The 56772-nt window shown below is 59.7% G+C and carries 49 protein-coding genes and 1 tRNA gene (1 of these 50 only partly in view); 18 read left to right on the top strand and 32 right to left on the bottom strand.

Annotation, left to right across the window (positions count from 1 at the left end; genetic code table 11):
- The 9 genes from pqqF to rpsU all read right to left on the bottom strand — a co-directional run.
- On the bottom strand, positions 1-2356 hold the 5' portion of the coding sequence (gene pqqF / locus BUE92_RS19710) for a pyrroloquinoline quinone biosynthesis protein PqqF (RefSeq protein WP_073525827.1). Its footprint begins 20 nt before the window's first position; 2356 of the gene's 2376 nt are visible here — the first part of the coding sequence; it begins with the start codon at positions 2354-2356; its stop codon lies off the left edge, out of view.
- A gap of 48 nt (positions 2357-2404) precedes the next feature.
- Positions 2405-3199, bottom strand: coding sequence for a carbon-nitrogen hydrolase family protein (locus BUE92_RS19705; RefSeq protein ID WP_073525826.1), 795 nt, complete (start codon positions 3197-3199; stop codon positions 2405-2407).
- A 10-nt stretch (positions 3200-3209) separates the two neighbouring features.
- Positions 3210-4913 (bottom strand): flavin monoamine oxidase family protein, encoded by a 1704-nt coding sequence (locus tag BUE92_RS19700; RefSeq protein ID WP_073525825.1) that lies wholly within the window; start codon positions 4911-4913, stop codon positions 3210-3212.
- 147 nt (positions 4914-5060) lie between these two features.
- Positions 5061-5507, bottom strand: coding sequence for an Lrp/AsnC family transcriptional regulator (locus BUE92_RS19695; RefSeq protein ID WP_073525824.1), 447 nt, complete (start codon positions 5505-5507; stop codon positions 5061-5063).
- Between the two features lie 108 nt (positions 5508-5615).
- Positions 5616-5692: transfer RNA gene (locus BUE92_RS19690), tRNA-Ile, on the bottom strand.
- Positions 5693-5707: 15 nt separating this feature from the next.
- The gene (locus tag BUE92_RS19685; protein WP_073525823.1) at positions 5708-9451 is read right to left on the bottom strand and encodes a bifunctional diguanylate cyclase/phosphodiesterase; all 3744 of its coding nucleotides are present in this window, start codon (positions 9449-9451) and stop codon (positions 5708-5710) included.
- A gap of 134 nt (positions 9452-9585) precedes the next feature.
- Positions 9586-11433, bottom strand: a complete 1848-nt coding sequence (rpoD, locus tag BUE92_RS19680; RefSeq protein WP_073525822.1) for an RNA polymerase sigma factor RpoD — start codon at positions 11431-11433, stop codon at positions 9586-9588.
- A 67-nt stretch (positions 11434-11500) separates the two neighbouring features.
- Positions 11501-13471 (bottom strand): DNA primase, encoded by a 1971-nt coding sequence (dnaG, locus tag BUE92_RS19675; RefSeq protein ID WP_032895025.1) that lies wholly within the window; start codon positions 13469-13471, stop codon positions 11501-11503.
- A gap of 442 nt (positions 13472-13913) precedes the next feature.
- On the bottom strand, positions 13914-14129 hold the full coding sequence (rpsU, locus tag BUE92_RS19670; protein WP_002551877.1) for a 30S ribosomal protein S21: 216 nt from the start codon (positions 14127-14129) through the stop codon (positions 13914-13916).
- A 203-nt stretch (positions 14130-14332) separates the two neighbouring features.
- On the opposite strand from rpsU, the gene tsaD reads away from it, so the two are divergent.
- Positions 14333-15358, top strand: coding sequence for a tRNA (adenosine(37)-N6)-threonylcarbamoyltransferase complex transferase subunit TsaD (gene tsaD, locus BUE92_RS19665; RefSeq protein WP_003194748.1), 1026 nt, complete (start codon positions 14333-14335; stop codon positions 15356-15358).
- A 31-nt stretch (positions 15359-15389) separates the two neighbouring features.
- Here tsaD and plsY read toward each other — a convergent pair whose 3' ends face one another.
- Positions 15390-15959 carry a glycerol-3-phosphate 1-O-acyltransferase PlsY gene (plsY, locus tag BUE92_RS19660; RefSeq protein ID WP_073525820.1) on the bottom strand — a complete coding sequence of 190 codons (570 nt, stop codon included), beginning with the start codon at positions 15957-15959 and terminating at the stop codon, positions 15390-15392.
- Positions 15960-16033: 74 nt separating this feature from the next.
- Between plsY and folB the strand changes: the two genes are divergently transcribed.
- Together folB and folK are read left to right on the top strand one after the other, a co-directional pair.
- On the top strand, positions 16034-16387 hold the full coding sequence (folB, locus tag BUE92_RS19655) for a dihydroneopterin aldolase (protein ID WP_032895029.1): 354 nt from the start codon (positions 16034-16036) through the stop codon (positions 16385-16387).
- Complete coding sequence (gene folK, locus BUE92_RS19650; RefSeq protein WP_073525819.1) at positions 16378-16896, top strand: 2-amino-4-hydroxy-6-hydroxymethyldihydropteridine diphosphokinase; 519 nt, start codon at positions 16378-16380, stop codon at positions 16894-16896. The genes folB and folK overlap by 10 nt, the downstream gene beginning before the upstream one ends.
- A 73-nt stretch (positions 16897-16969) precedes the next feature.
- On the opposite strand, the gene BUE92_RS19645 is transcribed toward folK, so the two are convergent.
- The 11 genes from BUE92_RS19645 to BUE92_RS19595 all read right to left on the bottom strand — a co-directional run bounded on the left by BUE92_RS19645 (position 16970) and on the right by BUE92_RS19595 (position 31154).
- Complete coding sequence (locus BUE92_RS19645; protein WP_073525818.1) at positions 16970-18202, bottom strand: multifunctional CCA addition/repair protein; 1233 nt, start codon at positions 18200-18202, stop codon at positions 16970-16972.
- A 63-nt stretch (positions 18203-18265) separates the two neighbouring features.
- The gene (locus BUE92_RS19640) at positions 18266-19831 is read right to left on the bottom strand and encodes a SpoVR family protein (protein WP_003194736.1); all 1566 of its coding nucleotides are present in this window, start codon (positions 19829-19831) and stop codon (positions 18266-18268) included.
- The gene (locus tag BUE92_RS19635; protein ID WP_003194735.1) at positions 19828-21099 is read right to left on the bottom strand and encodes a YeaH/YhbH family protein; all 1272 of its coding nucleotides are present in this window, start codon (positions 21097-21099) and stop codon (positions 19828-19830) included. Before BUE92_RS19635 ends, BUE92_RS19640 begins: the two co-directional genes overlap by 4 nt.
- A 113-nt stretch (positions 21100-21212) precedes the next feature.
- Positions 21213-23135 (bottom strand): PrkA family serine protein kinase, encoded by a 1923-nt coding sequence (locus tag BUE92_RS19630; protein ID WP_003194732.1) that lies wholly within the window; start codon positions 23133-23135, stop codon positions 21213-21215.
- A gap of 285 nt (positions 23136-23420) precedes the next feature.
- Positions 23421-23750: a thiosulfate sulfurtransferase GlpE gene (gene glpE / locus BUE92_RS19625; protein ID WP_073525817.1), complete on the bottom strand. Its 330-nt coding sequence runs from the start codon at positions 23748-23750 to the stop codon at positions 23421-23423.
- Positions 23751-23759: 9 nt separating this feature from the next.
- Positions 23760-24611 carry a symmetrical bis(5'-nucleosyl)-tetraphosphatase gene (locus tag BUE92_RS19620; protein ID WP_073525816.1) on the bottom strand — a complete coding sequence of 284 codons (852 nt, stop codon included), beginning with the start codon at positions 24609-24611 and terminating at the stop codon, positions 23760-23762.
- Entirely contained in the window at positions 24611-24991 is a 381-nt protein-coding gene (apaG, locus tag BUE92_RS19615) for a Co2+/Mg2+ efflux protein ApaG (protein WP_003194726.1), read from the bottom strand. Before apaG ends, BUE92_RS19620 begins: the two co-directional genes overlap by 1 nt.
- 212 nt (positions 24992-25203) lie before the next feature.
- Positions 25204-26016, bottom strand: a complete 813-nt coding sequence (rsmA, locus tag BUE92_RS19610) for a 16S rRNA (adenine(1518)-N(6)/adenine(1519)-N(6))-dimethyltransferase RsmA (RefSeq protein WP_073525815.1) — start codon at positions 26014-26016, stop codon at positions 25204-25206.
- Complete coding sequence (gene pdxA, locus BUE92_RS19605) at positions 26013-27002, bottom strand: 4-hydroxythreonine-4-phosphate dehydrogenase PdxA (protein ID WP_054920698.1); 990 nt, start codon at positions 27000-27002, stop codon at positions 26013-26015. The genes rsmA and pdxA overlap by 4 nt, the downstream gene beginning before the upstream one ends.
- Positions 26999-28333: a peptidylprolyl isomerase gene (locus BUE92_RS19600; RefSeq protein WP_143170020.1), complete on the bottom strand. Its 1335-nt coding sequence runs from the start codon at positions 28331-28333 to the stop codon at positions 26999-27001. Before BUE92_RS19600 ends, pdxA begins: the two co-directional genes overlap by 4 nt.
- Positions 28314-31154, bottom strand: coding sequence for an LPS-assembly protein LptD (locus BUE92_RS19595; protein ID WP_073525813.1), 2841 nt, complete (start codon positions 31152-31154; stop codon positions 28314-28316). Before BUE92_RS19595 ends, BUE92_RS19600 begins: the two co-directional genes overlap by 20 nt.
- Before the next feature lie 130 nt (positions 31155-31284).
- Here BUE92_RS19595 and BUE92_RS19590 point away from each other — a divergent pair, with 130 nt between their 5' ends.
- Genes BUE92_RS19590 through BUE92_RS19580 form a run of 3 tightly spaced genes read left to right on the top strand, consistent with a single transcriptional unit; the run spans position 31285 to position 33750 of the window.
- Positions 31285-32310, top strand: a complete 1026-nt coding sequence (locus BUE92_RS19590; protein ID WP_073525812.1) for an aminoglycoside phosphotransferase family protein — start codon at positions 31285-31287, stop codon at positions 32308-32310.
- Complete coding sequence (gene murU, locus BUE92_RS19585) at positions 32307-32981, top strand: N-acetylmuramate alpha-1-phosphate uridylyltransferase MurU (protein WP_073525811.1); 675 nt, start codon at positions 32307-32309, stop codon at positions 32979-32981. The genes BUE92_RS19590 and murU overlap by 4 nt, the downstream gene beginning before the upstream one ends.
- A gap of 1 nt (position 32982) precedes the next feature.
- On the top strand, positions 32983-33750 hold the full coding sequence (locus BUE92_RS19580) for a TerB family tellurite resistance protein (protein WP_073525810.1): 768 nt from the start codon (positions 32983-32985) through the stop codon (positions 33748-33750).
- Positions 33751-33927: 177 nt separating this feature from the next.
- Here the strand turns inward: BUE92_RS19580 and BUE92_RS19575 are convergent, their stop codons facing one another.
- Positions 33928-34902, bottom strand: coding sequence for an alpha/beta hydrolase family protein (locus tag BUE92_RS19575; protein ID WP_073525809.1), 975 nt, complete (start codon positions 34900-34902; stop codon positions 33928-33930).
- 213 nt (positions 34903-35115) lie between these two features.
- Between BUE92_RS19575 and BUE92_RS19570 the strand changes: the two genes are divergently transcribed.
- The 4 genes from BUE92_RS19570 (at position 35116) to trpE (ending at position 39389) form a co-directional block, all read left to right on the top strand.
- Positions 35116-36264, top strand: a complete 1149-nt coding sequence (locus BUE92_RS19570) for an iron-containing alcohol dehydrogenase (protein ID WP_003194705.1) — start codon at positions 35116-35118, stop codon at positions 36262-36264.
- Positions 36265-36348: 84 nt separating this feature from the next.
- A complete protein-coding gene (gene rpe, locus BUE92_RS19565) occupies positions 36349-37023 on the top strand; it encodes a ribulose-phosphate 3-epimerase (RefSeq protein WP_073525808.1) in 675 nt (224 codons plus the stop codon).
- A complete protein-coding gene (locus BUE92_RS19560; RefSeq protein WP_073525807.1) occupies positions 37020-37838 on the top strand; it encodes a phosphoglycolate phosphatase in 819 nt (272 codons plus the stop codon). The genes rpe and BUE92_RS19560 overlap by 4 nt, the downstream gene beginning before the upstream one ends.
- Positions 37839-37907: 69 nt before the next feature.
- A complete protein-coding gene (trpE, locus tag BUE92_RS19555) occupies positions 37908-39389 on the top strand; it encodes an anthranilate synthase component I (RefSeq protein WP_073525806.1) in 1482 nt (493 codons plus the stop codon).
- A 121-nt stretch (positions 39390-39510) separates the two neighbouring features.
- Here trpE and estP read toward each other — a convergent pair whose 3' ends face one another.
- Entirely contained in the window at positions 39511-41433 is a 1923-nt protein-coding gene (gene estP / locus BUE92_RS19550) for an esterase EstP (protein WP_073525805.1), read from the bottom strand.
- Positions 41434-41844: 411 nt separating this feature from the next.
- Here estP and BUE92_RS19545 point away from each other — a divergent pair, with 411 nt between their 5' ends.
- From BUE92_RS19545 to BUE92_RS19530, 4 genes are all read left to right on the top strand, one after another.
- Positions 41845-42438, top strand: a complete 594-nt coding sequence (locus BUE92_RS19545) for an aminodeoxychorismate/anthranilate synthase component II (protein ID WP_032895052.1) — start codon at positions 41845-41847, stop codon at positions 42436-42438.
- A 9-nt stretch (positions 42439-42447) separates the two neighbouring features.
- Positions 42448-43497 (top strand): anthranilate phosphoribosyltransferase, encoded by a 1050-nt coding sequence (gene trpD / locus BUE92_RS19540; protein WP_003194694.1) that lies wholly within the window; start codon positions 42448-42450, stop codon positions 43495-43497.
- Positions 43494-44330 carry an indole-3-glycerol phosphate synthase TrpC gene (gene trpC, locus BUE92_RS19535; protein WP_073525804.1) on the top strand — a complete coding sequence of 279 codons (837 nt, stop codon included), beginning with the start codon at positions 43494-43496 and terminating at the stop codon, positions 44328-44330. The genes trpD and trpC overlap by 4 nt, the downstream gene beginning before the upstream one ends.
- A 144-nt stretch (positions 44331-44474) precedes the next feature.
- The gene (locus BUE92_RS19530) at positions 44475-45170 is read left to right on the top strand and encodes a lipoyl protein ligase domain-containing protein (RefSeq protein WP_073525803.1); all 696 of its coding nucleotides are present in this window, start codon (positions 44475-44477) and stop codon (positions 45168-45170) included.
- On the opposite strand, the gene crp is transcribed toward BUE92_RS19530, so the two are convergent.
- Positions 45167-45811 (bottom strand): cAMP-activated global transcriptional regulator CRP, encoded by a 645-nt coding sequence (gene crp / locus BUE92_RS19525; RefSeq protein ID WP_073525802.1) that lies wholly within the window; start codon positions 45809-45811, stop codon positions 45167-45169. The two genes, BUE92_RS19530 and crp, sit on opposite strands and share 4 nt — an antisense overlap.
- Before the next feature lie 247 nt (positions 45812-46058).
- Between crp and BUE92_RS19520 the strand changes: the two genes are divergently transcribed.
- Positions 46059-46481, top strand: a complete 423-nt coding sequence (locus BUE92_RS19520) for an OsmC family protein (protein ID WP_003194686.1) — start codon at positions 46059-46061, stop codon at positions 46479-46481.
- A 54-nt stretch (positions 46482-46535) separates the two neighbouring features.
- On the opposite strand, the gene coq7 is transcribed toward BUE92_RS19520, so the two are convergent.
- The 6 genes from coq7 to hemJ form a co-directional block, all read right to left on the bottom strand.
- Positions 46536-47183 carry a 2-polyprenyl-3-methyl-6-methoxy-1,4-benzoquinone monooxygenase gene (gene coq7, locus BUE92_RS19515; protein WP_003194684.1) on the bottom strand — a complete coding sequence of 216 codons (648 nt, stop codon included), beginning with the start codon at positions 47181-47183 and terminating at the stop codon, positions 46536-46538.
- An 85-nt stretch (positions 47184-47268) separates the two neighbouring features.
- Positions 47269-47607: a histidine triad nucleotide-binding protein gene (locus BUE92_RS19510; protein ID WP_003194682.1), complete on the bottom strand. Its 339-nt coding sequence runs from the start codon at positions 47605-47607 to the stop codon at positions 47269-47271.
- A 45-nt stretch (positions 47608-47652) separates the two neighbouring features.
- Positions 47653-48441: an SDR family NAD(P)-dependent oxidoreductase gene (locus tag BUE92_RS19505; protein WP_073525801.1), complete on the bottom strand. Its 789-nt coding sequence runs from the start codon at positions 48439-48441 to the stop codon at positions 47653-47655.
- A 61-nt stretch (positions 48442-48502) separates the two neighbouring features.
- Positions 48503-49459 (bottom strand): DUF805 domain-containing protein, encoded by a 957-nt coding sequence (locus tag BUE92_RS19500; RefSeq protein ID WP_073525800.1) that lies wholly within the window; start codon positions 49457-49459, stop codon positions 48503-48505.
- Between the two features lie 68 nt (positions 49460-49527).
- On the bottom strand, positions 49528-50490 hold the full coding sequence (locus BUE92_RS19495; protein WP_073525799.1) for an NAD(P)H-dependent flavin oxidoreductase: 963 nt from the start codon (positions 50488-50490) through the stop codon (positions 49528-49530).
- A 24-nt stretch (positions 50491-50514) separates the two neighbouring features.
- Complete coding sequence (hemJ, locus tag BUE92_RS19490; RefSeq protein WP_003194674.1) at positions 50515-50943, bottom strand: protoporphyrinogen oxidase HemJ; 429 nt, start codon at positions 50941-50943, stop codon at positions 50515-50517.
- A 134-nt stretch (positions 50944-51077) separates the two neighbouring features.
- Between hemJ and argC the strand changes: the two genes are divergently transcribed.
- Both argC and erpA read left to right on the top strand, forming a co-directional pair.
- Positions 51078-52112, top strand: coding sequence for an N-acetyl-gamma-glutamyl-phosphate reductase (argC, locus tag BUE92_RS19485; RefSeq protein ID WP_073525798.1), 1035 nt, complete (start codon positions 51078-51080; stop codon positions 52110-52112).
- A gap of 164 nt (positions 52113-52276) precedes the next feature.
- On the top strand, positions 52277-52627 hold the full coding sequence (gene erpA / locus BUE92_RS19480; protein WP_003176443.1) for an iron-sulfur cluster insertion protein ErpA: 351 nt from the start codon (positions 52277-52279) through the stop codon (positions 52625-52627).
- A 65-nt stretch (positions 52628-52692) separates the two neighbouring features.
- Here erpA and BUE92_RS19475 read toward each other — a convergent pair whose 3' ends face one another.
- Positions 52693-53784, bottom strand: a complete 1092-nt coding sequence (locus BUE92_RS19475; RefSeq protein ID WP_073525797.1) for an anhydro-N-acetylmuramic acid kinase — start codon at positions 53782-53784, stop codon at positions 52693-52695.
- A gap of 3 nt (positions 53785-53787) precedes the next feature.
- A complete protein-coding gene (locus BUE92_RS19470) occupies positions 53788-55200 on the bottom strand; it encodes a peptidoglycan DD-metalloendopeptidase family protein (RefSeq protein ID WP_073525796.1) in 1413 nt (470 codons plus the stop codon).
- A gap of 209 nt (positions 55201-55409) precedes the next feature.
- On the opposite strand from BUE92_RS19470, the gene tyrS reads away from it, so the two are divergent.
- Positions 55410-56609 carry a tyrosine--tRNA ligase gene (gene tyrS, locus BUE92_RS19465; protein ID WP_073525795.1) on the top strand — a complete coding sequence of 400 codons (1200 nt, stop codon included), beginning with the start codon at positions 55410-55412 and terminating at the stop codon, positions 56607-56609.
- Positions 56610-56772 lie beyond the last annotated feature (163 nt).

The following is a 56772-nucleotide window of genomic DNA, read 5'->3' as shown; positions in this document are numbered from 1 at the left end:
CGTCGTTGATACGCGGCCCGTTGGCCACGCATTGCCAGCCGCCTGCGGCGTCATTGAGTTGTTGCGCGGCGCGCTGCACATCCTCGCGTGTGCACGCTTGGATCAACTGTTGAAGCTGATCCAGATAACCCGACGAATGACCTGCCAGGTGCGCATGCCAGAGCAAGTCGGCAGCTTCTTTGATGGGCAGCGTCTGGGCCGAGAACTGCTGCGCGAGGGCTTGGTTACCGACATCCGGGCTGCGCTCGATCAACGACGGCAGTTGCCCCAGGAAAGCCTGCAGCTGTTGAACGATGCCGTCCAGTGAGGTGCTGGGCGATTGCACTCCAAACAGCAGGCCGGTTTGGCCGTTGATTTGTCGGATGCCGCTGAACACGGCGTAGCCGATTTGCAATTCGACTCTCAAACGCTGGTAGAACGGCCCCTGTAGCACGTGCCCGAGCAACCGCCAGTTGGCTTCATCGGCGAGGGATTGAGTCGGTGTTGGGCAAAATAACAGTAGCGCTGCTTCGCTGGGTTCGGTGCTGACTTCTTGCCAGCGCTTTTGTCCGTCAAGGGCCTGAGGAGTGAAAGGCATAGTTGCCGGTTGCCCAGGCAGCCGGGCCGCTGCGGCTTTGACCGCGGCTTCACAGGCGGGGGGCAGGCCTGCGCCCAGCCCCTGCCAGCGCGCGGCAGCCCATGATGCTGTCGTCTCTTGAGGCTGGGGCTGAACACCCGCACAGCAAGCGGGCAACGCCTTGAGCAGTTCCCGGATGGCGATCATCGGCACGGGAGCGGTAGGTGGCAAAGGTTCATCCGAGTCGCTCAGACACCGCGCCAATGCTTCGAGCACCGCCGGCATGGGCTCGTGGAGGCCGTGCATCTTCACTTGCCAGTCAGTGGCGATCGTTTCGCAAGACAATTCGACGCCCGCCTGCCGTGCCTGTTCGCGCAACGGCCGCAACATGCTTTCCAGCCCGGTGGGTACCGCCGAGCCAAACCGCCAGTGCAGGTACAGCGCGCCTTCGCCAGTGTCATCCGCCAACGCCTGGCTGAAGGTCAACGCCGACCGCTCCCGTCGGCCCCGTGTGCGATCCTGGGCAAAGGTACGCAAGCCACGATGGGCGCTGGTTTGGCCGCGAATCAGGCCAGCGCGTTCTTCCTTGGCGGGCGCACGAAGCAAGGGGTTATTGGGCGGCAGTTGCCAAGGGTGCCGGGAGGCGGGCAGGTGCAGTGAATCGAGCATGGCCTTGAGGGCTGCGGTGCCTTGTTCCGACAGGTCTCGGGCATCGTTGCGCGCCAACGCCAGCGCGCCTTGGACCTGTTGCTGGCGAGCATTGAGCAAGGCGAACTCTTCGCGCAACGCTGTCCAGTCGCTGTGTGCGAAGAAACTCAGCCAGTCGTGCAGCAACTCTTCGATCGGCGTGGCCGATTCGCGCTCGCTGGCGAGGGTGAAGTCGATATCCAGCACGGCTTGATCCGCGAATTGGTACAGCACGGACGCCTGCAGCGCGGTGGCCAGTCGTTGTGCTTGCAGTTCAGCGAGCAACCCGCCGGGGGCCGAGGCGTTGAGCCAGGAGCAGAGAAACGCCAGCGCTTCGCGTGGGGCGTTACAGGTAATGACCTGATGCAAGTGTTGGCCGGCGACGTGTTGATAGCGGCGTGCCGGGCCATGCATCAAGGCCGGTGGAGCGGCCTGCGGGTGCAATGGCCCGGGCGTCAGTTGGTCACTGAACTGCTGGGCCAAGGCCTGCAGGTCTGCCAGCGATTGTGGGCCGGCAAGGCTCAAGGTCATCTGCCCGCTTTGATAAAAGTGCGTGTGGAACGCTCGCAAGGCTTGCTGAAAGGCATCACTTTCCACTGGCAGGCTGCCGCGGTTGCCAGCATGAAAGCCTCGCAGTGGATGATCCGCCGCCAAGCCTTGCAGCACTGCCACTTGTTGTTGGGCCTTGGCATCCTGGGACCAGGCGACGAACTCCGCGTCGAGCACTTCGCGCTCACGCTGTTGATCGTCGAGGCTCAGGCGTGGGTGAGTCAGCATATCCGCCAACCGCACCAGTCCGCCTGCAAAAACCGGCACCGGCAGTTCAAAAAAGAATTCGGTGATGCGCTCACAGGTGCTGGCGTTGACCTGCCCACCGTGGCGCTGCACGTAGGCCATCAGCCCTTCTTCGGCTGGAAAACGCTCGGTACCGAGAAACAACAAGTGCTCCAGAAAATGCGCCAGCCCAGGCCAAGCCAATGGCACGTCATGGCTGCCGGCAGCCACCTGTAAAACGGCGGCGCAACGCTTCAAGCGCGGCGCATGGCGCAGGCAAACCCGCAGGCCATTGGCGAGGGTCAGGTGAACGGGATGAGGGTGAACCGGCGCAGGCATGGGCACTTCCGAGGCGTAGGAAGTGCCTATGCTAGCAAACCCATTGAGTCAGGGCTTGTGCAGTGCGCCGTAGAGTTCGGCACGACGGTCTTGCAGGTAGTGGTTGGCGGCGCGGGCGTCGACAATAGATTGGCGATCCAGGGTGCCGACGATCAAGGCTTCATCCAGGCCGGCCTGGGCAATTCGCTGGCCGTCCGGCGCGGCAATGCTGCTTTGCCCGCAGTAGTGAATCTCGCCTTCGTGCCCGCAGTAGTTGGCATAGGCCACGAAACATTGGTTTTCAAAGGCTCGCGCACGCACGGTGACGTCGGCAACAAAGTCGAACGGCACCATATTGGCGGTGGGCACCAGAATCAGTTCGGCACCGGCGAGGGCCAGGCGCCGGGTGTTTTCCGGAAACTCCAGGTCGTAGCAAATCAGCATGCCCACCTTCCAACCGTTCAATTCCACCACCGGGAAATCATCGGGGCCGGCGCTGAACATTGAGCGGTCAAGATCGCCAAACAAGTGGGTCTTGCGGTAGTTGCATAGGCGCTTGCCCTGGGCGTCGATCAACTGCACGGCGTTGTAGACCTGGCCGTCTTCGGCCCGTTCCGGGTAGCCATACAGGATCGCCAGCCCGGCACTTTGCGCCAGTTCGGCAATCGCCTGCGCCGATGGCCCATCCTGTGCCTCGGCCAGTGCGCCAACGGCTTCGGCGCCAATGTTATAGCCGCTGAGGAACATCTCTGGCAGCACCAGCACATCGGCGCCGTGTGCCTCATGGGCCAGTTGGTGCAGGCGCTGCAGGTTAGCGGCCACATCCAGCGGCAGCGGCGGGCATTGGTACAGGGCGACACGCATGCTCAACTCCTTATTCTGCCAGGGCGATTGGCCCTATTTCATCGAACACGTCGCCTGGGCCTGGGTTCTCCGGGTGGGTGCTGCCACCGAAGTGGTTCATGATGCCCCAGACCGCGTTGAGCGAGGTTTGTACCGCGCCTTCGACCCAGGCGGGCGTCCACGATACATCATCACCCGCGATGAAGATCCCGCGTTGTTCGGCAGGCATATCCTTCTGCATGAAGTGCGCATACATCCGCTGGTTATAGCGATAGTGACCGGGCAAGGCGCCTTTGAAGGCCCCGAGGAAATGCGGATCGGCCTCCCAGGACACAGTGATCGGGTCGCCGATGATGCGCGCCTTGATGTCGACCTTGGGGTAGATCTTCTTCAGTGCATCGAGGGCCAGTTTCACCCGCTTGTCGATAGGCTGGGGCAGCATCTTCAGTGCGTCGCTCATCCACGAGTATGACAGGCAGATCACCCCCGGCTTGTCGTCACCGTTATCGAACAGGTAGGTGCCACGGGTCAGGCGGTCGGTGAGGGTCATGCTCATCAGGTCGCGCCCGGTTTGCGGGTCTTTGTCTTTCCAGAATGGGCGATCAACCATCACGAAGGTTTTCGATGACTGCATGTAGCGCGTGCGGTCCAGGGCCATCCACATTTTTTGTGAGAACAGGGTTTCGTCGCATTCGATCTGTGTGGTCAGCAGCCAACTTTGGCAGGTGGTTAGCACCGCCGCGTATTCGCGGGTGTCGCCATAGTTGTCGGTAACGGCAAAGCGGCCACCGGCTGCGTGGGCAATGCGCTTCACGCCGGCCCGCGGTGCGCCTCTATGCAGCGAGCTCAGACTGGTGCCGGCCGGCCAGTGGGCGCAGCGTTCCGGCACATGGCGCCAGATGCCCATGGGCACTTGTGCCACGCCACCGACGATCAGGTGTTGATGATCATCACAGTTAGTCATCACCACACGGAAGATTTCCAGCATGGAGTTGGGGAAGTCAGAGTCCCAGCCGCCGGTGCCGAAACCGACCTGGCCAAACACCTCGCGGTGGTGGAACGACAGCTTGGCGAAGGCCTTGGAGGTGGCGACGAAGTCGTAGAAGGTACGGTCATCCCACAGCGGCACGAGCTTGTTCCACAGTTCCTTGAGCCGCGGCACGTCGCGGTCGCGGATTGCCTGTTGGATATCGCCGAACTGCGAACCGGCCTCCAAGGCGTCGGCCCAGGCATCGGCGACTTCCTGGAACAGTGCAGGTAAATCGGAGAGTTTTTGCGCGTAGTGAGTCTGGCCTTCCAGATCGATCACGGTGCTGCCGGACGCCGGAGTCAGCGGGTTGGGAAAGGGCTTGGTCTCCAGTCCCAGTTTGTCCACGTAATGGTAGAACGCCGTGGACGACACCGGGAACCGCATACCGCCCAGCTCGGCGATGATGCCTTCGGCGCCTTCAAAGGCCTGCGAGCGCAAGCGGCCACCCATCTTCGAGGCTTCATACACCACGGGCTTGAGCCCGAGCTTCATCAGCTCGTAGGCCGCAACCAGGCCCGCGATCCCGGCGCCGACGATCGCCACTTCGGCGCCGTGATTAGCCGCAGGAATACTGCCCAGCCCGGCGGGGTGTTCGATCCAGTCATCAAAGGCAAACGGGAAATCCGGGCCGAAGATGGTGATCGGTTTCTTGCCGTCGACCGGGTGGCGATTGGGCTTGCTGAGGGTACTGGACGGAATGCTCATGGCTGACCTTACTGACGGCTCGGCGGGAGGAGGGCCCGTTGAGTATAGGAAAAGATGGCAGCCAGTTTAGGGAGCGTTGCGCTCGTTAATAAGACGCAATGTGTCGTCGGATTGCACTAGTTTTAGTCAATATGACGAATGGGTTGGTCAGACTGGTTGCCCGCGATCCAGTTTATTACTGAGGATGATCGAGGTGGTGGTTTTCTCGACGCCGTCGACACTGCCGATCTGGTCCAGCAATTGGTCCAGTTGCTCCGGCGAATCGGTGCGCAGCCAAGCCACGTAATCGAACTCCCCACTCACCGCGCACAACTGCTGCACTTGCGCCATGGCGCTCAGCCTGCGCAACACCTCTTTGCCCGAGCGTGGTTGCACGGTAATACCCACATAAGCCTGCAAGCCCCCATCTGCAACGCGTTGGCCCAGGCGCACGCCGTAACCCGTGATGACCTGGGTTTTCTCCAGGCGGGCCAGACGCGACGTGACGGTGGTGCGCGCGATGCCCAACTGCCTGGCGAGCATGGCCACGCTTTCTCGGGCGTTGAGTTGCAGGGCGGCGATCAGTTGGCGGTCGATTTCGTCTAGGGTGGGCAAGGATGGCTCCAGTGCAGGGGCAGTGAGCAGGCATGTTACAGGCTTGGCCCTGCGGACAAAATGATTCAGCCAGATACGCAAAAGCCGCGCAATGCGCGGCTTTGAGTATGGTGGGCCCAGTAGGACTCGAACCTACGACCAAGGGATTATGAGTCCCCTGCTCTAACCAACTGAGCTATAGGCCCTCAGTAGGTCGCGGATTATAACGATGGTTTCTTCACTGTGCCATCCGAAAAATCCTTGTGCCGTGTACGAAGGAAGCTGGCGGCAAAAAGTCCAGGCGGCAGGGGCAGGCTGACGATGTAGCCTTGCATCTGTTCACACCCCTCGCTTGCGAGAAATGCTTGTTGCGCCGAGGTTTCCACGCCTTCGGCGATGATGGTGAATTGCATGCTGTGGCCAAGGGCGATGATGGCGCGCACGATGGCGGCGTCGTGGGGGTCGTCGGGCAAGCCGCGGACGAAAGATTGATCGATCTTGAGAAAATCCAGGGGCAGGCGCTTGAGGTAGCTGAGGGACGAGTAGCCGGTGCCGAAATCATCGATCGCCAGCTGGACGCCCAGGCGCTTGAGTTGGTGCAACACGGCCAGTGCTTCTTCGGCTTGGCTCATGATGAAGTTTTCGGTGATCTCCAGCTGCAGGCAGCCGGGTTCGAGGCGGTAATCGCGCAGCAGTTGTTCGATGCGTGACAGCAGGTTGGGGTGACGCAGTTGCGCGCCTGCGAGGTTGACCGACAGGGGGCCGAAATCCTCGAAAGCCGCTTGCCAGGCGTGCAGCTGCCGGCAGGCCTGTTCCAGTACCCAGTCGCCGATTTGCAGGATCATGCCGTTCTCTTCGGCCAGGGCGATGAAGTGCTCGGGCGGGACCTCGCCCAAGGTCGGGTGGTGCCAGCGGATCAAGGCTTCGGCGCCGATCAGTTGTTGGGTGACCAGGCTGCGTTTGGGTTGGTAATACAGGCTCAATTCTTCACGTTCAATGGCGCGGCGCAGTTCGTGCTCCAGCGCTACGCGTTCATTGGCCTGGGCGGTCAGGTCGCGGGTATAGCGCTCGACTCGGTTACGCCCCTTGGCTTTGGAGCGATACATCGCGGCGTCGGCATTTTTGACCAGGGTGGCGACGTCGGTACCGTCTTGCGGATACAGGCTGGTGCCGATACTGGCGCTGATAAAGAACTCATGCTCGCCGGCCTGGAATGGCGGGGTAAAACAGTCGAGCAGTTTGTTCGCCAAGTGCTGGGCGTCGCTGGCCTGTTGCAAGCCGGGCAGCAGGATGATGAATTCGTCGCCGCCCAAGCGAGCAACGGTGTCCACGTCCCGCAATTGTTCCTTGAGGCGCACGGCGATGTCTTTGAGCAGCAGGTCGCCGACCGGGTGGCCGAGGCTGTCATTGATGTGTTTGAAGCGATCGAGGTCGAGAAACAGCACCGCGCCCTGTTTGCCACTTTCCTGCTGGCCGTTGAGGGCGGCCTGCAATCGGTTTTCAAACAGGGTGCGGTTGGGCAGGCCGGTCAGTGGGTCGTGGTGGGCCTGATAATCCAGGCGTGCCTGGGCCAGCTTGAGGCTGGAGATGTCGGCGAACACGGCAACGAAGTGCGTGACCAATTGCTCGCCGTTACGCACAGCGCTGATGGTCAACCAACTCGGATACACCTCGCCGTTCTTGCGGCGGTTGGAGATCTCTCCTTGCCAGTGGCCGTGGCTCGTCAACTGGTGCCACATGGCCGCATAGAACGCGCTGTCATGCAGGCCGGAGGCAAGCAGGCGCGGGGTATGGCCAAGGGCTTCAACCTCGCTGTAGCCGGTTATCTCAGTGAAGGCGCGATTGACGGCGCTGATGTTCTGCCGTGTGTCGGTGATCAAGACGCCTTCAGCGGTACTTTCGAACACCGTAGCGGCCTGCTGCAGTTTTTCCTGCATCAACTGGCGTTCGGTGATGTCCCGGGCGATGGTCAGCATGCAGTCTTCGTCGCCAATCGGCAGTGGGCGGCTGGACACTTCGCACAGGCGAATCTGGCCGTCGGCACGACGGATATGGCAAATGAAATCCCGGACAAAACCGTCGCGCTGCATCAATTCCAGCATGTGCTTGCGTTCGTTGAGATCGACCCAGATGCCCAGGTCCAGGGCTGATTGGTCGAGTGAAGAGGCGCTGGTGAAACCGGTAAGGTGGCTGAAACCCTCGTTCACTTCAATCAACAGGCCATCACTCTGACGGCTCAGCAGCAAACCATCGGGGGAGGCATGAAAGGCTTTGGCAAACTTTTCTTCGGAGGTTTGCAGCTGCTGTTGGGTTTCCTTGAGCTGGGTGATATCTCGTACCACCACCACCAGGGCTTCGGTGGTGTCGAGTAGGAACGGTTCGGCCGAGATCAGCCCGGTAAAGGCCTGGCCATTGCTGCGCAGAAAAGGCATTTCCAGGTTGCGGATGCTGGTGGTCTGTACCCGTTGCAGCAAATCCGGGCCGCCCCCTTGAATGCCCCATATATTCAGGTCGGTGGCGGTTTTGCCCACCACCTCGTCGGCGCGCAGCCCAATCTGGTCCTCGAATGCCTTGTTGACCTCCAGCAGGCAGCCATCAGACAACCGGGCAATCACCAGGATGTCCGGGCACTGCTGAAACACCGAGGCAAATTTCTGCTCGGACAGTTGCAGGGCTTCTTCGGTGCGCTTGGCTTCGCTGATGTCGATCATCAGGCCGCGCAGCACTGGCTCGTGGCCGTGTTCGATCAGGCTGACAATGTCACGTACCCACAGGCAGCGGCCATCAGCGGTGATGACCCGGTAATCAATACTGTGATCACGGTTGGCACGGGTTTCCCGATAGCAATAGGCCTCGGCGCGGGTCAGGTCGGCGGGGTGGATGATGTTGCGCCAGAAGCCTGGAATCAGCCAATGGGCGCGGGGATAGCCGAGCAGGTCTTCGGCATGGGGCGACACATAGCTGTAGGTGAAATCGCTGATGCTTGCTTCCCAGGCGATGGCGGACAAGCTCTCCACCAAGCCGCGATAGTGGTACTCGCTGCTACGCAGTTCTTGCTCAAGGGCGACCCGGCGGGAAATTTCCGAGCTGAGCCGGCGATTGATCCGAATGACGATCGCCAGCACCGTACTCAGCAGCAGCACCGCTGGCAGGCCGTACGTGAGCAGGTCAGCCCAGAAGGTGCGGTGATCGGTGAAGGTGCCGACCCAGTGTTGCTGGATCGCATCAGTTTCGGCTGAACTGAGATCGGCGAGGACTTTGTCCAGGATGCCCACCAGGATTTTCTCCTCCCGCGGTACGCCCATCGCCAGTTGGTAGCGGTAGGGTGTCTCGCCGCTGACGTATAGGCCGTCGAGCTTGAGTTGGCGCAGGCTCCAGACGCTGGAGGCAAGGTCGCCGACTACGGCATCCACTTCGTCGGTGGCCAGGGCTTGCAGCGTCGAACTGACGTTGGGCATCGCCACGAGATTCAGGTCCGGATGGTGGGTGCGCAGCAATTCATGGGGGGCGTAGTTTTCCACTACGGCAATTTTCAGCCCGTACAAATCCTTGAGGTTGCGTGGTTTCGCGCCGCCTTCATGGGCCAGGATGACGATGGGGAAGTCGAGATAGGGGCGTGTGAAGGCCAGGAAGTTTTGGCGTTCGGGGGTGGACATGATGCCAGGCAGCAGGTCGAGCTGATTATTGCGGGCTTGTTCAAGCACCGCGGTCCAGTTAACCGGTTCGATCAGTTTGATTCGCACACCCAGGCGGTCCTGGAGCAGGCGTACGTAATCGGCTGCCAAGCCCTGATATCGGCCATTTTCATCGCGATATTCAAAAGGTGGCCAAGACGCATCCACGCCTAGGCGCAGCTCCTGATGGTCCGCCAACCAGCTACGCTCATCATCCGTAAGAGTCAACGCGCCAGCCGTTGCGGTCCAGGTCAGCAGCGACAGCAGTATCACGGTCGGCAATCTGGGCATAACGGTCTCGTTATGGCACGGGGAATGTCTCGAGTGTAGACGGGCATTGCGAGGGCGGGTGGTGCGGGGCAGTTAATCTGTGCAAAGCAATCGGTAGGAAGCAAAACCCCCGGCCTGGGCCGGGGGTTCTGGTATCACTCGTCGAGGAAGGAGCGCAGATGCTCGCTTCGCGTCGGGTGGCGCAACTTGCGCAGCGCCTTGGCTTCGATCTGACGGATCCGCTCACGGGTCACGTCAAACTGCTTACCGACTTCCTCAAGGGTGTGGTCGGTATTCATGTCGATGCCGAAACGCATGCGCAGTACCTTGGCTTCACGGGCAGTGAGGCCGGACAGTACGTCGCGAGTCGCTTCTTTCAAGCTCTCAACAGTGGCGACATCGATTGGCGACTGCATGGTCGAGTCTTCGATGAAGTCACCCAGGTGGGAGTCTTCGTCATCACCAATCGGCGTTTCCATGGAGATCGGCTCTTTAGCGATCTTCAATACCTTGCGGATTTTATCCTCAGGCATTTCCATGCGTTCGCCCAGCTCTTCCGGGGTCGGTTCGCGACCCATTTCCTGCAACATCTGCCGGGAAATGCGGTTGAGCTTGTTGATGGTCTCGATCATGTGCACCGGAATACGGATGGTGCGGGCCTGGTCGGCGATCGAGCGAGTGATCGCCTGACGGATCCACCAGGTGGCATAAGTCGAGAACTTGTAGCCGCGACGGTATTCGAACTTGTCCACCGCCTTCATCAAGCCGATGTTGCCTTCCTGGATCAGATCAAGGAATTGCAGGCCACGGTTGGTGTACTTCTTGGCGATGGAGATCACCAGACGCAAGTTCGCTTCAACCATCTCTTTCTTCGCGCGGCGGGCCTTGGCCTCACCGATCGACATGCGACGGTTGATGTCTTTGATTTCTGCAATCGTCAGGCCGGTTTCGGTCTCAAGCGCGGTCAGCTTCTGCTGGCAACGGATGATATCGGGCTGCAGGCGACCGATGGCTTCGGCGTATTTCGCCTTGCCCTTGGCCAGTGCGTCGCTCCAGCTTTCGTCAACTTCGTTGCCCGGGAACTGGCGCAGGAAATCGGTACGCGGCATGCGCGCATCACGCACACAGAGCTGCATGATCGCACGCTCTTGGGCACGCAGACGCTCAAGGGCACTGCGAACACGCTCAACCAGGCCTTCGAATTGCTTGGGCACCAGCTTGATCGGCATGAACAGCTCAGCCAGGGCCACCAGCTCGGCAATCGCCTGCTTGTTGCCACGACCGTGCTTCTTCAGGGCCTTGCGGGTGATTTCCATTTGATCGGAAACCGCACCGAAGCGCTGGGCAGCGATGACCGGGTCTGGACCGCTTTCGGCTTCTTCTTCTTCGTCACTGCTTTCAGCATCGTCGTCGTCGGTGTCGTCGTCCGCTTTCGCGGCCTTGGCATCGACAGGCGGCGGTACTTCGGCGGCAGGCGGCGCAATGCCGTCGTCCGGGTCGATATAACCGCTCAGGACGTCGGACAGGCGGCCACCTTCGGTGGTGACGCGGGTGTACTCGGAGAGAATGTGGTCAACCGTGCCAGGGAAGTGCGCAATAGCGCCCATCACTTCGCGGATACCCTCTTCGATACGCTTGGCGATTTCGATCTCGCCTTCGCGTGTCAGCAGCTCGACGGTACCCATTTCGCGCATATACATGCGCACAGGGTCTGTCGTGCGGCCGATATCGGTCTCTACTGCAGCCAGCGCGGCAGCAGCTTCCTCAGCGGCGGCCTCGTCGGTATCAGCGTCGGCCAGCATAAGGGAATCCTTATCTGGTGCGACTTCGAATACGTTGATCCCCATGTCGTTAATCATGCGGATGATGTCTTCCACCTGCTCAGGATCTGAAATATCCTCAGGCAGGTGGTCGTTGACCTCCGCGTAAGTCAGGTAACCCTGCTCACGACCAAGAAGTATCAACTCTTTGATACGAGACTGCTGTTGCGCTTTTCCGGACATAACACCCTATCCACTGAAGGTCTTGGCGGGCAAAAAACAAGCCGAGGATTATACCCGAGCTATGACCTCACACGCCAGCTGAGGTCGGGTTTGATGCGTAAACATTCTGTTTTAAGAGGTCGCGCATCTGTTTTGCTATCTGAATTTGCTCTTCAGCCGATAATCCCGGCTGCCTTGCTCTCTTGATAAGTTCATCGAGGGTCTGAGTGTGTTGACCCGCGGATAACCTATTAATGGTGTCTAAAAACTGTTGTTCAAGGTTGTCGCCGTCAATTAGCCACTCCTTTTCCGCCAGTGCCCGCAATAAACGACCCTGTTCCGTACCATGCCAGCGAGCCATCAGCTGGATTGAGTTTAGCTTAGGGTTTTTCTGCACGGCTTCGATCAGTGCAATAAGCACCTGAGCATAGGTATTGCTCTCGTTGGCAAAGTGGTCGGCACTTTCAACCTTGCCGGCCAATTGCGGGTGGTGAATCAGTGTGCGCAGTGCAATCAATGTGGGGGCTTCCACCGCTACGGGCGTGCGTGGCGCGTAGGCTTCATCTCTATCACCGCGTTTGCCGTTTTTGCTCCAGGGTTTTTTGTCCCACTTCTTGCCGCCGGCGCCGGGTTTCTTCGGCGTCCATTCCTGCTGGGGTGCGAAGGCCTCCTGGGGTTGGTGGAAATCGGCATAGTCCGGCATGGCGTCGTAATCCATGCCGGGGTCGTAGGCTGGCGGTGCATCTTGCGGGGCGCTGTGCACCAGCTGGCTTACGGCTTCACCGCTCAAACCGGTGATCTCCAGCAGGCGCTGGCGCATCAGTGTGCGCAAATTGGCGCCCGGGACCTTGTCGATCAGCGGCGCCGCGAGGGTGGCCATATGGGCCTTGCCCTCCAGGGAGCGCGGGTCGGCTTCTTCGGTCAGTTGCTGGAAAAAATAATCCGCCAGCGGCTGCGCATGTTGATTGATACGTGCACGGAACGCGTCGGTACCTTCCGAACGCACCAGGGTGTCCGGGTCTTCGCCTTCGGGCAGGAACAGGAAGCGTGCGCGGCGCCCATCCTGCAAGCTCGACAGCGTGGCTTCGAGCGCGCGCCAGGCGGCGTTGCGGCCCGCCTGGTCGCCGTCAAAGCAAAACAGCACGCTGGGCACGACGCGGAACAGGCGCTTCAAATGTTCTTCGCTGGTGGCGGTGCCGAGGGTCGCGACCGCGTTGCGCAGGCCTTGTTGGGCCAGGGCGATCACGTCCATATAACCTTCAACCACGATGATCTCGTCGAGGTTGCGGTTGTTCTTGCGCGCCTCGAACAGGCCGTAGAGTTCCTGGCCCTTGTGGAACACCGGGGTCTCCGGAGAGTTCAGGTACTTGGGCTTGTCGTCCCCGAGTACACGGCCGCCGAAGGCGATAATGCGGCCACGGCTGTCGCGGATCGGGAACATCACCCGGTCGCGGAAGCGGTCATAGCGCTTGCCGGTCTCGGCGTTTTCCACCAGCAGGCCGGCATCGATCATGGCCTTTTGCTGGAGGGTGTCGCTGCTCAGGTGTTTATACAGATTGTCCCAGCCCGGCGGAGCGAAGCCGAGGCCGAAGTCCCGAGCGATTTCGCCGGTGAGGCCGCGCCCTTTAAGGTAATCGACAGCGGCCTTGCGCTGCGGATGGCTCTTGAGTGCCTGGCGGTAAAAATCGGCAGCAGCGGTGAGCAACGGATACAGCGGCGAATCGGTGGGTTGCCGGGGTTTGTGCGGCCGGCCACTTTCTTCGCGGGGCACTTCCATGCCGGCGGCTTTCGCCAGGTCCTCGACAGCCTGGGGGAAGTCCAGGTTGTCGTGGTCCATCAGGAAGCCCAGGGCATTCCCGCCCGCCCCGCAACCGAAGCAGTAATAGAACTGCTTGTCGGGGCTGACGCTGAAGGATGGGGTTTTTTCTTTATGAAAAGGGCAGCAGGCGGTGTAGTTTTTGCCGGCTTTTTTCAGCTGTACGCGTGAGCTGACAACATCGACGATGTCGGTGCGGTTCAGAAGGTCGTCAATAAAGCTCTGGGGAATCAGCCCGGCCATGGCGTTCTCGTCATCACTGCGTGTAAATGAGGGCCCGTGACGTGTTCAAGCGCACGTAAGGAGTGCTCGATCATCATCGTCTGCATGGGTCATCAGGGAGTGTATCTGCCGAATATTTACTGAGGATAGTTTCTGATCAGTCTTCGGCATGGAAATGTTGCCCGGGCGTCCGGTCTAGGCCAATGGCGACCTCGGAAACGCATCGTTGGGCACAGCCGATACAGTTGATCGTCTGTTTGAAGAATAGGTGTGCTCGTCAGTAGCCTTGTTAGGCTCGTCAGAAGAGACGTGCACCGCTGGCAAAAGAGCCAGCCCTGACGTGTGAAGCAGTGTCTCGGTCGCATGTGCGGCGTCGACGGTGAAGCATCAAGCGATATCCGCAAATGCCAACAGCCCGGCTGAGGGCCGGGCTTGGCAGAAGCTTGCTACGAACGTCTGTGTATTAGTACAGACGAACGGCGCGGCGCTGTTCGCGCTGAACTTTCTTAGCGTGACGCTTAACAGCGGCTGCTGCTTTGCGCTTACGCTCAGAAGTTGGCTTCTCATAAAATTCGCGGCTACGAACTTCAGCCAGAACACCGGCTTTTTCGCAGGAGCGCTTGAAACGACGCAGAGCTACGTCGAAGGGTTCGTTCTCTTTTACTTTGACGGCTGGCATCCAGAGCTACCTTCTTTCATTACCGGGAATCAACGTTCTCGTCGCAAAAAATTCGCGGCTGAGGTCGTCGGTTTTTAAGGGTTGCGGATGTTAACCCCTCATTGCCCGGAATGCAAAGCCTCTGATCGAAAACCGCTAGTCGGGAGAGGGAGTGGCGACTATTATGCGCGCCTTCGAATTCAGCCTCTACAAGGCGCAAACCCATGCTAGTACTGGGACTTGAAACCTCCTGCGACGAAACCGGAGTCGCACTATACGACAGTGAACGCGGGCTTTTGGCCGATGCACTGTTCAGTCAGATCGACCTGCATCGCGCCTATGGTGGCGTGGTGCCGGAGCTTGCCAGCCGCGATCACGTCAAGCGCATGCTGCCGCTGATCCGTCAGGTGCTGGATGAGGCCGGCTGTGTGGCAACCGAGATCGATGCCATCGCTTATACCGCCGGCCCCGGATTGGTCGGGGCCCTGCTGGTTGGGGCCTCTTGCGCCCAGGCGCTGGCGTTTGCCTGGGGCATTCCTGCCCTTGGTGTGCACCATATGGAAGGCCATTTATTGGCGCCCATGCTGGAAAAAACACCGCCAGAGTTCCCGTTCGTCGCTTTGTTGGTTTCGGGCGGGCATACGCAGCTGGTTCAGGTGGACGGGATCGGCCAGTACACACTGTTGGGCGAGTCGCTGGACGATGCCGCCGGTGAAGCGTTCGACAAAACCGCGAAGATGATGGGGCTTAATTATCCGGGTGGTCCGGAAATCGCCCGCCTTGCCGAGAACGGCGTTGCCGGTCGCTACACCTTCCCGCGGCCGATGTGTGATCGTCCTGGCTTGATGTTCAGTTTCAGCGGCTTGAAAACCTCTGCCTTGAACACCTGGCAGCAGAGCGTCAGCGCCGGGGACGACGGCCAGCAAGCCCGTTGCGACATCGCGCTGGCGTTCCAGCAGGCTGTGGTGGAGACTTTGACCATCAAGTGCAAGCGCGCCCTGAAACAGGCGGGCATGAAGCGGTTGGTGATCGCAGGCGGCGTCAGCGCCAACAAGGCGTTGCGCAGTTCCCTGGAAAAAATGCTCGGCGATATGAATGGCAATGTGTTCTACGCACGTCCTGAGTTCTGCACTGACAACGGCGCAATGATCGCCTACGCCGGTTGCCAGCGCTTGCAGGCCGGGCAGCACGAAAGCCTGGCGATCAGCGTGCAGGCGCGCTGGCCGATGGAACAATTGCCGCCGTTGTAAGGTTTAAGGGCGCAGGCTTCAGGCGCAGTATTTAGAAATGCCGTTCGCGCCCGGCAAACAGGTCGCGTAGATTGCCGCGGTGGCGCCAGACGATCAGCAGTGTCAGCACGCTCATCGGCAACAGCGCTTGCGGTTCCTGCCAGGCCAACAGCGGTAGGGTCAGCGGCGTGGCAATCAGCGCGGCCAGCGAGCTGGTGCGGGTCAGGTAGAACGTCATCAGCCAGGCGAGCATGGCCAGTAACGCCGCAGGGGGGTAAATGCCCAGCAGCATGCCGGCCGCCGTGGCGACGCCCTTGCCGCCGCGAAAACGGAAGTACAACGGGAACAGGTGGCCCAGGACGGCACATAGGCCCACCCAGGCTTGCTGTTGCAAGCTAAGGCCGACGAGGCTGGCGATCAGCACGGGCAGCAGGCCCTTGCACACGTCGCCCAGCAAGGTCAGGACGGCGAGTTTCTTGCCGGCCAGGCGCAACATATTGGTGGCGCCGGCATTGCCTGAGCCACTCATTCGCGGATCGGGATTTCCCGTCAAGCGGCTGAGCAAAATGGCGAAGGACAGCGAGCCGAGCAGGTAGGCGAAAATCGCCAGTGACCAAAACATGCTAACTATTCCGGGCGAGGACGCCCTGATTCTAACGGGGCATCGCGCCCTTGTCGTGCTGCGGAGAAAAGTGCTTGGACAGAGTGTTTATCGAAGGCCTGGAAGTCGACACCGTGATCGGGGCTTACGACTGGGAGCGCGGAATCCGGCAATGCCTGCGCCTGGACCTGAGCTTCGCCTGGGATAATCGCCCGGCCGCGGCCGGTGATGACCTGACCCTGGCACTGGATTACGCCAGGGTGTCTGCGCGTATCCAGGCCTTTGCCGAGCAGTCCCAGTACCAACTGGTGGAAACCTTTGCCGAGCGTCTGGCCGAAGTGCTGATGAGTGAATTCCAGATTCCCTGGCTGCACCTCAAGTTGACCAAGCCCGGCGCGGTACCGGCTGCCAAGGGCGTGGGCGTGGAGATCGAGCGCGGATGTCGTTGACTCAGGTTTACCTCGGGCTGGGCAGCAATATCGACCGCGAGGCTCGTCTATGCGCCGGCTTGGATGCGTTGGCGGGCTTCTTGACAGATATGCGCTGTTCGGCGGTATTCGAAAGCCAGCCGGTGGGGATCAAAAGTGGGCCGTTTTTCAATCTGGTGGTGTCGGCTTATACCGACCTGCCGTTGGTGGAGTTGGATCGTCGCTTGAAATCCATCGAGGCTGACAATGGCCGCTATGCGCCCGACCGCAAAGGCCTGCCGCTGGATATCGATGTGTTGTTGTATGGCGATCTGGTGGGCAATTTCGATGGATTGATCTTGCCGCGAGCCGAAATTCTGAAAAACGCCTTTGTGTTGTGGCCGCTGTCGATGATGGCGCCGGAGCGTGTTCATCCTCAAGCGGGTAAGGCCATGTCCGAGCTGTGGCGCGATGCGCAGATCGACCAGGCGCTGGCGCCTGTCGGTTTCGAGTGGCAAGGCCGACAACTGACACCGCAAGCTCTCTTGTAGGAGCCGAGCTTGCTCGCGAAAAGCCTGAGGGCGCTGCGTTATCGTTGACGTTTTTTCGCGAGCAAGCTCGCTCCTACAAAGGCTTTTGCTGTTCCTTGTAGGCTTTAAGCGCCTTGAGCCGTTCGCGCTTGAGCGCCTCGCCCAGTTCGGGGCCTTTGAAACCCTTTTCTAGCAGCGGCGCGACCGGCACTTCGCGTGCAGCCTTTGCCGCTCCGCGCAGATAATCGGCCTGTGGATAACTGCGTTGCTCAAAACCCGCGCGGCCACGAGCGTCCATTTCGCAAGCCGCCACGAACTCTTCAAAGCGTTGCGGCCGACGGTACACGTCGAAGCTTTGCAGCAACTCCAGCAATGTCGAGGCCTTGAGCTCCAGCGCTCGATGCCCGTGAGTATGATATTGCCCCACCAGCAAGGCCAACTCCTGGCAATCCCTCGGCACCTTGAAACGCTCGTTCACCGCTTTGATCAGCTTCAGGCCGCGTTGCTCGTGGGCAATATGCTGCGGCAACTTATCCACAGGCGTCAGGCCTTTGCCCAGGTCGTGCAGCAGGCAGGCCCAGCGCACGCTCAGCGGTTGCTTGTGCTGGGCGGCTTGCTCCAGCACGCTCAAGGTGTGTACGCCGGTGTCTATTTCCGGATGGTGAGCAGCGGGCTGCGGCACGCCGAACAGCGCATCCACCTCCGGCATCAAGGTTTTCAGCGCGTTGCAGTCACGCAGTATTTGGATAAATACCTGGGGTTGATCTTCCATCAGCGCCCGTGAGATTTCCTTCCAGCTGCGCTCGGGGGTAAGCGCCTCCAACTCGCCGGACTCACTGAGTTGGCGCATTAACTCGAGGGTCTCAGGGGCGACTGTGAAACCAAGGGGCGCATAGCGCGCGGCGAAACGCGCAACGCGCAATACACGGAGTGGATCTTCGGCGAACGCGGGGGAAACATGCCGTAAAATACGCGCTTCAAGGTCGCGTTGGCCCTGATAAGGATCGGTCAGGTTTCCCCCGTCGTCCTCTGCCATGGCATTGATGGTCAGGTCACGGCGAATCAGGTCTTCTTCCAGCGTGACGTCGGGGCTCGCATGGAATATAAAGCCGCCGTAACCTCGGCCATTCTTGCGTTCGGTGCGAGCGAGGGCGTATTCGTCACCGTTTTTCGGGTCGAGAAATACCGGGAAATCGGCGCCCACCGGTTTATAGCCCTTGGCGAGCATCTCTTCGGCCGTCGCGCCAACGACGACGCGGTCTATATCGGTGACCTCGATGCCCAGAAGGCGATCACGCACGGCGCCGCCGACTTTGTAGATTTTCATGAAATAGCCTCCATTAGCGGCACAGGATAACGCCTGAGCCTGGTCAATGGAGGCTTTGCTGTTTCAGAGATGAACGACGGCCATGTCCAGGCGGCCGTAGTCGTTGTCGTTATGATCGCTGCGCGGTGGCACATGATGGGTTTTCATCACTTGGTCGCCCTGCAGGGTTTCCAGATGAATATCAAAGCCCCAGAGCCGATGCAGATGCTTGAGCACTTCCTCAGTGGATTCGCCCAACGGTTTGCGGTCATGCTGCTGGTGACGCAAGGTCAGGGAACGGTCGCCACGCACATCGATGCTGTAGATCTGCACATTAGGCTCGCGGTTGCCGAGGTTGTATTGCGCGGCCAGAGTTTCGCGAATAATGCGGTAGCCGGGTTCGTCGTGGATGGCAGGTACTACCAGGTCGTCCTTGAGGTCGTCGTCCAGGATGCTGAACAGCTTGAGGTCGCGGATCACCTGGGGCGACAGGTACTGCAGGATAAAACTCTCATCCTTGAAGCTGCTCATGGCGAACTTGATGGTCGATAGCCAGTCGCTGCCGGCGATTTCCGGGAACCAGCGGCGGTCTTCCTCCGTGGGGTGCTCGCACATGCGGCGGATATCGCGGTACATGGCAAAACCCAATGCATAAGGGTTGATGCCGTTGTAGTACGGGCTATCGAAGCCTGGCTGGAAGACCACGCTGGTATGGGACGTGAGGAACTCCATCATGAAGCCGTCAGTGACCAGGCCTTCGTCATACAGGTCGTTCATCAGGGTGTAATGCCAGAAGGTTGCCCAGCCTTCGTTCATCACTTGGGTTTGGCGTTGTGGATAAAAATATTGCGCGATCTTGCGTACGATGCGCACGATTTCACGCTGCCAGGGCTCCAGCAGCGGTGCGTGCTTTTCCAGGAAGTACAGGATGTTTTCCTGAGGTTCGGCGGGGAAACGTGCATTGTCCTTGTCGCTGTTCTTGTCGGCGCGCTTGGGGATGGTGCGCCACAGGTCGTTGATCTGTTTCTGCAGGTGCTCCTCGCGTTCCTTCTGGCGCAGGCGTTCCTCTTCGGCGGAAATAGGATAGGGACGCTTATAGCGATCGACCCCGTAATTCATCAGCGCGTGGCAGGAGTCCAACAGGTCTTCCACCGCATCGATACCGTGGCGCTCCTCGCACTGCATGATGTATTGCTTGGCGAACACCAGGTAATCAATGATCGAACTGGCATCGGTCCAGGTGCGAAACAGGTAGTTGCCCTTGAAGAAACTGTTATGCCCATAGCAGGCATGGGCCACTACCAGCGCCTGCATGCAGATGGTGTTTTCTTCCATCAGGTACGCGATGCACGGGTCGGAGTTGATCACGATCTCGTAGGCCAGGCCCATCTGGCCGCGTGTGTAGGACTTCTCGGTACTGAGGAAGTGTTTCCCGTAGGACCAATGGTGATAGCCCAGGGGCATGCCCACCGAGGCGTAGGCATCCATCATCTGTTCAGCGGTGATGACCTCTATCTGGTTGGGATAGGTGTCCAGGGCATAACCCGCCGCGATACGGCTGATTTCCCGGTCATAGGCCTGGATCAGTTCGAAGGTCCACTCGGAGCCAGTGGAAATGGGTTGGCGCTTGTTCTCTTTTTTGGCGGTCATGTCACTAACCTGCGCTGGAAGAGTTCACGGAAGACCGGGTAGATATCGCCGGCCGAGACCAGTTGCTGCTGGGCGAACGTGTCGGCAAAGGCTTCGCCGATGCGCTCGTATTCGAACCACAGGGCCTGGTGCTCACGGGGGGTGATTTCGACGTAAGTGTAGTACTGCACGAACGGCATGATCTGGTTGATCAAAATGTCCCGGCAGATCGGCGAGTCGTCGTTCCAGTTGTCGCCGTCGGAAGCTTGGGCGGCGTAGATGTTCCACTCGTTGGCGGGGTAGCGCTCGGCCATGATCTCCTGCATCAGCTTCAGTGCGCTGGAAACGATGGTGCCGCCGGTTTCCCGCGAGTAGAAAAACTCTTCTTCGTCCACTTCCCGCGCGCTGGTGTGATGGCGGATGAACACTACGTCAATCTTGTCGTAGTTCCGTTTCAGAAACAGGTACAGCAGGATAAAGAAGCGCTTGGCGATGTCCTTGGTGGCCTGGGTCATGGAGCCGGAAACGTCCATCAGGCAGAACATCACAGCCTTGGAGCTGGGGTTGGGTTGCTTGACCAGCAGGTTGTATTTCAAGTCAAAGGTATCGAGGAACGGCACCCGGTGGATGCGCGCGCTGAGTTTTTCGATTTCCGCCTCGATTTCCTGGATATCGCCGAAGTTGTCCGGTTCTTCGCGCTTCAAGCGTGCCAGCTCTTCCTTGGCCTGCTTGAGTTTGGCGCGGCTGCTCCCGGACAGGGCGATACGCCGTGCATGGGCTGAGCGCAGGGTGCGAATGATGTTGATGCGTGAAGGGTTGCCCTCGTTGCTGATCCCTGCGCGCACGGTCTTGAAGGTGTCGGTGCCGGTCAGGTTGCGCTTGACCAGGTTGGGCAGTTCCAGGTCTTCGAACATGAATTCGAGGAATTCTTCCTGAGTGATCTGGAATACGAATTCATCCATGCCTTCGCCAGAGTTGCCGGCTTTGCCCGGGCCTTTGCCGCCGCCACCGCCTTGTGGGCGCTGGATATGTTCGCCGGTGGTGAATTCCTTGTTGCCGGGGTGCACCACGGTCTGTTTGCCGCCGCGGCCATGGTGAAGCACCGGTTCGTCGATGTCCCGTCCGGGAATGCTGATTTGTTCGCCATGCTCCATATCGGTGATGGAGCGGCGGCTGACGGCCTCTTCTACCGCCTTTTTGATGTGGTCACGGTAACGCCGCAGGAAACGCTGACGGTTTACCGTGCTCTTGTTCTTGCCATTGAGGCGTCGGTCGATCACATAGCTCATGGGGAGCCCTCCGGGCAGCTTCACGTTACAAGCTTCAAGCCGCGGGCTGGAAGCTTAGAGACAAGCGGTCAACTGCCAGGCCGGATGCCTGGCAGTGCGCGCTTGCCGCTGCCTTACTGCGATTTGCGAACCCGCAGGTACCACTCGGAGAGCAGTCGTACCTGTTTGTCGGTGTAGCCTCGCTCGACCATGCGTGTGACGAAGTCGTTGTGTTTTTGCTGATCCTCCTTGCTGGCCTTGGCGTTGAAGCTGATGACGGGCAGCAGGTCCTCGGTGTTGGAGAACATTTTCTTCTCGATGACCACCCGCAGCTTCTCGTAGCTGAGCCAAGTGGGGTTCTTGCCGTTGTTGTTGGCACGGGCGCGCAGTACGAAGTTGACGATTTCGTTGCGGAAATCCTTCGGATTGCTGATGCCGGCGGGTTTCTCGATTTTTTCCAGTTCTTCGTTGAGGGCTACGCGATTGAGGATTTCGCCGGTTTCCGGGTCGCGGTATTCCTGGTCCTGGATCCAGAAATCAGCGTACAGGACGTAGCGGTCGAAGATGTTCTGGCCGTATTCGCTGTAGGACTCCAGGTAGGCGGTCTGGATTTCCTTGCCGATGAACTCGATGTAGCGCGGGGCCAGGTATTCCTTGAGGAAGCGCAGGTAGCGCTCACGGGTTTCGGCCTGGAACTGCTCCTGTTCAATCTGCTGCTCCAGCACATAGAGCAAGTGCACCGGGTTGGCGGCAATCTCGTGGGGGTCGAAGTTGAAGACCTTGGACAGGATCTTGAACGCAAAGCGCGTTGACAGGCCGTTCATGCCTTCGTCTACACCTGCTGTGTCGCGGTATTCCTGGATCGACTTGGCCTTGGGATCGGTGTCCTTGAGATTCTCGCCGTCGTAGACGCGCATCTTCGAATAGATATTCGAGTTCTCCGGCTCCTTGAGGCGCGACAGTACGGTGAACTGGGCAAGCATCTTCAGGGTGTCAGGCGCGCAATGGGCCTTGGCCAGGGAGCTGTTGAACAGCAGTTTGTCGTAGATCTTGATTTCGTCGCTGACCCGCAGGCAGTACGGCACCTTGACGATATAGATCCGGTCGATGAAGGCTTCGTTGTTCTTGTTGTTGCGGAAGGTATGCCATTCCGATTCGTTGGAGTGAGCCAGCAGGATCCCGGTAAACGGAATCGCCCCCAGGCCTTCGGTACTGTTGTAGTTGCCTTCCTGGGTGGCGGTGAGCAGTGGGTGCAGCACCTTGATCGGTGCCTTGAACATCTCCACGAATTCCATCAGGCCCTGGTTGGCCCGGCACAATGCGCCCGAATAGCTGTAGGCATCGGCGTCGTTCTGCGGGAATTCTTCCAGTTTGCGGATATCGACCTTGCCCACCAGCGCCGAAATGTCCTGGTTGTTTTCATCGCCCGGTTCGGTCTTGGCCACGCCGATCTGGTTGAGGATCGACGGGTAGAGTTTCACCACGCGGAACTGGCTGATATCACCGCCGAACTCGGCCAGTCGCTTGGTGGCCCACGGCGACATGATGGTGTTGAGGTAGCGCCGTGGGATACCGAAGTCTTCCTCCAGGATCGCGCCATCTTCCGTGGCGTTGAACAGGCCCAGAGGCGACTCGAAGACGGGCGAGCCCTTGATCGCATAGAAGGGCACCTTTTCGATCAATTGCTTGAGCTTTTCCGCCAGGGACGACTTGCCGCCGCCGACCGGGCCGAGCAGATAGAGGATCTGCTTCTTCTCTTCCAGGCCTTGGGCGGCATGGCGGAAGTAGGAAACGATCTGGTCGATGCATTCTTCCATCCCATGGAAGTCCTCAAAGGCCGGATAGCGGCGGATCACCTTGTTGGAAAATATCCGCGACAGGCGCGAATTATTCGCGGTTTCCACCAGTTCTGGCTCGCCAATCGCCAGTAGCAGGCGTTCGGCGGCAGAGGCGTAAGTGCTGCGGTCCTGCTTGCACAGCTCGAGATACTCCTGAAGCGTGAGCTCTTCCTGCTGTGTGGACGCGAAGCGTTGTTGGAAGTGGCTAAAGATACTCATGACGTCGTCACCTCGCTCGATACGTGGAGCCGACGCCGGATCAATCAGTCGATGCTGGCAGTCATTGGCACACGCCAATGGCTGTTTTCCCCCCAGAACACCCTGAAACGCTACCGATGACCCGTACGCCGGTGTACCGGCTCTCCCCTGATTCGGATGGCCTGCGCTTAAGGATAGTTCGGAATCCGGGAGGTCAAGGCGCGATGCGCAATTAGTTTGGCTGCGCCGTTCGTCAGAAACGGCGCAAGCCCAAGCGTCACGCGGGGTAGCGGGGTGTGAAAAAAATTATTGCGAATTGTCCGAAGAAATTTCCTCGGGATAGGTCGCACGCCACAGCTCAAACCCGCCGTCCAGGCTATAGACGTCAGAGAAACCCTGGCTGATCAGATACGCGGCTGCGCTCTGGCTGGAATTGCCGTGATAGCAGGCGACGATCAGCGGCGCATCGAGGTCGGCGGCGCGTATGAAGTCGGCGATGTTGACGTTGTCCAGATGCTGTGCGCCGCTGATGTGGGCGGCGGCGTAAGTGGCCTGGTCGCGGATGTCGACGACTACAGCACCTTGCTCGCGCAGGGCCTGGGCTTGTTCGGGGGGGATACGTTTGAATTCGGTCATGGCGGGCTCCTATGGCTTGGTGGCGGCCGGCTGGGTAATGGAAGGGGGGGATTGGCACTGGCAGTCGAGGCGCTCGCCCGTGTCGATGTTCATCAGGGTCATCGCGCCGCCCCACACGCAGCCGGTATCGAGCGCGAACACGCCGGGCTCATCGCACTTGCCTTCCAGCGCGGCCCAGTGGCCAAAGATGATCTTCGTGTCACGGGTCTTGCGTTCCTTGTAGGCGAACCAGGGCTTGTAGCCGGGGAGGGCGGTGTCAGCGCCTTCCTTGCTCTTGAGGTCCAGTTTGCCTTCGGCCGTGCAGAAGCGCATCCGCGTGAAGTAGTTGGTGATGACTCGCAGGCGGGCCACGCCGGTGAGGCCGTTGTCCCACTTCACAGGATCGTTGCCGTACATGCCGTCGAGGTAAGCGGTGTACAGGTTGTCATCGGCTAACGCACTTTCAACTTCGGCGGCGCATTTGAGGGCTTTTTTCAACGTCCACTGGGGTGGGATGCCGGCATGCACCAAGGCTATGTTGCGGTCCTCGTCGTAGTGCATGAGTTTTTGCCGGCGCAGCCAGTCGAGCAGTTGAGCGCGGTCCGGGGCTTCGAGAATTTCCCGCAGGGTGTCGCCTTTTTTGAGGCGCTCGATGTTGTTGCCGGCCGCAAGCAAGTGCAGGTCATGGTTGCCCAGCACGCATACCAGCGAATCACGCAGGCTATAGAGGTAGCGCAGGGTTTCCAGGGACTGCGGGCCGCGGTTGACCAGGTCGCCCACCAACCACAAGCGATCATTTGTCGGGTCGAAGGCTACGCGCTCCAGCAGGCGCTGGAGAGGGTCCAGGCAGCCTTGCAGGTCGCCGACAGCGTACGTCGCCATCAGTGCAGGGCTCCTGGCACGGCCAGGCGGAAGGGCTTGATGATTGCATCGAACAGTTGGCCGTCAGTGGCCTTCATTTGATACGAGCCTTGCATGGTGCCTACCTTGGAGGTCATCACCGTGCCGCTGCTATAAGTGTGGCTGGCGCCGCTGTCGATCAACGGTTGCTGGCCGACAACGCCTGCCCCGCGCACTTCCTCGACCTGGCCGTCGCCATCGGTGATGACCCAGTGGCGCGACAGCAGCTTGGCCGGCACCAGCCCGTTGTTCTTCACTGTAATGGTGTAGGCAAAGGCGAAGCGGTTATGTTCGGGTTGCGATTGGTCCGCCAGGAAGCGGGTGACGACGCTGACGTCTATCTGATAGCGAGGGTCGGACATGCAAGAGGCCTTAAAAGCGGATGACAGCAGATGCGGGTCAGTCTAGGCCAAGAGGAGGGCACTAGGCCAGACATGCTGTCTGGGCTCTTGAAGCGCGGTTAAACCTGTGGGAGCGGGCTTGCTCGCGAATGCGGTGTATCAGTTGACGAAAATGTTGACTGACACACCGCATTCGCGAGCAAGCCCGCTCCCACATTGGAGGGTGTTGAACCTTATTCCGCTGTTGGTGCTGGCTGGATGGCAAGCTGGTCAGCCAGGCGCACGAACGCGGCCAGGTCCAGTTGCTCGGGGCGCAGGCTGCCGTCGACGCCAGCGGCTTCGATCTCGGCGTTGCTCAGCAGGGCCTTGAGGGTGTTGCGCAAGGTCTTGCGGCGCTGGTTGAACGCCTCTCGCACGACGCGTTCCAGCAGTTTGTGGTCCTTGGCCGGGTGCGGCAGCACGGCATGCGGCACCAGGCGTACGATGGCCGAATCGACCTTCGGCGGCGGGTTGAACGCGCCCGGACCGACGTTGAACAGGTGCTCCACGCGGCAGTGATACTGGACCATGATCGACAAACGACCCCAATCACCACCGCCAGGGCCTGCGGCCAGGCGCTCCACCACTTCCTTTTGCAGCATGAAGTGCATGTCGCGGATGATCCCGGCGTTGTTCAGCAGGTGGAAAATCAGCGGCGTGGAAATGTTGTACGGCAGGTTACCCACCACCCGCAGGCTGTTGGGGGCAGCGCCAAGGCTGTTGAAGTCGAACTTCAGTGCATCGCCCTGGTGCAGGTTGAAGTTGGCTTTGCCGGCGAACTGCTGGTTGAGGATCGGGATCAGGTCCTTGTCCAGTTCCACGACGTCCAGTTGCCCGCCGCTGGCCAGCAGGCCCTGGGTTAGCGCGCCCTGGCCTGGGCCGATTTCCAGCAGACGGTCTTCTGGCTTGGCGTGGATTGAGCGCAGGATGCGATCGATCACGCCAGCGTCGTGCAGGAAGTTCTGCCCGAAACGCTTGCGCGCCCGGTGTTGGTAATGCTCAGTCATATACGGGTCTCGGCCATCTGATAGGCGGTTTCCAGGGCCACGTGCAGGCTGCCGGTATCGATCTTGCCGCTGCCTGCGAGGTCCAGGGCGGTGCCATGGTCGACGGAGGTGCGGATGATCGGCAGGCCCAGTGTCACGTTGACTGCGGCGCCGAAGCCTTTGTATTTCAGCACGGGCAGCCCCTGGTCGTGGTACATCGCCAGCACTGCATCGCAGTGCTCCAGATATTTGGGGGTGAACAGAGTGTCTGCAGGCAATGGGCCGCGTAGGTCCATGCCTTCTTGGCGCAGGCGCTCTAGTGTTGGTTCAATGATGTCGATTTCTTCATGGCCCAAGTGGCCGCCTTCACCGGCGTGGGGGTTGAGCCCGCAGACCAGGATGCGCGGTTGGGCAATGCCGAATTTGTGTTGCAGGTCGCTGTGCAGGATGCGCGTGACACGCTCCACACGCTCGGCAGTGATGGCATCGGCGATTTCACGCAGCGGCAAGTGGGTGGTCACCAGCGCCACACGCAGGCCACGGGTGGCGAGCATCATCACCACTTGAGCGGTATGGGTCAGTTCCGCGAGAAATTCGGTATGGCCGGAAAAGGCGATGCCGGATTCGTTGATCACGCCTTTGTGCACCGGTGCGGTGATCATGCCGGCAAAGTCGCCGTCGATGCAGCCTTGGCCCGCACGGGTCAACGTCTCCAGCACAAATGCCGCGTTGGCCGTATTCAACTGCCCGGCAACCACTTTGGCTTGCAGCGGGGTGTCCCACACATACAGGCTGCCGGCGGGGGCCGGCAGGTCGGGCCAGTTGCCTGGCCCCACGTCCAGCAGGTTGACGGCCACACCCAGCTGCGCGGCCCGCTCGAGGAGCAGGTCGCGGCTGGTAATGGCAATCAGGGGGTGTGGCTGGGGTTGCGAGGCGAGCAGCAGGCACAGGTCTGGACCAATGCCGGCCGGCTCGCCGGGTGTCACCGCGAAACACTGGGGTTTCACTGGGTTGCCTGGTCGGTGCCTGTTTGCTCGGCGCCTGGCAGCTTGTTCTCTACATAAGCTTCGTCACGTATCTGACGCAGCCAGGTTTGCAGCTCTTCGTCGTATTTGCGGTTACGCAGCACGGTAAGGGCTTGCTGCTCGCGAGCCTGGGTGGTGTTGTCAGTGGCGCGACGGCCAAGGACTTCCAGGACATGCCAACCGTATTGGGTCTTGAACGGCTTGGACAATACGCCTTGTGGCGTGTCGGCCATGACCTGCTGGAACTCGGGCACCAGTGCCCTCGGGTCGATCCAGTTCAGGTCGCCGCCGTTGAGGGCAGAGCCTGGGTCTTCTGAGAAGCTCTTAGCCAGGGTGGCGAAGTCTTCACCGCTTTCGATGCGGTCATAGATCTTCTGGGCCAGTTCCTTGGTTTGTGCTTCGGTGCGGATTTCGCTCGGCTTGACCAAAATGTGACGAACATGAACTTCGTCTTTCAACGAGGTTTCGCCGCCGCGACGTTCCAGCAGCTTCAGGATGATGAAGCCACCCGGGGTGCGGGCTGGCTGGGTAATGCCGCCGACTTCCATGGCGCTCAATTCGCGATCAAACGGAGGTGGCAATTGAGCGGCTTTACGCCAGCCCATGTCACCGCCTTCGAGGGCGTTGTCGCTGCCGGACTGAGCAATGGCCATCTGGGCAAAGTCCGCGCCCGCTTTCAGGCGATCGTAGATCGCCTGGGTTTTAGCGGCGGCGGCATTGAGCTGCTCAGAGTTGGCTCCGTCCGGGGTTGGAATCAGGATATTGGCCAGATGCAACTCTTCGGAGAGCTGCATCTTGCCCAGGTCCGAAGCCAGGAAGTTCTTCACTTCCTGCTCGGACACCTGAACCCGTTCGGCCACACGGCGCTGGCGCACACGGCTGATGATCATTTCGCGCTTGATCTGGTCACGGGCGTCCTCATAGGACAGGCCATCGTGGGCCAGGGCGGCGCGGAACTGATCAATGCTCATGTTGTTGCGCTGAGCGATGGTGCCAACGGCCTGGTTCAGTTCTTCGTCCGAAATACGGATGCCGGAACGGTCGCCAATCTGCAGTTGCAGGTTTTCGACGATCAGGCGTTCCAGTACCTGAGATTCCAGGACGCTGGTCGGAGGCACCCCACCACCACGTTTGGCGATGGTCTGCTGAACTTCCTTGACCCGTTGGTCCAGCTGGCTCTGCATGATCACGTCGTTGTCGACGATGGCCGCTACTTTATCCAGCTGTTGAACCGCGGCGTGTGCCGAAACAGTACCCAGGAACAGCGCGCCCAGCACTAGCGGGCGCAAACACTCAGAAAGCTTTGTCTTCACGTTCACGATAACCTTCAATGCCTTTGTCGAGGAAGCTCTCTACCTTGGCGCCGGTCAGGCCGCCGAGTCCTTTGAGGACGATCTGGAAGAAGAGCCCGTGGTCACCCTTTTCGTTGAGCGGGGCGATCTGGCTGTACTCGTCGTTGGAAACCCAGTAGCGGTTGATGACGCGCAGTTTCCAGCAGCAGTTGTCGTACTCGAAACCACCGAAGGCTTCCAGGGTGCGGTTGCGTGCATAGTCATACTGCCAGCGAGTGATCAAATTCCATTGCGGAATGATCGGCCACATCATCGAGAAGTCGTGTTGCTGGATTTTGTAGTAATCCTTCACGTAGTTCTCTTGACCTGGCGTGCCGTAGTCCCCACCGAACTGCCATTTGCCGGTCAGTTGGTTGTAGACCACTTGGTCATTGCGGTAGCGATAGCCGAGGTTGACGACCTTGTTCGGGTTGTCTTCTGGCTGATAGTGGAACATCGCACTACCGGAGCGTGGGGCATGGCTTTCGGTGTCCCAGTTGTAGTCGGCCGTGGCGCGCCAATCGCGGTTGAAGCGGAACGCGTATTCCAGGGCGATCGGCGAGACATCTGTTTGGGAGTCATCTCGGTCAGCGGCCAGGACTCCTGGCAGTTGAACCTCGCGATCCTTGAAGTACAGTGCCTGACCCACGGAAACACGCTGGCGTTCAAAGCCATTTTCTTCGATCCAGCGGCTGGTTACGCCCAGGGATAACTTGTTCTCGTCTCCAATCCGATCGTTACCGGCAAAGCGGTTATCACGGAACAGAGAGGCATAGCTGAACGAATATTCACTGGTGTCGAAAACCGGAATATCGCTTTGGTCTTTGTTCGGTACGTAGAGGTAGAAGGCTCGCGGCTCAAGGGTCTGGTTATAGTCTTTACCGAACCAGTTAGTTTTGCGGTCGAAGTACAGCCCGCTGTCGACGCTCGCGATAGGAACAGCGCGATCTTGCGAACTCTTGAACACTCCGCCAGCGTAAGGGGCTGCGCCGGGCCGGGTAGCGGCCAGTTGCGCGGCGACAATGTCATCCTTGCCTTTGCTGTCCAGGTCAAGATCATATTTGGTATAGACGTATTTGAGCTTCGGCGTAATAAAGCCATAGCTCCAGTTCATTGGGTACTCGACAGCGGGAGCTACGTTCAAGCGTGTTCCGTTTGCACGGGTCAGGCCGTTTACGTAGGTGTCCAGGCGTCGTTCACCTATGGTGCCATCAGGATTGAACGGCCCGCCGTCTTCGTTAACCACATTACCGTTTCGAAGGTCTCGGTCAAATCTTACGGCTTCAGTCTCGTAGGAGAAGTTGAGCCCCCCCGGATGGTACGGCAACTGACCATTGAAGGTGATCTGCGGCAAACGGTCATACGGAGTGATCTGCGAAATCGTCGCCAGTTGATATGACTGCAGGTTCACGCGAGCTTGATAGTTATCACCACTATAGGTCACGGAGCCCTGCTGGTTCAGGAAGTCCTGGCTCTGGATGCCTTCCTGATACGACTTCAAATCCTGGAAGTAGAACGGATCACTGATCTTGGTGTAATCGACCTGGGTTGTCAGACGCGAATCCAACCCACCTTTATGCTGCCAATTGAGCATATATCGGGTCTTTTCGTAATCAGTCTGCTTCTTCCGCTCGTCGCTATCATCATTGAGATACGCCCCGCCAAACTGCCCTTCACTCGACTTGGTCAGATAGCGGAACTCGCCCTCCATCAACATGCCGCGCTTGGTCATGTATTGCGGGTACAACGTGGCATCGTAGTTCGGTGCCAGGTTGAAGTAGTACGGCGTTACCAGTGTAAAGCCAGTCTCGCTGCCGGTACTGAAGCTCGGCGGCAGGAAGCCGGATTGGCGACGGTCGTCGATCGGGAAGTAGATGTAAGGGGTGTACAGGATCGGGATGTTCTTGACCCGCAACGTCGCGTTGGTCGCCGTACCGAAACCGGTGGCCGGGTTCAACGTGATGTTGTTGCCCTTGAGCTGCCAGGCGTTGCTGTCCGGCTCGCAGGTGGTGTACGTACCGTCCTTGAGACGGATGATCGCGTTTTCTGCACGCTTGGCGTACAGCGCGTTACCGCGGATGCGTGACTTGTGCATCACGTATTCGGCGTTGTCGATCTGGGCGGCACCGGTGTCGAGCTGGACCTGGGCATGGTCACCCACGATCAGGGCGCCGTTATCGCGCAGGCGCACCTTGCCATTCAGTTCGCCACGGTTCTCGGCCTGGTACAGGCTGGCTTCGTCCGACTCCAGCTGCATGCTGCCCTGGCGCATGACCACGTCACCGGCCAGGGTAGCGACCTGCTGCTCCTGCTCGTAACGAGAAGCCTTGGCGCCGATGAAGGTCGGCGCATCGCTCTTGTTCGTCTTGTCGTTCATGCCAGGACGAGTCGGCTCGATGTAGGCGCCGCCGCAGTAAGGGCCGGTTTCGGCCAACTGTGCTGCGGTCAGCTTGTCGCGAGGTACCCAGTCAAGGTGGCTGTAGTCGGCACTGCGCGAACGCAGGCCACGGCCCTTGGCTTCGGTGACCAGCATGGTCTTGGGTTCGGCGTCGACGCTGCCGCCAGCGTTGCCTTGCGGCGTGCTGTTGGCCGAGCTGACGGCAGCACCGTCATGCACCGGGCGCGGTGGCAATGGGGCGGCGGCGGTTTTCGGCGCGCAATCCCAGGCACCCGAAGCAGAGACTGAGCAGTCATACTGTTCCGCGGCGACCACGAATGAGGTGGCGAAAGGTTGCAAGGCCAGCAGACTGCCGGTTACCAGCAACGGAAATTTTCTACGAAACGCGGGGGATTTCAATGCCATCTTATTAGTCCGGGCTTCCTGCGTGCCATCTGCCCGCGGTTTGGGCCGCACGCCTCTCGATGGTCTGAAAAAGATGCGTGATAATAAAGCATGCCCCGCTTGACGGCTAGCGCCGTCGGAGACCCTTGTAATGCCCGAGCACGATCTACGTTTACAACAGCTGGAAGTCTGGCTGGATGAGCAGTTGCCGATCCTCTTCAACGCTCAGGACTGGGGCCCAGTGCCCCCGGCCACATTGACCGCGGCCAGCAGCGACGCGAGTTTCAGACGTTATTTCCGATGGGAGGGCGGTGCCCATACGTTCGTCGTCATGGACGCGCCACCCCCCCAGGAAAACTGCAAACCTTTCGTCGATATTGCGCATTTGCTCGCGAAATCGGGAATAAATGTGCCAAAAATTTATGCAGAAGATTTGCCCCGTGGCTTTCTTTTGCTCAATGACCTGGGCAGAAAAACCTATCTAGACGTGATTAACGGTGAAAATGCCGATCAATTATTTGCCGATGCCATCGACGCGCTGCTGGCTTTCCAGCAATTGCCGATGGATGCGCCGTTGCCCAGCTATGACGTGGCCTTATTGCGTCGCGAGCTGGAATTGTTCCCGGAATGGTACGTGCGTCGTCACCTGGGCATCGACCTCGACCCTGAGCAACAAGCCCTCTGGCAACGTGCCAGCCAGCAGTTGATCGACAGCGCGCTGGCCCAACCCAAGGTGCTGGTGCACCGCGACTACATGCCGCGCAACCTGATGATCAGTGAGCCAAGCCCAGGCGTGCTGGATTTCCAGGACGCGGTCTACGGCCCGGTGACCTATGACATTACCTGCCTGTTCAAGGACGCCTTCCTCAGTTGGCCCCAGGCCCGCGTGCGCGAATGGCAACGTGGCTATTGGCAGCGTGCCGGACAGTTGGGGATTCCCGTACAGGACGACTTTGAAGAGTTCCTGCGTGCCAGCGACCTGATGGGCGTGCAGCGTCACCTCAAGGTTATCGGCATTTTTTCGCGTATCTGCCACCGCGACGGCAAGCCACGCTACCTGGCCGACGTGCCGCGTTTCTTTGCTTATATAGACGCGGTGCTGGCCGACCGACCTGAGTTGAGTGACCTGGGCGAATTGCTCGCCAGCCTGCGCGAACCTGCCGAGGCCAGCGTATGAAGGCGATGATCCTGGCGGCGGGCAAGGGCGAGCGCATGCGCCCGCTCACCCTGCATACGCCCAAGCCGCTGGTGCAGGCGGGCGGTAAACGATTGATCGAATACCACCTTGAAGCGCTGGCAAAGGCCGGGTTTACCGAGATCGTGGTCAATCACGCCTGGCTCGGCGAGCAGATCGAAAGCTATCTGGGCGATGGCGCCCAGTTCGGCTTGCGTATCCGCTATTCGGCCGAAGGCGAGCCGCTGGAAACCGGTGGCGGGATTTTCCAGGCGCTGCCATTGCTGGGGGATGAACCCTTTGTGGTGGTCAATGGTGATATCTGGACCGATTATGACTTCAGCCAATTGCGGCAGCCGCTCCAGGGCTTGGCCCACTTGGTGATGGTCGATAATCCGGCGCATCACCCCTCAGGCGGGGACTTCTATCTAGATCAGGGGCGGCTTAATGATGCCGCGCCCGGTGCCGATAACCTGACCTTCAGTGGCATTTCAGTGCTCGACCCTAAATTGTTCGCGGGTTGCAGCGCCGGTGCCTTCAAGCTGGCCCCGCTGTTGCGTGAGGCCATGGCTAAAGGTTTGGTAACGGGGGAGCACATGGCCGGACGCTGGGTGGATGTGGGGACGCTGGAGCGACTGGCGCAGGTCGAAACCTTGCTGACAGCGGGGCAGTAGGATGTTGTGGCCAGGGACGCTGATCGGCGCCGGGGCTGGCTTTGCTATTGCCAGTATTCCGGGGGCATTGTTGGGGGCATTGCTGGGGCAGGCGTTGGATCGTCGCTTGCAATTGCACAGTTGGGCGCAGTTGCGTGAACGCCTGGGTGGGCGTCCGGCCTTGCGCAACGACGAGCTGCTGTTTGTGCTGCTGGGGCGACTGGCCAAGAGTAATGGGCGAGTGGTGGATGGGCATATCCAGCAGGCGCGTCTGGAAATGCGTGCATTGGACATGAGTGAGCCGGCCCAGCGCCGCGCGATCAGCGCCTTCAACCGTGGCAAGTCCGGCAGCGACCGGGTGCGCAGTTACCTGCGGGTGCTCAAGACGCAGCCCCATGCGGCGGAAGGCGTGCTGCGCGCCTGTTGGCGCATGGCGTGGGCGGACGGTCGGGCGGATGTTGCCGAGCGCGACCTGATCGACCAGTGGGGCAAGTGGCTGGGCTGGACGCCGCAGCAGCTGCAGGCGTTGGCGACCGATTACGCGCCGGAGCGCAAGCCAGTGGCCAATCGTGGCGGTGCCTATCAGGAGGCGTTGCGTATCCTGGGGGTGACGGCAACCACTGAGCCTTCGGTGATCAAGCGCGCCTACCGCCGACTGCTCAGCCGCCACCATCCGGACAAGATTGCCGGCACGGGCGCCAGCCCCGCGCAAGTGCGGGAGGCGACCGAACGAACCCGTGAATTGCATAACGCCTATGCGTTGATTCGTGAGCGGCGCGATTTTCGCTGAGGCTATCGCCACTCAACTCCATGTGGGAGGGGCAAGCCCTAATACCCTGTAGGAGCGAGCTTGCTCGCGAAAAACTCACAGGCGCCGCGTTTATTCAGGAGGCACGCATTATCGTTGACGTTTTTCGCGAGCGAGCTCGCTCCTACAGAAAGCGATGTCGCCCCCGATAGCGGAGTGTCAGTCTGCGCCGCCCTGCGGGCTCAACCAGCCGCGAACCCTGCGATACAGCTGCTCCTGCTCTGCTGCACTATTGCCCGGCAACGCCGTGAGCGACACCTGCTTGTAACCGTCATTCTTCGAACGCTTGGCCGCCTGGAGTCGTTCCTGGGCGTTTTTGCGTTCCAGGGCGCCTTCTTGATAGAACACGTCCGCCGTGGGCACCTTCAAGGCCGGCGCCAGTTGCTGCAGGTCCGGTTGGCGAGCTGCGGGCGTCTTGCCGGTCACCATCACCAACCTCTGCACCTGGGAGGGTTGTTTCTCGCTCAGGTAGCGTGCCGCCCACCAGGCCCCGGTGCCATGGCCGAGCAACACCACACTGCGGGCGCTTTGGGTCTGGGCGAAGGCGACGGCGGCGTCGATGCGGTCGAAGATGCGCTTGGCGTCGGTCTTGTCCTGTTCATCCGCCCCCGGCACCACTGCCGGGTCAGTGCCTTCGGCCTCGGCGCTGGCGGCCTGTTCGACCGGCTTGGCTACGGTGCTGCCTTCCTTGCTGCTGGTATCGATCGCCGCTTTAGGCGGTTCGACAACCCGTGGCGGCAGGGTGTCCACATTGACGTCAGGCAATGACAGGCTGAGGGTGCCCCAGGCGGCGTCCGGTAACTTGCGCCGCAGAGGCGCGATTGCTTGCGGCCAGTCCGCGTTTTCCCCGGCGCCTGGTATGAGAATCACCACACCTTCGGCTTCGGCGCTGTTGGCAGGTTTCCACAGCGCCAGGAACGAATCGCTACCGGCCTGCAATTGCTGCTGTTGCTGCTGTGGAACCTGGCGTTCGAGCGCGCTGGCTTCTTGCTGGCTACGCTCGGGCAAGGGCTGGCGTTCAGCCGGTTTTTCGACAGCAGGCGCGGGCGCATCCTCGGCCTGAACAGGCAAGGCGCTGGTAAACAGGAGTGACAGGCACAATGCTGGCAGTGCCGAGCGGTGAAGAAAAAGCATTGTTGTTTCCCGGCCAGAAGTGATTCCAGCAGCCTAATGGGTTGGTCGGTATTTGTCAGGAGTATGAGGCGCGGTTCGCGTTACCAACAGGCTATCGGCGGTTTGTACGCTGCCTTGATGGGCGCGGCGCGACCATTCAACCAATGAATGGCAGACAACACGCCAGGTGCGGCTATTCTTGTGCCAGCCCATCATTCATAAGAGGCCGCGCACATGAGTACTTCCTCATTCAAGATCGCCCACAAACTGCTGACCGGCGCAGGTGCCATCGAACAACTGGCTGCCGAACTCACGCGCCTGGATGTGGACAATCCGTTGATCGTCACCGACGCCGCGCTGGTCCAGTCCGGCACCGTGGCGCTGGCCCTGGAGCATCTGGGTGATCGAGCCTACGAAATCTTCGACCGCGTGCTGCCCGATCCGGAAATTGCCATCGTCGAAGACTGCATGCGTGCGTACCGCGAAGGCGGGCATGACGGCCTGATCGGTGTGGGCGGCGGCAGTGCCATCGACATCGCCAAGAGCGTGGCGGCGTATGCCGGTTATCACGGCGCGCTGGCGGACTTGTTTGGCGTCGATCAGGTGCCGCGCAAAGGCCCGCCGTTGATCGCCATCCCCACCACGGCCGGCACCGGCTCAGAGGTGACCAATGTGGCGATACTGTCAGACAAGGCCGCACAGCTGAAAAAAGGCATCGTCAGCGATTACTTGCTGCCGGATGTCGCGCTGATCAGCCCGCAAATGACCTTGACCTGCCCACGGGGTGTCACGGCCGCCAGTGGTGTGGACGCCTTGGTGCATGCCATCGAGTCCTACCTGTCGCTGAATGCCTCGCCGATTACCGACGCCCTGGCCATCGGTGCGATCAAGCTGATTGCCAGCGCGTTGCCCAAGGCTTACGCCAACCCGGCGAACCTGCAGGCCCGTGACGACATGGCCACCGCCAGCCTGATGGCCGGCATGGCCTTTGGCAACGCTGGCGTCGGTGCTGTGCATGCGCTGGCGTACCCGTTGGGTGGGCGCTTCAACATTGCCCATGGTGTAAGCAACGCGCTGTTGTTGCCGTATGTGATGCACTGGAACAAGTTGGCCTGCGTCGAGCGCATGCAGGACATTGCCCAGGCCATGGGCGTCAATATCGCCGGGCTGAGTGTGAATGACGCTGCCGACCAGGCTGTAGCGGCGATGACGCGGCTGTGTGCGGCGGTGGAGATCCCGTCCGGCCTGCGCAGTTTCGGCGTGCCCGAGGACGCCATCCCGGCCATGGCCAGTGAAGCCGCAGGCATTGAGCGCTTGATGCGCAACAACCCGCGCAAGCTCAGCGCCGCCGATATCGAAAAAATCTACCGGGCAGCTTACTAACCGTTGAGATAGGTCACGGTGCGCGCAGCAAAGCATGAGGTATACAATGCGCGCCATCGTGATTTAGCTCAAAAAAGGTGCGTCATGCAGCCCTTCGTCATTGCTCCATCGATTCTCTCTGCCGACTTCGCCCGCCTGGGTGAGGAAGTGGACAAGGTGTTGGCCGCCGGTGCCGACTTCGTGCACTTCGATGTCATGGACAACCACTACGTGCCCAACCTGACCATCGGCCCAATGGTGTGCGCCGCGCTGCGCAAGTACGGCATCACCGCGCCGATTGATGCGCACCTGATGGTCAGCCCGGTGGACCGTATCGTCGGTGACTTCATCGAGGCGGGTGCGACTTACATCACCTTCCACCCGGAAGCTACGTTGCACGTTGACCGCACCTTGCAGCTGATCCGCGAAGGCGGCTGCAAGGCGGGTTTGGTATTCAACCCGGCTACTCCGCTGAGCGTGCTTGAGTACGTGATGGACAAGGTCGACATGGTCTTGCTGATGAGCGTCAACCCAGGCTTCGGCGGGCAGAAGTTCATCCCTGGCACCTTGAACAAGCTGCGTGAGGCCCGTGCACTGATCGATGCGTCGGGGCGTGACATTCGCCTGGAGATCGACGGCGGGGTCAACGTCAACAATATCCGTGAGATCGCCGCAGCGGGTGCCGATACCTTCGTGGCCGGCTCGGCGATCTTCAACGCCCCGGACTATCAGGTCGTCATCGACAAGATGCGTGCCGAACTGGCGCTGGCGCGTCCATGAGCGGTTTTGAGCAGTTGTTCCCCGGCAAATTGCCACGGCTGGTGATGTTCGATCTGGACGGTACCTTGATCGACTCGGTACCTGACCTGGCGGCCGCGGTGGACCAGATGCTGCTCAAGCTGGGGCGCAAGCCGGCAGGGATCGAGTCGGTGCGCGAATGGGTTGGCAATGGCGCGCCGATGTTGGTGCGCCGGGCCCTGGCCAACCACATCGATGCCACGGGTGTGGATGAGGTAGAGGCAGAACATGCCTTGGAACTGTTCAATGCCGCTTATGAAAGCAGCCACGAACTGACCGTGGTTTACCCCGGCGTGCGCGACACCCTCAAGTGGTTGAGCAAGCAGGGCGTGGAAATGGCCCTGATCACCAACAAGCCGGAGCGCTTCGTTGCGCCGTTGTTGGACCAGATGAAAATCGGTCGCTACTTCCGCTGGATCATCGGCGGCGATACCTTGCCGCAGAAAAAACCCGACCCGGCGGCTCTGTTTTTCGTGATGAAAATGGCCAATATCCCGGCGTCTCAGTCGCTGTTTGTCGGCGATTCGCGCAGCGATGTGCTGGCGGCCAAAGCGGCGGGCGTGCAGTGCGTGGCCTTGAGTTATGGTTACAATCATGGCCGGCCGATTGCGGAGGAGTCCCCCGCGCTGGTCATTGATGACCTGCGACTGCTAATCCCCGGTTGCTTGGGCGCTGGCGCTGAGATAACGTTGCCCGACATTGATTCGTCCCCTTCTGGAAATTCCATCGTGGTGGTCACTCGCAAACTCTGGATGAAAGTCATCAAGGCCCTGGCCCGCTGGCGTTGGCGCGCCTGACTGATCCTGGCCGCCTGTGCGGCACGTTTGCCTACCTGACTGTTTGACCCTCACACCACGAGGCACATCATGACCCGCGAAGAATTCCTGCGTTTGGCCGCTGCCGGCTATAACCGTATCCCCATGGCTTGCGAAACCCTGGCCGACTTCGATACGCCGCTGTCGATCTACTTGAAGCTGGCCGACGAGCCCAACTCTTACCTGCTCGAGTCGGTACAGGGCGGCGAGAAGTGGGGTCGTTACTCGATCATTGGCCTGCCATGCCGCACCGTGCTGCGGGTACACGGCCATCATGTGAGCATCACCCATGATGGCGTGGAGATCGAAAGCCATGACGTAGAAGACCCGCTGGCCTTTGTCGAAACCTTCAAGGCGCGCTACAACGTGCCGACCATTGCTGGCCTGCCACGCTTCAATGGCGGCCTGGTGGGGTACTTCGGCTATGACTGTGTGCGCTATGTGGAGAAGCGCTTGGGCAAATGCCCGAACCCGGACCCGCTGGGCGTGCCGGACATTTTGCTGATGGTGTCCGACGCGGTGGTGGTGTTCGACAACCTCGCCGGAAAGATGCATGCGATTGTCCTTGCCGACCCTGCCCAGGCTGATGCCTTCGAACAAGGCCAGGCCAACCTGCAAGCGCTGCTTGAGAAACTCCGCCAGCCGATCACCCCGCGTCGCGGCCTGGACCTCAGCCGCCCACCGGCGGCCGACCCGGTGTTCCGCTCAAGCTTTACCCAGGATGACTACGAGCGCGCCGTCGATACCATCAAGGAATACATCCTCGCCGGTGACTGCATGCAAGTGGTGCCGTCGCAACGCATGTCAATCGACTTCAAGGCGGCGCCGATTGATCTGTACCGCGCACTGCGTTGTTTCAACCCGACGCCATACATGTACTTCTTCAATTTTGGCGACTTCCACGTCGTGGGCAGTTCGCCGGAAGTGCTGGTGCGGGTTGAAGACAACCTGATCACCGTGCGCCCGATTGCCGGCACGCGCCCCCGTGGCGCGACCGAAGAAGCCGACGTGGCGCTGGAAGAAGACCTGCTCAGCGACGACAAGGAAATCGCCGAACACCTGATGCTGATCGACCTGGGGCGCAACGACACCGGGCGTGTATCGGAAATCGGTTCGGTGAAACTGACCGAGAAGATGGTCATCGAGCGGTATTCCAATGTGATGCATATCGTGTCCAACGTCACCGGCGAGCTGAAGGCCGGGCTGACGGCGATGGACGCACTGCGGGCGATTTTGCCGGCGGGCACATTGTCGGGGGCGCCGAAGATCCGTGCGATGGAAATCATCGACGAACTGGAGCCGGTCAAGCGTGGTGTCTATGGCGGCGCCGTCGGGTATTTTGCCTGGAACGGCAATATGGACACCGCCATTGCGATCCGCACGGCGGTGATCAAGGACGGCGAGCTGCATGTGCAGGCCGGCGGTGGGATTGTGGCGGACTCGGTGCCGGCCCTTGAGTGGGAAGAAACCCTGAACAAGCGCCGGGCGATGTTCCGCGCCGTGGCATTGGCAGAGCAAACGCCACAAGACTGAAGCTGGAATAAAAATGTGGGAGCGGGCTTGCCCGCGATGGCGGTGTGTCAGTTGAGATACTCAGTGACTGATCCACCGCCATCGCAGGCAAGCCAGCTCCCACATTTGGTTTGCGCAGTATTTAGAAATCCAGACTGACCCCGACATTGACGCCTTGCTGGGTCAAATTGTCATCCTTCCTCAGGTTATACGCCGCGCGCAGTGCCAGGTCCTGAGTCAGCTTGTGGCTGACACCCAGGCTCAAGCGATCAGAGTTACTGCGAGGCGTATACCCGTCTAGCTTGAAGTCGATTCCCTGGACGCTGTTGAGCGAAATGTTCACCTTCTGGGTGTCATTTTCAAACTCATGCTCGTGTGCCACTTCGCCAAAAACCTGGGTTTGCGGCGTGATGCGGTAGCTGCCTTGCAGGCCGACGCCCAGGCGCTTGGAGTCGCGTTGTTGATCATCAAAGGTCAGGGCGGTGGAGCGGCTGTTTTTCTCCGAGTAGCCATTGACTTCAACCCGCGCGTAATCGGCGCTGATGAACGGCGACAGGTGCCAGTCGCTGCCCGGTGTGGCGATGTCATACCCCACGCGGCCGCTCAGTGCCCAGAGCCAGCCATCGGTATCACCTTTCTCCGAGCCTTCACTGACACCCAGGGCGAACTTGCGCTTGAGGCTGTCGAAGTCCAGCTTGCCGCCGGTCAATGCGGCATCGGCCCACCAGTGATTTTGCTGATACTGAGCGAAAGCCGTGCCCATATAGCTGTTGAGCTTGTAGTCCGAATCATTGGCTCCGGCTTCGAGTGTCTGCCGATACAGGCCGGCGGCAACGCCCACGCGCCAGTTTTCATCGAGCCGGTAGCTGCCACCTATATTCAGGTTATAGCCGCTGCCGTCGCCACTGGCCGAGCTGCTCTGATTATCGAAATCCAGGCGTTGGCCGCCACTGGCCACTATGGCGCGCCATTGGCCGACGGCTTGCCAACTGCCGTTGTCTGCTTGCCATTGGTTACGCAGCTCGTCCTGGTGGGCGCGCAATGTGCCTTGGGCCATTTCCGGCAGCAAGGTCAGTTCCCACGGCGCGGCGAGTAGGGAATAGGCGTAATCGGCAATCAAGCGTTGCCCGGCCACGGTAGGGTGGACCGAGTCGTTGTAGATCAGCTTGGTCGGGTCCGGGCTGGTACCGCCGATGCCGTAGGTTGGGTTGGCGGTGCAACTGTTGCCGCTGAAGCAGGTGCCGGTCAGGTTCTGGCCGGTAGCGAGGCCGAAGCGGGCCGGATCGGCGAAAGCCTCGTTCAACAACAGCGGGATGTTCAGCGGGATAACCTGCGCATCGATCTGCGACAGACGCTGTACCAGGGACTGGTTGAAAATATTGCTCAGGGCCGAGGTCGCTGCTTGCTGTGGGGTGCCGTTGATGGCCGGCGTCAGCCCCAGGTCGGGTAGCATCCAGACCATGATGTAGCGTGCGCCGGCTTGTTGCAGGGCCTGGGCGCTGTCCGCCAGTCGCCCACCTGCGGCGACCGCTTGAGCGGGGCTGAGTACCCGGCCTTGGAGGAAGTCGTTGCCGCCACCGGAAAGGAAGTAGAGCGCGTTCGGGTCGGCTCTCCCACCATTGGCCGGCAAATAGCCCTGCCGACTGCGCAACACGGTGCCACCACCGGCGTTGCCTGGGGGAATCGCAGCATCGGAGACTGAGGTAATAGAGTCGAGGATATTGTCGGTACGGTAACCACCCACTGCCCAGTTGTTCCCGTCTGGCAAACCTTGGGCTGCGCGAACCGGTGAGGTGGAGGCATTCAGGTCGTTGGGGGCTACCCCCAATTTGGCACCCAATAGGGTTGAAGAGACCAGGCCGTATTCACCCTGGAAGTTCGCCCCGGTTCGGTTGGTAAAGCGCAATGTGGCGCCGTTCGAACCGTCGGGAAACTGGCCTGCATCAGCCAGGCTGTCGCCGAAAACCACCATGGTTGAATAAGGTGACGGGGCTGCGAACGCCGGGGCGCAGGCCAATGACAGGAGGCAGCCGGCAAGGGGCGCGAAAAATGCTGGTCTGAGCATGCAAGATTCCATTCGGTTGTTTTTATGTTGGAAGTGAAACACTAGCAAAATTTCTGGCATTTTCTGTAGGGATATGTGGAATGTGCCTACGTTGGCCCCCGTATTTGCGGCTCCATATTGCACCGCTGGCGAGCCTACGTTACTGTGCCTGAACGTATGAATGAGACCCTCCCCGTGTTGATCATCAGCAAACTCTTGATGCGAGTAGTCAAGGCACACGCCCGTTGGCGTTGGCGCGCCTGACATTTTTCTCTGCCGGCCTGGCCGGACCTGTACCGATTTGCCTTCTTTACCCGTTGTTTGACGCCCCTTGCCAACTCTCCCTGGCAACCGGAACGTGCGTCTGGCAGCGGGTCATACTCTTGGAAGGCGGTCATTTGAAATCAGTGAATTCAAGAGGTTTGAGCCCACATGTTGCTGATGATTGATAACTACGACTCCTTTACCTACAACGTTGTGCAGTACCTGGGCGAGTTGGGTGCCGAGGTCAAGGTGGTGCGCAACGATGAACTCACTGTTGCCGAAATCGCCGCGTTGAACCCCGAGCGCATCGTGGTTTCACCTGGCCCGTGCACGCCGACCGAGGCGGGCATCTCTCTGGAAGCTATCCAGTATTTCGCCGGCAAGCTGCCGATCCTGGGCGTCTGCCTGGGCCACCAGTCCATCGGCCAGGCGTTTGGCGGTGATGTGGTGCGCGCGCGGGAGGTCATGCACGGCAAGACCAGTCCGGTATTTCATCGCGACCTGGGTGTGTTCCATGGCCTGAACCTGCCGGTGACCGTGACCCGTTACCACTCACTGGTGGTCAAGCGTGAAACCTTGCCCGAATGCCTGGAACTGACCGCCTGGACCCAATTGGAAGACGGCTCGGTCGACGAGATCATGGGCCTGCGTCACAAGACGCTGAACATCGAAGGGGTGCAATTTCACCCTGAATCAATCCTGACCGAGCAGGGCTACGAGCTGTTCGCCAATTTTCTCAAGCAGAGCGGCGGCACGCGCTAAGGACTTTTCATGGATATCAAGACTGCCCTGAGCCGTATCGTCGGCCATCTGGACCTGAGCACCGCGGAAATGAGCGATGTGATGCGCGAGATCATGACCGGTCAATGCACCGACGCCCAGATCGGCGCCTTTATGATGGCGATGCGCATGAAGAGCGAGAGCATCGACGAAATCGTCGGTGCGGTGTCGGTGATGCGTGAGCTGGCGGACAAGGTCGAACTCAAGACCCTCGACGGCGTCGTCGATGTAGTGGGCACTGGCGGTGACGGAGCGAATATTTTCAACGTGTCGACCGCCTCATCTTTTGTGGTGGCTGCCGCTGGTTGCACCGTCGCCAAGCACGGTAACCGTGCAGTGTCTGGCAAGAGCGGCAGTGCCGACTTGTTGGAAGCGGCCGGTATTTACCTGAACCTCACGCCGGTGCAAGTTGCGCGCTGCATTGACAGCGTTGGCATCGGCTTCATGTTTGCCCAGTCCCATCACGGCGCGATGAAGCATGCAGCCGGCCCGCGTAAGGACCTTGGCTTGCGTACCCTGTTCAACATGCTCGGCCCGCTTACGAATCCGGCCGGTGTGAAGCACCAGGTGGTAGGCGTGTTCAGCCAGGCGCTGTGCCGGCCGCTGGCCGAAGTCTTGCAGCGCCTGGGCAGCAAGCATGTGCTGGTGGTGCATTCCAAGGATGGCCTCGACGAGTTCAGCCTGGCGGCGCCTACCTTCGTGGCGGAGCTCAAGAACGACGAGGTCACCGAATATTGGGTCGAGCCCGAAGACCTGGGTATGAAAAGCCAGAGCTTGCACGGCCTGGCGGTGGAAAGCCCGGCAGCTTCACTGGAGCTGATTCGTGACGCCTTGGGACGTCGCAAGACCGAAAACGGTCAGAAAGCTGCGGAAATGATTGTGCTCAATGCTGGCGCAGCCCTTTACGCCGCCGACCATGCCTATAGTCTCAAGGAAGGTGTCGCCTTGGCCCACGATGCGCTGCACACCGGCCTGGCTCGTGAGAAGCTCGAAGAGCTGGGAGCATTCACCGCCGTATTCAAGATGGAGAATGAAGGATGAGTGTGCCAACCGTTCTGGAAAAGATCCTGGCCCGCAAGGCTGAAGAAGTGGCCGAGCGCCGTGCCCGTGTGAGCCTGGCCGAGTTGGAAGCGCAGGCGAAAAGCGCCGATGCGCCACGCGGCTTTGCCAATGCCTTGATCGCCCAGGCCAAGCTCAAGCAGCCGGCCGTGATTGCTGAGGTCAAGAAAGCCTCACCGAGCAAGGGGGTGATTCGCGAACACTTTGTACCTGCTGAAATCGCCGTCAGTTACGAGAAGGGTGGGGCGACCTGTCTGTCTGTGCTGACGGATATTGACTACTTCCAGGGTTCCGACCCGTTCCTGCAACAGGCGCGCGCTGCGTGCAAGCTGCCGGTGATCCGCAAGGATTTCATGGTCGACCCGTATCAAATCGTCGAAGCTCGTGCCTTGGGTGCCGACTGCGTGTTGCTGATTGTCTCCGCATTGGATGACGTGAAGATGGCCGAGCTGGCGGCCGTTGCCAAAAGCGTCGGCCTGGACGTGCTGGTCGAAGTGCATGACGGCGACGAGCTGGAGCGCGCATTGAAGACCCTCGATACTCCGCTGGTGGGCGTCAACAACCGTAACCTGCATACCTTCGACGTCAGCCTGGAAACCACCCTCGACCTGCTGCCGCGTATTCCGCGGGATCGCTTGGTGATTACCGAGAGTGGCATCGTCAATCGCGCCGATGTGGAGTTGATGGAAATCAGTGGTGTGTACTCGTTCCTGGTGGGCGAGACCTTTATGCGCGCCGAGAACCCGGGGGCGGAACTGCAGCGTTTGTTCTTCCCGGAGCGCGGTACGACGATCAGCGGTTCGACACTAGACTGATTTGAAATACGCTCGGAACTGTAGGAGCTGGCTTGCCTGCGATAGTGGCGGGTCAGCCAACCTCTGTGTAGCTGATACACCGCTATCGCAGGCAAGCCAGCTCCCACATTAGGTTTGTGTTTATTCAAGGTAAGTAGGTGTTCGATGCTCCAGCCCGTGATCATGACTGTCGAAGCTGGCCTTGCCGCCGAGCAAGCCCTGTTGGCAGCCGTTTGCGCGGGTGAGCAGGCATTCGGATTGCTGTTCTGGCAGCCCAGTGACCAAGCGCTGGTCATGCCGCGCCGTTTGAGCCGGCTGCCGGCATTCGAGGCCGCGAGCCAGGTCTCGGCCGATGCGGGTTGGCCGGTATTGCTGCGTGAAACCGGCGGTGAGCCGGTGCCGCAGTCCGGCGCCACGGTCAACATCGCCCTGATCTATGCCCCGCCCCGTAGCGAAGGCGACCAAGGGCGCATCGAAACCGGTTATCAGCGCTTGTGCCAACCGATCTGTGATCTGTTGATCGAGTTGGGTGGCGATGCGTCCGTCGGCGAAATTGACGGTGCGTTTTGCGACGGTCGTTACAACGTCAATCTCAATTGCCGCAAAATGGTGGGCACTGCCCAGCGTTGGCGACAAAGCGGTGGCCGCCCGGTCGGGTTGGTGCATGGGGCAATGTTGCTGGAGAATGATCGTGAGGAATTGATTGCGGCGGTCAACCGCTTCAATCAAGCCTGTGGCTTGGAACAGCGAGTTCGCGCCGACAGCCATATCGCACTGCACGAAGCGTTTCCCGCGCCGGATGCGATCAACCGGCTCGACACGTTGTACCGGCAGATGCTGGCTGGCTTCCTGCCGGTTTAACGGGTACCGAATACCACCATTGTCTTGCCTTTGACGTGCACCAGGTTACGTTCCTCCAAGTCCTTGAGCACGCGGCCGACCATTTCCCGAGAACACCCGACAATACGTCCAATCTCCTGGCGCGTGACTTTGATCTGCATGCCGTCGGGATGGGTCATGGCATCGGGTTGCTTGCATAGCTCCAGCAGGCAGCGAGCGACGCGGCCGGTGACATCAAAGAACGCCAGGTCGCCGACCTTGCGCGTGGTGTCGCGCAGGCGCTGGGCGATCTGACCGCTCAGGGCATACAAGATATCTGGATCATGCTGGGCCAGTTCGCGAAATTTCGTATAGCTGATCTCGGCCACTTCACATTCAACTTTGGCCCGTACCCAAGCGCTGCGTTCCTGCTCTTTGCCTGCCTGTTCAAACAAACCCAGCTCCCCGAAGAAGTCTCCGGCGTTGAGGTAGGCAATGATCATCTCACGGCCATCTTCATCCTCGATCAGGATGGTGACCGAGCCCTTGATGATGAAGAACAGGGTTTCTGAGCGCTCGCCGGCGCAGATGATGTTGTGCTTGGCCGGATGACGTCGGCGCTGGCAATGCAGCAACAGCTTGTCGAGGTTCTTGATCTTGGGTGTGGGAGTAAGAGCAACCATGGTTGTATCCCGAAAAAGACTGCGCGGTGTCGTTGGCGTTGTTTTTATCCAGCGGCATCTCATCGATAAACGCTGTACAAGACATGGCAATGCGCCATTCATTTGGCGCCAGCTTACCAGACACCTTCTGTCGCGATTAGCCAATTTACCGGGCAAACGCTGTCATTTATCGAATTTTTGCAGGGCGCTGCTGTTTCAAGACCCTGTGCTAAGCTGGCGACCCTTTTTTAGCAGTGGAGTCTGGGCGATGAAGGCACGCATCCAATGGGCGGGCGAAGCCATGTTCCTCGGTGAGTCGGGCAGCGGCCACGTGGTGGTCATGGACGGTCCGCCGGAAGCCGGCGGCCGTAACCTGGGTGTACGGCCGATGGAAATGTTGCTGCTGGGTGTGGGCGGTTGCAGCAATTTCGATGTGGTCAGCATCTTGAAGAAGTCCCGCCAGGCTGTGGAAAGCTGCGAAGCCTTCCTGGAAGCCGAGCGCGCCACTGAAGACCCGAAGGTCTTTACCAAGATCCATATGCATTTCGTGGTCAAGGGCCGGGCGTTGAAAGAAGCCCAGGTCAAGCGTGCCATCGAGCTGTCGGCCGAGAAGTACTGCTCAGCATCGATCATGCTGGGGGCCGCGGGCGTGGTCATTACCCACGACTACGAAATCATCGAGCTGGGTTGATTGCAGCAGGCAAAAGAAAGGGCGCTTCGGGCGCCCTTTTTTTCTTTTTTCGGTTCAGATTCGATAGGTGCTTTTGGTCATGACCTTGGCCAACAGGCTCATGCCGAACCGTACCGGGGCTGGAAAGCGGAAGCCGCCCGCGTCCAGCGCGCTCTCTGCGTGGTGTTCTTCATCGATGCGCATCTGCTCAAGAATGGCCCGTGACTTTTCGTCTTCGGCCGGCAGTTGCTCCAGGTGTTCATCCAGGTGCTTGCACACCTGATGTTCTGTCGCGGCTACAAACCCCAGGCTGACTTTGTCGCTGATCAGCCCGGCAGCCGCGCCGATACCAAACGACAAGCCATAAAACAGTGGGTTGAGCACGCTGGGATGGCTGCCCAACTGGCGGATGCGTTGTTCGCACCAGGCCAGGTGGTCGATCTCTTCCTCGGCCGCATGCTCCATCGCCGTGCGTACCTGTGGCAACTTGGCGGTCAGCGCCTGGCCCTGGTACAACGCCTGGGCACAGACTTCACCGGTATGGTTGATGCGCATCAGGCCAGCGACGTGACGGGTATCGGTCTCGCTCAGCTGTACATCCGGCTGCACGATGGCGGGCGATGGACGGTAGGGCTGGCCGCTGAACGGCAGCAGGGTGCGCATGGCCATGTCGGCTTGCAGCAACAGACGGTCAATCGGCGAGTAGTGACGTTGGGTAGTCATGCTGACCTCCGGGAAGAATCTCGGCGGCCAGTTTACCGCAAGAGAGCGTCCAGCGTTTGTGCTGAGTCAATTTGCCCTTGTGCACTCAGCCCGGTGGCCAGTTCATCTGGCGCTGGCCCAGCACGTGCATATGGATGTGGTAAACGGTTTGCCCGCCGTCTTCATTGCAATTCATCACTACACGAAAGCCTTTTTCGCAGCCTTGTTCCACGGCCAGGCGTTGGGCGGTGAACAGGATATGGCCGGCCAGCGCCTTATCGTCCTCGGTCAGGTCGTTGAGGGTACGAATGGGCTTTTTCGGGATAACCAGGAAATGCACTGGCGCCTGCGGGGCGATATCGTGAAAAGCCAGGACTTGGTCATCTTCATAGATGATCTTCGCCGGTATTTCTCTGTTGATGATCTTGGTGAACAGAGTATCCACAGCTGTATCTCCATTGTGAAAAGTGAGGTGAGTGTACGTAGGCCTTCAGCGTGGGCAATAGGCCTTGTTGATGGCGCCGGCAATTTTGCGGGTGAGCCAGCGCGGGCTCAGGCGTGGGCTGAACGTCAGCCAACGGTTGCGGCGCCCGGGAATGATGATGGCTTTGTTCTTTTCCAGCGCCCGCACGGTGTAGAGCGCGACTTCTTCCGGGCTCATCAGTTGCTGGCTGCGGTCGAGTTTCGCCGTATCCATCTGCGCGGTACTGAAGAATGCGGTGCGCGTAGGGCCGGGGCAGAGCACTGAAACCTTGATGCCGCAGGTCTTCAATTCTTCGCGCAGCCCTTCGGAGAAGTGCAGTACGTAGGCTTTGCTGGCGTAGTAGCTGCTCATCCACGGCCCAGGCTGGAAGGCTGCGACCGAGGCCACATTGAGGATTTGCCCGCCGCCATGCAGGGCCATGGCATTGCCCAGTGCGTGGCACATGCGGGTCAGCGCCAGGATGTTGACTTCGATGAGGTCCTGCTCGGTCATCCAGTCCTGGGCCAGGAACGGCCCGCTGGTGCCGATGCCGGCGCAGTTGACCAGCAAGTCGATCTGTCGCTCACCCTCTTCGAGCTCCAGCAAAAAGCCGGACAAACGCAGCGGCTCGCCCAGGTCACAGGCACGAAACAGCACCTCGACGCCGAAGCGTTGGGTCAACTCCAATGCAATGCTTTCCAACTGATCACGCTGGCGGGCCACCAGAATCAAGCTACGGCCGCGCCGTGCCAAGGCTTCGGCCAATGCCAGGCCGATGCCACTGGAGGCGCCGGTGATCAGAGCGTAACGGGTCATGCCTTTCTCCATCGCAACGCCACCGGCCTATGACAGTGCGTCACAGGCGGCGGGCGTTTCCTCACTGTTCTGGAGAGTCTACAGGTTCGGCTGCATCGTCAGCACTTTGCGCTGCGGCTTCATCAACGATAACGCTTTGGTCGACGTCTGCGTCTGAGGTGACGGAGCTGCTTTCGTAGCTGCTGTCCATGTTGGCTTCAAGCTGGTCCAGGTAGCCATTCATGCCCAGGGTGACGACGATGATGAGCATCAAGGGGATAAACGCCAGCCACAGCGAAGCCAGGATTTTCACCGCAGTGGAGTTGCGTGGTGGTGGCGCGCCGTATTGGTTGGCGCCCGTATTGCCTGGCAATACCAGCAACAGCAGTGGGAATACGCTGTTTACCAGCGGAACCAGGTTGAGCAGGTACAGCCAGCCAGACCAGCCCAGGTCATGCAGGCGCTGCACGCCGATTTGCACGCTCACCACTACCAGTGCCACAAACAGTGCGAAACCCAGCAGTGAGCCGAGAATGATGGCGATCGTTGGCGAGGCCGTCGCCACTGCGAAGCCCACCGTACTGATGATGCCCGCTGCTACCAGCATCGCGACGGTCAGTGCCAGCGTCCAGGCCAGGTAGCGCAGGCGTCCGATGCGCCCGTGGATGGTGAACACCTTGAGGGTGGCGAACTCCGGCAGGTCGTCGCCAACTGCGGCGCGTGGCGGTGCATAAGGTGACGCAGCGGCGCGGTCAGAGGTTGACGAGTCCGTCTCGTGGGTTTCTGCAAGGTTGAACGCCACGGGTTGTTCGGCCTCGATGCGAGCGTCGATCCCGGCGTTGTGCAGTGCCGTCAGGTAAGTTTGCGCGTCGGGGTGAGACAGGTCGCGCTTGAGCGCGACGGGGCGGCCGGTGAAGAGCTTTTCGATCGCTTCAACATCGCTTTTGAATAACTCGGCGAGGTTCAGCTTGGCGGTGGTGCTTTCGACACCTGGGCGCAAGGCTCCGTCAAACACAATCTTGAAACGGCTGTCGCTCATGCGGGCATCCTTGTCACTTAATCAGGGAGGGTATGCAGGCCTGTCCAGTTGGCAGGCCCGGCAGTGGGTCAGCGTGGCCAGCGCAGTTGCGCGGCGTGCTCGCGTGCTTTGCGGTATTCGACATCCAGGCGCGCTATGAGCTCATCCACACTGGGCACATCATTGATCTCACCGACGCCTTGGCCGGCAGACCATACAGTTTTCCACGCTTTGGCCTCATCGCTCAATGGCTTGAGCTTGGAACCGAAATTGACTTCACCCTTGCCTTGAAGCGCAGCAAGGTCAAAACCGGCATTTTCCAGGCTCTGGCGCATGAAGCTTGCAGGTACGCCGGAGACTGCAGGAGTGTGCACGATGTCGGCAGCACGCGATGTGAGCAGCATCTCCTTATAGGCATCCGGTGCCTGGCTTTCGGTGGTGCCGATAAAGCGCGTGCCGAAATATGCCAGGTCTGCCCCCAGCATCTGGGCGGCAAGAATTTCGTGCCCATGGTTAAGGCAGCCCGCCAGCAGCAGGGTTTTGTCGAAGAACTGGCGAATTTCGGCAATCAGTGAAAAGGGGCTCCAGGTGCCAGCGTGGCCACCCGCGCCAGCGGCTACGGCAATGAGGCCGTCGACGCCGGCTTCAGCGGCTTTTTCCGCATGGCGTCGGGTAGTGACGTCATGGAATACCAGGCCACCGTAGCTGTGAACCGCGTCCACCAACTCCTTTACCGCACCGAGGCTGGTGATGACGATGGGCACCTTGTGCTCGACACAGATCGCCAGGTCGGCCTCCAGCCGTGGATTGCTGTTGTGCACGATCAGGTTCACGGCATAGGGCGCAGGGTTGTCCAACTGCGCCAAGCCCGCTTCGATTTCTTCCAGCCAGGCCTTGAAACCGCTGCTTTCGCGTTGGTTGAGCGCCGGGAAACTCCCAACTACCCCGTTGCGACAGCAGGCCAGGACCAGTTGCGGATTGGAGATCAGAAACATCGGCGCGGCCACCACGGGCAGGCGCAGACGTTGTTCCAGCAGAGCGGGCAGCGACATTGGAGGTTCCCCGAGTAATTGACGTTAGAACGGTTTGACCACGACCAAAATTACGATAGCCAGCAATATCAGAACCGGGACCTCATTGAACCAGCGATAAAAGACATGGCTGCGGGTGTTTTCGCCACGGGCGAAGCGCTTTACCTGTGCGCCGCACATGTGGTGATAGCCGATCAGCAGGACGACCAGGGTCAGCTTGGCGTGGATCCACGCGCCCGACTGGAAAATGCCGGGGTTGAGGGCCAGCATCCAGATGCCGAAGACCAGTGTGGCAACCATCGCCGGGCCCATGATGCCACGGTACAACTTGCGCTCCATGATGCTGAAGCGCTCCTTGCTGACGGTGTCTTCGCTTTGGGCGTGGTAGACAAACAGGCGCGGCAGGTAGAACAGCCCGGCAAACCAGCAAACGATGCTGACGATATGGAAGGCTTTGACCCATAGATAGAGCATTTTAGTTATTCCCAGGTTCACGGTAGCGAAGATAGTAGTGGCTCATGCGCCCGTACGTCACGTTGACGGTTGTCGCAGGACGATACGGCCCCTATTATCGACGGCTTTCCAGTGGGTTCGTTGAGGGCAGGTTTATGGTCAAGGTCGGTATCGTCGGCGGCACGGGTTACACCGGTGTCGAATTGCTGCGTCTGTTGGCTCAGCATCCGCAGGCTGAGGTGGCGGTCATCACTTCCCGATCCGAAGCCGGGCTGGCCGTGGCCGATATGTACCCGAACCTGCGGGGCCACTATGACGGCCTGGCGTTCAGTGTGCCGGACACCAAGACCCTGGCTGCCTGCGACGTGGTGTTCTTCGCCACGCCTCACGGTGTGGCTCATGCGTTGGCCGGTGAGTTGCTGGCGGCCGGCACCAAGGTTATCGACTTGTCGGCAGACTTCCGTCTGCAAGACGCCGATGAGTGGGCCAAATGGTACGGTCAACCCCATGGTGCGCCGCAGCTCTTGGAAGAGGCGGTTTACGGCCTGCCGGAAGTCAATCGTGAGCAGATCAAGCAAGCGCGCCTGATTGCCGTGCCGGGTTGCTATCCGACGGCGACGCAATTGGGCTTCCTGCCATTGTTGGAAGCTGGCTTGGCGGATGCGTCGCGCCTGATCGCCGACTGCAAGTCGGGCGTCAGTGGTGCGGGTCGTGGTGCGGCGGTAGGTTCCCTTTACTCCGAAACGTCGGAAAGCATGAAAGCCTATGCGGTAAAAGGTCATCGGCACCTGCCGGAAATTCGCCAGGGTTTGCGTCGCGCTGCCGGCCGGGATGTGGGGCTGACCTTCGTGCCGCACCTGACGCCGATGATCCGCGGGATTCACTCCACGCTGTATGCGACCGTCACCGATCGCTCGGTAGACCTGCAGGCGCTGTTTGAAAAGCGTTATGCCAATGAGCCGTTCGTCGATGTGATGCCGGCCGGCAGCCATCCGGAAACGCGCAGCGTGCGTGGCGCCAACGTGTGCCGTATTGCGGTGCATCGTCCGCAGGATGGTGACCTTGTGGTGGTGTTGTCGGTGATCGACAACCTGGTCAAAGGCGCGTCGGGCCAGGCGGTGCAGAACATGAACATCCTGTTCGGCCTGGACGAGAAGTTGGGCCTGTCCCACGCGGGCATGTTGCCTTAACGCGGGCTTATTGTTGCGCAAAAGGCCCGTTGATCGGGCCTTTTGCATTTTAATGGTCGCTGGGCAGATTGATATACCGTAACAATAGTTGACCGCTTTTCTAGGAGAAGCGGATAATACCGGCCATTACGCATATGGCGGCGCTACGCCGGGAGATTATCAGCATGAGCGTTGAATCCTTCACCCCCACGGCTTTGCAATTCACCCACGGTGCTGCGCACAAGGTGAAGAGCCTGGTCGATGAAGAGGGTAATGATCGCTTGAAGCTGCGCGTATTCGTTACGGGCGGCGGTTGTTCAGGGTTTCAGTACGGTTTTACCTTCGATGAAGATGTGGCCGATGACGACACTATCGTTGAGCGCGAGGGTGTGAGCCTGGTCGTGGATCCTATGAGTTTCCAATACCTGGCGGGTGCCGAGGTGGATTACCAGGAGGGTCTGGAAGGCTCGCGTTTCGTGATCAAGAACCCTAATGCCACCACGACATGTGGTTGCGGGTCTTCGTTCTCGATCTGATCGGTAGCAGGTACAAAAACGCCGCTTGGCTCTTACGGGCCAAGCGGCGTTTTGCTGTCTGGGGGTCAGGCGGGGTAGATCGCGCCAAGCACTCGAAGCCCGCGTGCGCCAGTGACGCTGGGGCGATTGGCGGCAATGCCTTCAAGGCAGCAGTGTGCCAGCCATGCGAAGGCCATTGCTTCTACCCAGTCAGGATCTACGCCGTAGGTCGCTGTAGTGCTGACATGGGTGGAAGGCAGCAACGTTGTCAGCCGGCTCATCAGTGCTCCGTTATGGGCGCCGCCGCCGCAGATCAGCAAGGTTGTTGTGTCAGTCTGGGCGCTTTGCAGGGACTCGACGATGGTCAGGGCCGTCAGCTCCAGCAGGGTGGCCTGTACGTCTTGGGGTTCAAAGGCGGGCAAACGGCCAAGGTGCTGCTGCAGCCAGGCCAGGTTGAACACTTCGCGGCCCGTGCTTTTCGGGCCTTTGGTCATGAAGAACGGATCGCTGAGCAGCGTGTTGAGCAACTGGGCCTGGACCTTGCCGCTGGCCGCCCATTGCCCGTCCCGATCGAAGTGTTCGCCGCGCTGCAGGTGAATCCAGGCATCGAGCAACACGTTCCCTGGGCCGCAGTCGAAACCGGCGACAGGCTTGCCCGTCTCGATCAGGCTGAGGTTGCTGAACCCGCCGACATTCAATACCGCGCGATTGCCCGTCTGTTCGCCGAACAAGGCTTCATGAAAGGCTGGAACCAAAGGCGCGCCTTGGCCGCCGGCGGCGACATCGCGGCTGCGGAAGTCGCTGACGACGGTGATGCCTGTGAGTTCGGTGAGCAGGGCAGGGTTGCCGATCTGAACAGTAAAGCCTCGGGCGGGTTCATGGCGAATCGTCTGACCATGGCTACCAATCGCCCGAATGTCCTGAGGCTTGAGGTTCTGTTGATCCAGCAAGGCGACGATGCCTTGAGCGGCAAGCGTTACCCACTGTTGCTGGGCAATTGCCGAGCGGGCGATTTCATCCGGGCCGCTGGCGCATAGGCTCAGCAGCTCTGCGCGCAAGGCGTCAGGCATCGGGATGTAGCGAGTGGCGATCAGATTGATCGCCGCGCCTTGTTCGATAAGAGCAATATCCAGGCCGTCGAGGCTGGTCCCGGACATCACACCAATATAGAGCGGCATACCTTAACGCTTCGCCGAAGCCAGCAAGGTGGAGCGCTCTTGATCCATCCGTGCCATCAGCGGCTGGCTCTGTTGCATGAAACGCGCGCGTTCGGCCTTGGCAATAGGGTCAGCCATCGGCAGCTTCTGGCCCAATGGGTCGACGTGTACGCCGTTGACCTGGAACTCGTAGTGCAAATGCGGGCCGGTGGAGAGGCCGGTGGTACCGATGTAACCGATCACTTGGCCCTGTTTCACGTTGCCGCCAGTTTTGACGCCCTTGGCAAACCCTTGCATGTGGCCGTACAGCGTGCGGTAAGTGTTGCCGTGCTGGATGATTACCGTATTGCCGTAACCACCACGGCGCCCTGCCAGCAAGACCTTGCCGTCGCCCGCCGCTTTAATTGGCGTGCCACGTGGAGCGGCATAGTCGACGCCCTTATGTGCGCGAATTTTGTTCAGAATTGGATGCTTGCGACCCATGGAGAAACGCGAGCTAATACGGGCAAAGTCAACGGGGGTACGGATGAAGGCCTTGCGCATGCTGTTGCCATCAGCTGTGTAGTAGCTGGTGTTGCCTTGTTTGTTGGTGTAGCGCACGGCGGTGTAGGTTTTGCCACGGTTGGTGAAGCGTGCAGACAGAATGTTGCCAGTGCCCACGACTTTTCCGTTGGCTACTTTCTGCTCGTAGATCACGTCGAACTCATCGCCTTGACGGATGTCCTGAGCGAAGTCGATGTCGTAGCCAAATACGCTGGCCATGTCCATGGTCATGCTGTGCGAAAGGCCTGCACGCGCGGCAGATTGCGACAGGGAGCTGTTGATCACGCCGTGTACGTAGGCGGAACGCATGACGGGTTTGGTGGTAATTCGGTTGAATGCAAAGCCTTTGGCGCCTTTGCTCAGGCTGATGCTTTCCAGGTCGCTGATACTGGTGTGCAGGTTGTTCAACTGGCCGTCTGGCGTCAGCTCAAACTCAAGCTTTTGGCCACGTTTGAGCTGAGTGAATTGCTTGGCTTGCTTATCGCTGGCGAGCACTTCATTTACAGCGGCGGCAGGCAGTCCAACCTTCTCGAACAGGGTAGATAGTGTGTCGCCTTTGCCCACGATGACTTCGCGGTGCTGGGGATTCTTGGCTGCGGCTGCCGCAGGTGCTTCCTGAGCGGCTTGTTGGGTGTCTTCGGGAGTGCTTTCGATCTGTGCGAAAGGTGATTGAGTTGCAGTGTTTGTGGCTTGTTGAGCGTCGGAAGCGTCTTGATCTTGTGTCAGTTGTTCAACTGGGCTTTCCAGATCAAGGCTCAGGGATGTTCGTTTGGCTTCAACGTCACTGGAAGGGAATACCAGCAGTGCCAGGCTGAGAAGGGCGGCGATACCACTTGCGGCGAGCAGGTGGGTCTTCGGGTAAAGCGGCGGCGCTTTAGACGGTTCAGTGGTCATAAGTAATTTTGGCTTTGAAGATGAAATGGAAAAGATGAATGACATGATGAAGATGAAATAACTGTATAAAATATAACCAAATCATCTGTGGCGCAAGCTCGCGAACGCTGGGCTTGCTGAACGGTGTCCGTGCGCAGGGCAAAACTTGTAATTAGTCCCTGATCTTGTATGGTTGGTTCCCTTTTGAATCTGAGCCTTGCGGGTCTGTTATGAAGTCGGTTGAAGAGCAGCTAGCGCTGATAAAACGTGGTGCGGAAGAACTGTTGGTCGAGTCCGAGCTGATCGAAAAGCTCAAGCGTGGCCAACCCCTGCGTATCAAGGCTGGCTTTGATCCGACCGCGCCGGATCTGCACCTGGGCCATACCGTGCTTATTAATAAGCTGCGTCAGTTCCAGGAGCTGGGCCATCAGGTCATCTTCCTTATAGGTGACTTCACCGGGATGATCGGTGATCCAAGTGGCAAGAGCGCTACGCGCCCGCCGCTGACTCGTGAGCAGGTGCTCGATAATGCCGAGACCTACAAGACCCAGGTATTCAAGATCCTTGATCCAGCCAAGACCGAGGTGGCGTTCAACTCCACCTGGATGGACAAAATGGGGCCGGCAGATTTCATTCGCCTGACTTCCCAGTACACCGTGGCACGCATGCTCGAGCGCGATGACTTCGACAAGCGCTACTCGACCAATCAGCCAATCGCCATCCATGAGTTCCTTTACCCGCTGGTTCAAGGCTATGACTCGGTGGCGCTGCGTGCGGATGTCGAGTTGGGTGGCACCGACCAGAAGTTCAACCTGTTGATGGGGCGTGAATTGCAGCGCGCCTATGGTCAGGAGGCTCAGTGCATTCTGACCATGCCGTTGTTGGAAGGCTTGGATGGCGTCAAGAAGATGTCCAAGTCCCTGGGTAACTATGTCGGGATCCAGGAAGCACCAGGTGTGATGTACGGCAAGCTGGTGTCTATTCCAGATGCGCTGATGTGGCGGTACTTCGAGCTGTTGAGCTTCCGCTCGATGGACGAGATCAATGCGCTGCGGGCGGATGTCGAGGCGGGCGCTAATCCTCGCGATGTGAAGATTAAGCTGGCTGAAGAGATCGTTGCGCGTTTCCATGGCGAGGAGGCTGCGGCCAGCGCTCACCGCGCGGCAGGTAATCGCATGAAAGACGGTGAGCTACCTGACGATCTGCCGGAGGTTGAATTGACTGCTGCCGAGGCGATGCCGATTGCGGCTGTGCTTAATAAGGCTGGCCTGGTGAAGAATTCGGCGGTCGCGCGTGATCTCTTGGGTTCGGGCGGTGTGCGTATAGATGGTGAGGTGGTTGATCGCACCTTTATATACGAGCTGGGCGCCACTCACGTTTGTCAGGCGGGGAAGAAGGCATTTGCGCGTATTACGCTCAAATCCGAATAAGTCTGAAAATAGGTGTTGACGGCGAATTATATCTGTCTATAATTCGCCCCACTTCCGGCGCAGTCGAAACGGAAAACTCCTTGGTAAACAATGAGTTAAGAAGTTTTCGGCAGCAAGTTGCTTCAGTTCATCGAAGCCAAAAGGAAGTTGAAAAAGAGGTGTT

The sequence above is a fragment of the Pseudomonas fluorescens genome (genome assembly GCF_001902145.1).
In the GTDB taxonomy this organism is placed as follows: Bacteria; Pseudomonadota; Gammaproteobacteria; order Pseudomonadales; family Pseudomonadaceae; genus Aquipseudomonas; species Aquipseudomonas fluorescens_BV.
The sequence above is the reverse complement of the archived record's forward strand: the minus strand, read 5'-3'. Positions and strand labels throughout refer to the sequence as shown.

What these genes read in the sequence shown, in the direction of transcription:
- BUE92_RS19470 (WP_073525796.1), bottom strand. Translation starts at nt 55,200, where the DNA reads ATGACCACTGAACCGTCTAAAGCGCCGCCGCTTTACCCGAAGACCCAC.
- murU (WP_073525811.1), top strand. Translation starts at nt 32,307, where the DNA reads ATGAAGGCGATGATCCTGGCGGCGGGCAAGGGCGAGCGCATGCGCCCG.
- BUE92_RS19475 (WP_073525797.1), bottom strand. Translation starts at nt 53,784, where the DNA reads ATGCCGCTCTATATTGGTGTGATGTCCGGGACCAGCCTCGACGGCCTG.
- tyrS (WP_073525795.1), top strand. Translation starts at nt 55,410, where the DNA reads ATGAAGTCGGTTGAAGAGCAGCTAGCGCTGATAAAACGTGGTGCGGAA.
- trpD (WP_003194694.1), top strand. Translation starts at nt 42,448, where the DNA reads ATGGATATCAAGACTGCCCTGAGCCGTATCGTCGGCCATCTGGACCTG.
- BUE92_RS19530 (WP_073525803.1), top strand. Translation starts at nt 44,475, where the DNA reads ATGCTCCAGCCCGTGATCATGACTGTCGAAGCTGGCCTTGCCGCCGAG.
- BUE92_RS19595 (WP_073525813.1), bottom strand. Translation starts at nt 31,154, where the DNA reads ATGGCATTGAAATCCCCCGCGTTTCGTAGAAAATTTCCGTTGCTGGTA.
- BUE92_RS19590 (WP_073525812.1), top strand. Translation starts at nt 31,285, where the DNA reads ATGCCCGAGCACGATCTACGTTTACAACAGCTGGAAGTCTGGCTGGAT.
- erpA (WP_003176443.1), top strand. Translation starts at nt 52,277, where the DNA reads ATGAGCGTTGAATCCTTCACCCCCACGGCTTTGCAATTCACCCACGGT.
- BUE92_RS19635 (WP_003194735.1), bottom strand. Translation starts at nt 21,099, where the DNA reads ATGAGCTATGTGATCGACCGACGCCTCAATGGCAAGAACAAGAGCACG.
- BUE92_RS19505 (WP_073525801.1), bottom strand. Translation starts at nt 48,441, where the DNA reads ATGACCCGTTACGCTCTGATCACCGGCGCCTCCAGTGGCATCGGCCTG.
- apaG (WP_003194726.1), bottom strand. Translation starts at nt 24,991, where the DNA reads ATGTCCGACCCTCGCTATCAGATAGACGTCAGCGTCGTCACCCGCTTC.
- trpE (WP_073525806.1), top strand. Translation starts at nt 37,908, where the DNA reads ATGACCCGCGAAGAATTCCTGCGTTTGGCCGCTGCCGGCTATAACCGT.
- glpE (WP_073525817.1), bottom strand. Translation starts at nt 23,750, where the DNA reads ATGACCGAATTCAAACGTATCCCCCCCGAACAAGCCCAGGCCCTGCGC.
- BUE92_RS19570 (WP_003194705.1), top strand. Translation starts at nt 35,116, where the DNA reads ATGAGTACTTCCTCATTCAAGATCGCCCACAAACTGCTGACCGGCGCA.
- rpe (WP_073525808.1), top strand. Translation starts at nt 36,349, where the DNA reads ATGCAGCCCTTCGTCATTGCTCCATCGATTCTCTCTGCCGACTTCGCC.
- BUE92_RS19685 (WP_073525823.1), bottom strand. Translation starts at nt 9,451, where the DNA reads ATGCCCAGATTGCCGACCGTGATACTGCTGTCGCTGCTGACCTGGACC.
- BUE92_RS19620 (WP_073525816.1), bottom strand. Translation starts at nt 24,611, where the DNA reads ATGGCGACGTACGCTGTCGGCGACCTGCAAGGCTGCCTGGACCCTCTC.
- argC (WP_073525798.1), top strand. Translation starts at nt 51,078, where the DNA reads ATGGTCAAGGTCGGTATCGTCGGCGGCACGGGTTACACCGGTGTCGAA.
- rsmA (WP_073525815.1), bottom strand. Translation starts at nt 26,016, where the DNA reads ATGACTGAGCATTACCAACACCGGGCGCGCAAGCGTTTCGGGCAGAAC.
- BUE92_RS19560 (WP_073525807.1), top strand. Translation starts at nt 37,020, where the DNA reads ATGAGCGGTTTTGAGCAGTTGTTCCCCGGCAAATTGCCACGGCTGGTG.
- BUE92_RS19700 (WP_073525825.1), bottom strand. Translation starts at nt 4,913, where the DNA reads ATGAGCATTCCGTCCAGTACCCTCAGCAAGCCCAATCGCCACCCGGTC.
- plsY (WP_073525820.1), bottom strand. Translation starts at nt 15,959, where the DNA reads ATGTTTTGGTCACTGGCGATTTTCGCCTACCTGCTCGGCTCGCTGTCC.
- folK (WP_073525819.1), top strand. Translation starts at nt 16,378, where the DNA reads ATGTCGTTGACTCAGGTTTACCTCGGGCTGGGCAGCAATATCGACCGC.
- dnaG (WP_032895025.1), bottom strand. Translation starts at nt 13,471, where the DNA reads ATGGCCGGGCTGATTCCCCAGAGCTTTATTGACGACCTTCTGAACCGC.
- hemJ (WP_003194674.1), bottom strand. Translation starts at nt 50,943, where the DNA reads ATGCTCTATCTATGGGTCAAAGCCTTCCATATCGTCAGCATCGTTTGC.
- BUE92_RS19580 (WP_073525810.1), top strand. Translation starts at nt 32,983, where the DNA reads ATGTTGTGGCCAGGGACGCTGATCGGCGCCGGGGCTGGCTTTGCTATT.
- BUE92_RS19705 (WP_073525826.1), bottom strand. Translation starts at nt 3,199, where the DNA reads ATGCGTGTCGCCCTGTACCAATGCCCGCCGCTGCCGCTGGATGTGGCC.
- BUE92_RS19520 (WP_003194686.1), top strand. Translation starts at nt 46,059, where the DNA reads ATGAAGGCACGCATCCAATGGGCGGGCGAAGCCATGTTCCTCGGTGAG.
- BUE92_RS19500 (WP_073525800.1), bottom strand. Translation starts at nt 49,459, where the DNA reads ATGAGCGACAGCCGTTTCAAGATTGTGTTTGACGGAGCCTTGCGCCCA.
- BUE92_RS19575 (WP_073525809.1), bottom strand. Translation starts at nt 34,902, where the DNA reads ATGCTTTTTCTTCACCGCTCGGCACTGCCAGCATTGTGCCTGTCACTC.
- crp (WP_073525802.1), bottom strand. Translation starts at nt 45,811, where the DNA reads ATGGTTGCTCTTACTCCCACACCCAAGATCAAGAACCTCGACAAGCTG.
- BUE92_RS19645 (WP_073525818.1), bottom strand. Translation starts at nt 18,202, where the DNA reads ATGAAAATCTACAAAGTCGGCGGCGCCGTGCGTGATCGCCTTCTGGGC.
- BUE92_RS19545 (WP_032895052.1), top strand. Translation starts at nt 41,845, where the DNA reads ATGTTGCTGATGATTGATAACTACGACTCCTTTACCTACAACGTTGTG.
- estP (WP_073525805.1), bottom strand. Translation starts at nt 41,433, where the DNA reads ATGCTCAGACCAGCATTTTTCGCGCCCCTTGCCGGCTGCCTCCTGTCA.
- trpC (WP_073525804.1), top strand. Translation starts at nt 43,494, where the DNA reads ATGAGTGTGCCAACCGTTCTGGAAAAGATCCTGGCCCGCAAGGCTGAA.
- tsaD (WP_003194748.1), top strand. Translation starts at nt 14,333, where the DNA reads ATGCTAGTACTGGGACTTGAAACCTCCTGCGACGAAACCGGAGTCGCA.
- BUE92_RS19630 (WP_003194732.1), bottom strand. Translation starts at nt 23,135, where the DNA reads ATGAGTATCTTTAGCCACTTCCAACAACGCTTCGCGTCCACACAGCAG.
- rpoD (WP_073525822.1), bottom strand. Translation starts at nt 11,433, where the DNA reads ATGTCCGGAAAAGCGCAACAGCAGTCTCGTATCAAAGAGTTGATACTT.
- BUE92_RS19495 (WP_073525799.1), bottom strand. Translation starts at nt 50,490, where the DNA reads ATGTCGCTGCCCGCTCTGCTGGAACAACGTCTGCGCCTGCCCGTGGTG.
- coq7 (WP_003194684.1), bottom strand. Translation starts at nt 47,183, where the DNA reads ATGACTACCCAACGTCACTACTCGCCGATTGACCGTCTGTTGCTGCAA.
- rpsU (WP_002551877.1), bottom strand. Translation starts at nt 14,129, where the DNA reads ATGCCAGCCGTCAAAGTAAAAGAGAACGAACCCTTCGACGTAGCTCTG.
- BUE92_RS19640 (WP_003194736.1), bottom strand. Translation starts at nt 19,831, where the DNA reads ATGACCGCCAAAAAAGAGAACAAGCGCCAACCCATTTCCACTGGCTCC.